Origin of the sequence: Eubacterium coprostanoligenes, from assembly GCF_900167205.1 — a bacterium.
Taxonomy (GTDB): domain Bacteria; phylum Bacillota; class Clostridia; order Oscillospirales; family Acutalibacteraceae; genus Eubacterium_R; species Eubacterium_R coprostanoligenes.
Genome location: NZ_FUWW01000014.1, coordinates 1 through 50,661 on the forward strand (window position 1 = coordinate 1; position 50,661 = coordinate 50,661).

The window sequence follows — 50,661 nt, forward strand, 5'->3', positions numbered from 1 at the left end:
TTCTGAATTTCGTTTTCTTGCGAACTTTGCTGTACGATGGTACCGCTTGTTCGCAAAAAACGAAAAACGCCAAAAATGCTGTAAGTTCGATACTTACAGCATTTTTAAAACCCCACCGTCAACACTTCGTGTTGCCACCTTCCCTTATACATAAGAGGAGGCTGATATGGTAATTTATATTTTGGCGTGATTCAGAAACTTTATCACAGCCTATAGTTACTTTTTATCAATCTGCTTGCTGTACTTTGCAAGATAAACAGTTCTCATAAGGAAGCATTCTGCCTTTGGAACATAATGTGAACGATTGAAGATGTTGCAATCAATTTGAGCGGCAGCGCCCTTGTCCATAATAATGTCAAGAGCCTGAAGGTCACCGTCATTGTTGCCTGTAATCATTGCACCCATTCCCTGAATGAGAACAGCGTTTCTATCCTTGATTGACTTTGCAATTTCCTTTGCGCATTCGTCTGTGTCGCCGTTAATCCACGGAACGCATTTTACATCAAGACCAACAATTTGAGCGAAATCATCAATCATTGGGTCCATAGTTTCATCAAGGCAAGATACTGCAACAACATCAGGAGTTGCAAGGTGCCTAATCATTGTAACATTTTCCGAATTATAAATTGCTCTGTGGATTTTTTCAACCTTTGGAGCAATGCCGTTGATTCCAAGACCTGTTTCAAGGTCAACATCAACTGTCTTTCCGCCAAATGTAAGAGTGAAGTGGTTTCCGCTTCTGACAGATGAACCGAGGTCGCAAATTTCATCCGGCATTTCATCTGCGCCATTCTTCTTGAGGAAGTATGCTCTTCTTGCGTCATCGGAATAAGTCTTATCCCAAGAATGACGAAGATAGTTATCCTTAATTACCTTTTCACAGCATTTCTCAAGATTTTCTGCAAGAGCAAATGCGTGGTCGTAGTCATCGCCCATAACAAGAGCACCGTGGTGCATAAGCATAATTGCACGAGCACTCGGATTCATTTCAATACATCTCTCAACCTTTCTGCGGAGAGAATCGGTTGTGGACATAGCATAATCGGCACAAGGAACTTTGTTGCCCAAAACGCCCTTGAACTCATCATAAACATTTACGATATCCATACCTGTGATGGAAACAATTGTGGCTGCTCTTTGGTGAGTATGAATAACAAAATCAACTGTTGGATGATGACGATACGCAGCTGCGTGAACGCCCTTTTCCGATGATGGCTTGATGTCGCCCTCATGTGAGCAATCAGCAATGTTAACAACTACAACTTCTTCAGGAGTAAGATCCTCGTAGGCTCTGCCTGACGGAGTGATAACAAACTGTGTGTCGCTGATACGAGCAGAAACATTGCCCCATGTGCGGGCAATAAGACCGGATTCAACAAGCCTTTTGCCTGCTTCAACAACTAATCTTTTAGCTTCTTCAATTTCGTAAGCCATATTTTTCCCCTTATATTATATGTAAATTATAAGCGACAAACGGGCGGTCGCAAAACCACCCTAATTATGCCGTTAATCAATAATCAATCTTTTCGCACTTTGAAAGAACTTTGTCGAATCTCTTGATGCATTCGTCAATATCTTCCTCGGTGTATGCACTTGATGTATAAAGACGAGAACCTGCAAGAGTTACAAGACCTTCTGCCATATAAGCAGCACCCATATATTGCATTTCTGTCTGGCGGATGCCTGTTTCCTTAAGTACTGACGGAATTGTCCAAGGCTTCTTCCAGTTAATTCTGAAGTGCATTGTTGCAACAGTGTGAAGCTGGCAAATTGAACCAACATTGTAGCAAACGAACGGAAGGTCATACTTCTTGATTGATTCGTTGAGTCCCTTAACAAGTCTGTCTGCCATTTGACCTGCAACCTGACAAGCATTTCTCTTTTCGATTTCGCAAATTACAGTGTAGCCTGCACAGCAAGAAATTGGTGTTGCAGCCATTGTACCACCGCACATAGCCTTGTGAATTTTCTTGCCTTCAGCCTTATCAAGACCTGCGCCAAGATACTTCATAACTTCTCTGTGACCGCCGATACCGCCTGCACCAGGATAGCCACCTGCGATAATCTTACCAAAGATTGTAATATCAGGATCAATACCATAATAACCCTGTGCACCTGACAAACCGATACGGAAACCTGTTACAACCTCGTCACAAACAAGGAGAGCACCGTACTTACGGCAAAGTGCCTGTACACCCTTAGGGAAGTCCTTGTCAACTGGGCGAGTAGCTGATTCAGGTCCGCATGGCTCGATGAATACAGCAGCTGTACCGCCACGGAACTTGTTGATGATGAGCTTCTTCTCAAGATCCTTGAGGTCGTTAGGGAAGAATTCCTGTGTGTGCTTGAATACAAACATAGGAACGCCGTGTGATTGAAGGTTAAGTGTACCCGGAACACGCATACCCCAAGCAAGCTGATCTGACCAGCCGTGGTAAGCACCGCCCATTTTGATTATATTCTTGTGGCCTGTTGCAAGACGAGCAACACGAACAGCACACATACATGCTTCAGTACCTGAACCGAGCATACGGAACATTTCTACTGATGGTACACACTCGCTGATTTTCTTTGCGAGCTTATATTCATAAGGGTGGAACAAACCTGTTGACGGACCGCAGTCATCAAGGAGCTCCTTAACCTTTTCTTTAACAACATCGTCGTTTGAACCGATAATTGTTGGACCGCCTGCCTGAAGGAAGTCAAAATATTCGTTGCCGTCAATATCCCAAAGTTTGTTGCCTTTAGCCTTTGTCATAACGATTGGGAACGGATAGTTGAACGCAAGGTTGTGCTGAACGCCACCGGGAATTACTTGCTTTGCTTCTGTAATCATTTCCTTTGACTTTGCGCACTTCTTTGCGAAGTATTCATCTTCATACTCTTTGAGAGCAGCTCTGTTGATAGAGTAGATTGGTTTTTTAATTAACGCATCAAGCTGTGCTGTGAGTGCAGCAGCGTTAGGATACTCTGTAATAGCGAATCTTGTATCCATAAATAATCCTCCTTAAATTTTATAGTGAGCGGTCACTCACTATTTGGTTGGTGAGCCGGTACTCACGGTTTTTACAAATTAAGTATATCACATTTCAACGATTTGTCAACTTTAAACCTTGATTTTTTTGTTATTTTTGTTGCAATATACAATGAAAAATGGTAATATACCTTTAGTGAATTAATGCTCACCGAAGGAGATTTGGAGCATTTGCACAAACGAAAACAAATTGTTTTGTGCAAGGCTACAAAATCGAGATTTTTATGTTTGAAAAGAGATACAAAGAAGCGTTTGAGAGGGCTACCGATGAGAGAAAGGAAAAAATCCTTGAAGTCGGTATCAAAGAATTTGCTTCCAAAGGCTACGAAAAAGCCAATATAAATATAATTGCAAAAAAAGCCGGAATAAGCATCGGACTGATGTACAAATATTTCAGCACCAAGGAGGACTTGTTCATCACCTGCATTCAGCGAGGAATGTCAATTCTTGACGATGCGATAGACGAAATTTTGCAAAGCGATGACAAGCTGATTGTCAAGGCTGAAAAGCTCATCAGAACAACATGTCAGCTCAGCCAGCGTGATGCAAACTATGTCAAGCTGTACAACGAGATAACATCCGAGCGAGATAGCGAAAAGGCTATGGAATTTGCCAAGGCTATCGAGGGCGAAACAAGCAAAAAATATGTAAAATGTATCACCGATGCACTTGCAAAAGGCGATGTAAGACAGGATATGGATCCTCGTCTTTTTGCTTTTTTCCTTGATAATTTGTTGACTTCACTGCAATTTTCATTCACCTGCGACTACTATCGCAACAGGCTTGAGATATACACGGGAGTGAATGTGGCAGAGCTTTCGGAAGACCAGATAGTAAGGCAGTTGCTCAAGTTCATTGAGTCTGCGTTTACATTCGAAAAATAATTAACAAACTAATTTGTATACGGAGGACAGTATGAGTAAATATGTAATGGCGTATGATATCGGTACAACAGGCATCAAGACCTGTCTTATCGAAATCGACAAGGAGATAAGAATTCTTGCATCTGCAACAGAGGGATATAATCTCTATGTTGATGAAGAAACAGGCGTTAAGGGCGGAAGTGAGCAGGACGCAGACGAATGGTGGAGTGCAATGTGCATCACCACCAAAGAGGTTTTGAAAAAATGCCGTAAAATCAAAAAAGAGCAGATTGAGGGCATCAGCTTCTGTTCTGCTATGCAGGGACTTGTTCTTGTTGACAGAGAGGGCAAATGTATCCGCCGTCCGATGACATATATGGACCAGCGTGCAAGAGAAGAAATCAAAAAAGGGATTGCACACGGTGTTCAGATTGCAGGCGCCGAGGTTACAAAACTTCTCAAATATCTCAAATACACAGGTGCGGTTTCGTCATCTGTTAAAGACCCGATTTGGAAATACAAATGGGTTGAGGCTCACGAACCTGAAAACTTCAAGAGAATTTACAAATGGCTTGATGTTAAGGAATATATGATTCTCCGTTGCAGTGGCGAATTTGTTATGACAAACGACTCCGCATTCGGCACACTTCTTTACGACACACGCAAGGGTCACGAGGGCTGGTGCAAACCGATTTGTGATATGGTCGGAGTTAATATTGAGCATATGCCCGAAATCAAGGCAAGCACTGAAAAGGTCGGTGAAATCACAAAGCAGGCTGCCGAGGAGCTCGGTCTTGCAGAGGGCACAGCTGTTTACGGCGGTGGCGGTGACGCATCACTTATCGGCGTAGGCGCAGGTGCAACAGAAATCGGCGACACTCATGTTTATTCGGGCACTTCAGGTTGGGTTGGAACTGTTGTTCCGGAACAACTTGTTGACGCAGGTGCTATGATGGCTGCTATCGTTGGTGCAAATCCTGAAACTTACAATTATTTTGCCGAGCTCGAAACCTCCAACAAATGTATGGGTTGGGTTAAGGACCACCTTGCACTTGACGAAATCGGCGTATTCCTCAAAAAATACGGTCACAAGAAGGACGACTTGGAGGAGGAAAGTTTTAACCTTTACGATTATCTTGAAGAGGTTATCGATAGAGCAAATCCGGGTTCGGACGGTGTTGTGTTTACTCCGTGGCTTCACGGCAACAGATGTCCGTTTGAAGACCCGAATGCCGCAGGTATGTTCTTCAATATTCACCTTGAAACAGGCAAAACCGAGCTTATCAGAGCCGTTGTTGAGGGCGTTTGCTTCCATATGAGATGGATGCTTGAGCGTCAGGAGCAAAAAGTTGCAAAGTACAAGACAACAAACGCTGTTCGCTTCTGCGGCGGCGGTGCACTCGGTGCTTCAACTTGCCAAATCCTTGCCGACATTCTCCAAAGAGATGTTGAGGTTGTTGACTCACCGCAAAACATCGGTGCGGTCGGCGCAGCAGCTTGTATCGCTGTCGGCACAGGAATGATTGGCTCAATGACCGAGGTTAAGAAGCTCATCCCTGCAAAGATTACATACCATCCAAACAAGGCAAACAAAGCGGTCTACGACCGCAACTTCGAGGTCTTTAAGAACCTCTACAAATGCAACAAAAAGAATTTTGAAATCCTTAATGGATAATAACTTGAGGAAAATATGAACGAATTTGCTAAGGAGTATTATAAACAATTAAATTCGTGGTCAATGACAACTAACCTCGGAAAATTCTACAGCAAGGTTTCTCGTAAACTTGTCAAATACCACGACATACTAAAAGACATATTTACATGCGGAACTTCTCTTGAAAAATATGTTAACTCTATTGACCGAAGCATTTCTACCGGAAGTGAATCAACAGAATATCTTGCATTGGAAGAAATGTTCAAGGATGTTGAAATCAACGACAACAGCAGATTCGTTGACATCGGTTGCGGAAAAGGCAGAGTGTTAAACTTTGTTCACACCAAAAACTAAAATTGCAAAGTAACAGGTGTTGAATTTAATCCTGAAGTTGCAAATTTCACAAAAAAATGGGCAGACAAAAAAGAAAATGTCAATATAATAAATGACGATGCTTTTAACATTAACTGTGATAATTACGATGTTTTCTATTTTAACAGACCTTTTATGGAAGAAACCTTCGAACAGTTTGCCGAAAAAATGGTAAATGAAATAAACCATCCGGTAACTGTAATTTGCAATGCCGATGCTTATATGTCAAAATATCTAAAAGGCAAACCAAATTGGAATAGAGTAAAACAAGGTATACTTTACAAAAAAGGTATAATAATTCACTGCTTTTATCCTCAAGTTTATTCTATACTTAAATTCAAACCAAATGAATAAAAATTAAAATCACCTTGCAAATCTGCGAGGTGATTTTTTACAATTAGGCTGTAATAACAGCCTTTTTATATTGTTCTTTGTAGCTTTGTATTAAAAATTCGATGTGTTTTAGATTTTTTCGGCAAAACAAAATGTTTACCCATTTCATAATTAAAACTTTCCGGTGTAAAGCAACAATCCAATCCACCTGAATAAAAAGTCAACTCACCTACATAAAAAGTATTCTTTAAATCATAAAAATCCACTCTAACAAAAGGTAAGTCTTTCGATAAGATTTTTGCAGCTTCAATCATTTCATCATAGTGTTTTGGTTTTTCAACAGGAACGCATTGCGACTTCTTATATATAACAGGTAATACATTCCAGTCAATATCATAAATCGCAATTTTTGAACTTTGTGCCACTCCATTATCAAAATGTTCAAATGCAGAATAGGCATATGTCGGAACTCCGTCAAAGCAGAAAAATTTATAATCAATTGGTTGTTCTTTAATCTCACCTATCAGTTCTTCCGCATATATTTGCGGAGTTACATAATAATAACCTCTGCTGTATCCGTTTACGCCCTCAACTCTATAATCAAGCCAACGCATCATTTCTTTTTTTGTTTTTTCAATATCTAAAGAATTTTTATCTTCAACAAAAATAATATTTCTGCCAAATGAACTGCAATTAGATTTTAACACAAATGAATTCGGTAACTTATCCCAATCAATATCCTCAACACTCATCCATGCCCCGTATAATTTAGCAGTATGACCTTCTCCAAGCTTTTCTTTCACAAAATCCTTAAATTTTATTTTACATAAGTAACTTTCAAAATTTTTATTATCATAAAAAAGCTTATACCACGCAATTTTTTCTGTAAAAGTTTTAGGATTTTTTAAATTTATTTGTCTACCATTATGTGAAAGACCATAATGATATTGTAATAATTTTTCTCTTGTATAATTAGATAATACCATTTTGGGAATAGGTCCACTCGTTGTCAGTCGATAAAGCCACCCTATTAATGAGTTTTCTTTTTTCACAATTAACTCCTTAGATTGATAATAAATATATATTTAATCAATAAAGAAAAGAAGCCGAGTTGCCTCGGCTTCTTGCCCTTTTAAACTACAAACCGTATCATTCGAGGTCAGGAGTTTCGATAGGGCCTGCTGGTTTACCTGATGTTGTTACAACATCGCATACTGAGAACTTTTCAAGTTCTGCTACTGGCTTTGTGTACTTCACTATTTTTCACCTCACATTTTATGTAAATTAAAACAAATTAAAATATAATTTATTTTTTATAATTCACCATAAGCTTTTGCTGAAACGCCATATTTCATAATTGACATCAACAAATTCTTAAAGTTTGCACTTGATGAAGACAATCCACATGCCTGATGTACATAAGATTCTACACTATAAGTACATACAGCACTAATTTGCTTACCTGATTTATCATAAACAGCAAATTGGATTGTTTCCTTCATTTGGTTAGCAAATACGTCAGGGAAATAGAAGTAATATCTATTTTCTGTACCCAATGCACCTGAAACATTTGTCTTATAAACCTTGAATTGATCAGCATCATCAACAGGATTATATTCAAATGTTTGTCCTGCAACAGTTGCTTTAACAGTAATATCATTAATATTTACATCATTTCTCAAAGCAATTGTCATCTTAGGAACAACAGCATCCTCAAGTGAGAGAGCTGCACCGGCAAAACGTGCTGATGGGTTATCAATAGGAACTGCTTCATAATTCTTGACTGTTTCAAATGAAGTAACATCAGGTGTAGCAAGTGCCTTTTGTGCATCTGTCAATCCTGCATTTGCAAGTTCATTTACATTTGTATTTGAATATACCTGAGCAGCTGCTGCATAATTCAAAATATTTACACAAATTGTTGCCAATGCTTTATTCTTTGCTGTAGCATTTGGACCTGTGTAAGTTGCACTGCCAAGAATAGAATCCGTATAAACCTTTACAGATCTTGTATATGTCGGACCCCAAACTTCTACTACTGTACCATCCGAAGCCTTCATTGTACTGTATGCGACAACATCAATATCATCCTTGACATTTTGTGGCCATACACCTACAAGGTATTGATTATATGTTGCATCTTCCTTATCAGGTTCAGTATATTCAATCTCGCCCTTAAATGCAGTATTTGCTTTAACGACAACATTGCTAAACGAAGCAACATTTTTCTTTGTCATCTTAAAGTTTACTGTAAGTGAGCTGTCAAGAACCAATGCATAAGAATTACATCTAAGCAATGAAGTATTTGTTGCTGCTTCTCTCTTAACATCGCCACATTCACAAGTACCGACTAATTCACCGTCGCATCTGTCTGAAAGCTTATTGTAGTAAAGCTTTGAGTCATCATATGTCCATGTGTAGTGGTGAACGTGAGCATCTTCCTTCTTAGGAAGTTCTTCTGTTCTTGTAGCGCCACAACCGTCAAATGTACATGTGTATGTCTTGATACCTGTTTCAGTTGTTGTAGGTTCCTTAGTTACAACACCTGCATCCCAAGTATGAGCTGCGCCTGTCTTAATGATGGTATAAGTTCCGTTAGCTGTTGCTGTTGCAGGAACTTCCTTATCCCAAGCATATGTGTAGTGCTGTGCATCATCATGAGTTGTTGCAGGAAGTGATGGTGGAACAATTGCTGTGCCTTCCTTATACTCTGCTGATGAGATCTGCTGACCGTCAGCGTTTACGAAGGTGATTGTATAATTCTTACCTACTGTTCCATTATACTCGTTTTCGCCCATAAAGTCAAGAGCAGGAACATCAGCTTCTGAAACCTTTGCGTAAGTCTTATATTCTTCAACCTTACCGCCGTTAGCAATTGTGCCAAGAGTGTATGTTTCGTAAGGATCGCTTTGAGTATTATCAATGCTGAATGTAATTGGCTGATCGTTAACAATCTTGAACATGAATGTTGCCAAAACAGCTTTTGAATCTGTTAAACTTACAGAATCAGCGCCTGTCTGAACTGCAAAGTTTGCGTGCATAATTCTTGCTTCAGGGTCAACATAAGAAGTTTCGCCTAATGTGCTTGTTGAATTATAAAGAGCGCTACCACTTTGAGTTGGAATTGCTTCATTGATAGGGAAATCTGCATGTGGACCTTCAGTAGTAACCTCATTATACATATAAGCTACTGTAACATTGTCACCTCTACCCTTATAATCTATGATATAAGCCGGTTCAATAGCTTCTGAATACTTAATAGCTACTTCTGCAGCAGAAAGCTCTGTAACATTCTCAAGGAGAACGCTTACTGTAAAGAAGTCGCCTGTAACATAGCCGTCAATCTTGCCATTTGAATATGTCAACTTATCAGAATTCAATCCGGAATGAGCCAAGTAATCAGCCATCTTTGCACTTCTTGGCTTTAATACAGTTTTCTTTGTTGTGGTACAAGAAACATCTCCGAATTGAAGATTAATATTTGCTCTGTTTGCATCATCGGAAGCAAAAACTGTCAATGGAACCGAGCAAACTATCATCATTACTGCTAAGAGGATTGCGACTACTTTTTTAAATGATTTTTTCATTTTATATAGTTTCCTCCAATTAATTTAAGTTTAGTTGAGTATATGCAACTTTATGTCTTAAAAATAACTTAAAGATTGCAAAATCTTCTTCATTAAATTCACTATCACCGTTTAAATCGGTTTTAAATTTAGAAAATAGAGCAACATCAGTAGAATTTACTTTACCGTCCTTATTGTAATCAAGTACGCAAATTCCGATATTATTCACTGTGATTTGATCGTAGTCGGCATTCTCTCTGGCAACTACGAGCTTTGCCTCTCTGTCAATCGTGTGTGCACCGCTGAACACAAGTGTATACTCGCCTATTTCAAGACCTTTAAGTGTATACGAACCGTCAGCGTTGGTAACTGTGCTCTTGTCAGTTCCTTTGACAGAAACTGTAATTCCGCCTGCAGGAGCTGTTGTTGCAACACCTGTGGTTTCATTTGCAATAGTCACATTACCCGAAACATCAAATTCTGTTACAAGATAGGTAGGAGAAACATCGGCTGTCATTGGGTAAGTCTTGTAGGGCTTTTGAACGCTTGTATCAAGAACATAACAGTCATCCTCGCCATCTAAATATGATGCTCCTATAAAACACAAATCAGGATTTCTTGAAAATGCAAATACATCTGCGAAATCGCAAGAGGATGCGACTGTAACAGAAAGTGAGACCATTACAGTCCCGTTTGAATCGATTGTAGATGCATCTTTACTTTCAGCAACTTGGAACAAAGAGATAGTGCTGTTCTCTATTTTTTGACAACCATTAATCATATCGCTATGTTCATCAGCATAAGTGCCGAGAATAGAAATGTTAGAGATATAATTAGAATCATAGGTTGCTGTCAACTCAACCATAGAAACTGCCTTCATTCCGGAAAGGACGATGTCAACATAATATGTACCATTTTGGAGTCTGTTGCCGTCAACTTTTTTTCCGGTTGTGTTGGTAAAAACACAAGACAATTCAGGAGTTTCTTTGCCGAGGGTTCCGGCCTCGGCATTTGCACTAAAAGGGAGTGCAAACATTGAAATTATTAAAATTAAACAAACGAAAGGGGTAGTTAAGAAGCTTTTAAAAGTGTGTTTCATAATGAAACCCCCTAAAGTTCTTGTTTGATTTTTTATATGATGCCCCGCACAAAGTTGCCCATGCACAAGGCATCATAGGACATAACTAAATCGTAATTAATTTAGTGGAATTTAATTTAGTGTGATAACCTTGTTAATTATGCAAGTGTGTTGCTATAAGCAATCTTTGATCTCAAAATATTCTTGAACTGGTCAGCAGTGATCTTCTTGCCCTCACCGATTTCGCCTGCCTTTGAAGCAAGAGCGACATCAGTTGAGTTAACCTTACCATCACCGTTGTAGTCAATAGCGATTACACCAATATTAAGACCTTCTGTAGCACCTGAAACAGGAACTGTTCTGTTGATACCGTTTGTAGCCTCAACTGTGATTGATGTTGTGCCGGCAGGAACTTCAGCAGTGAATGAACCGTCAGCCTTTGTGTTTGCAACTACTTCGCCGTCAGCGACGATTGATGCGCCAACAAGTGCAAATGTACCTGCTGTACCTGTAGCATCAATTGCTTCGGTAACTGTACCTGAAATTGTGAATCCTGCGTTAGGATCAGGAACTGCAAGAGCATTTTCAGCCATTACGAGACTCTTCTTTGCTTCGTAAATGCTTGAAATGTTAGCTTCCTTTTCTTCCTTTGCTACCTTGATTGCCTTTGCGAGACGGTTGATATATTCTGTCCATGTAGCGTCAGAATAAACAACTGCACCCTGATTAACAAGTTTACCGTTTACAACCTTACCGTACTTAACAGTTGGAGTACCTGTTACAGTAACTTCACCGTTTGAAAGTGCGTGAGTTGTTTCATCTTCGGAAACTGTTGCTGTGAGATTAGCCTTTGTTGTGCCTGTTACAAGAGAGATTTCAGCTTCAAGCTTTTGACCCTTGTATTCACGAGGAACAAGACGGCTATTATAGAATTTAAAGTTTTCACTTGCTTCGTGAAGTTGAGCATATGAAGCAGTTGTTGTGTAAACAGGCTTGCCGTTTTCATCCTTAGCACCTGTATCCTTCAAGAGTGCTTCTGCTTCCTTACCAACCTGAGTCATCTTCTGATATGAAGCGATATCATAGTTGATAATTTCCTTGCCCTTGTAAGAATCAATGATACCGTCCTTCTGAACGATTTCGTTCATTGCAGATGTATCAATCTTCTTAATTGTTTCTTGAACATAATATGTCATGAAGTCCTGTGCCTGAGCATATACACTACGATAGTCGTTTTGGCCATCGTTAGGAATAACGGCATCATGGAGTTCTGCATGAGTGAATGTCCAACCTTCAGAAGGGTTTACGCTCTTACCTGTTGATGCATAATATGAGTGGTTTTCTTTTGCATAGTAATTCTTCTTTGTTGCTACGCCATTTACCATTTCCTCATATGTTGCAATAGTCTTTGTAGGACCGTAGTAAGGATAAGCATAAGATGTTGTATCCCAACCATTTTCGTATACATAATCATTTACATAATAGTATACGCCGCCTTGCATTTCTACCTTGCGGTTGAAGTACTTTTCAGTACCGTTTGTAACATCTTCACCAACAATAAGCTTGTTTGAGTAGATTGGGAACTTAAATGCTTCGTCTACATAGTAGTAATTGCCATTCTTATGGAATTTGTTTTCTACATATGTCTTAAGAGTATCATCTGCATTAAGATCAGCATCTGTCAATGGCTTGTAAGCCGGATCGCCGGTTGAAGCCTTTGTTGTTGATGTCTTTGCAGTGAGTTGAGTCTTAGAAGTAAGATCCTCGATGTTTCTCTCTGTTGGAGCAGTAACGATCTTATCAAGTACTGTCTCGAACTTGCTCTGCATATCCAAATAAATAGCAGATGAGTTTGATGCCTCAACATAGTCAGTATAATTTGAAGGCTGATATGCGTTGATTTGACCTTGTGCTGACTGATATGCGCTCTGAAGTGTTGCAGAACCGCTTGTATCAGCAATTGTAAGAACAGTATTATCACCAAGATCAAGTGCTGCATCAGTTGCTGAATAACCAACAAGATTAATGTTGTATACACCAGGTGTAAGTGTCTTAACCTGATCCTTAACCTTCATATATCTCTTATTTGCTGATGATACGCCCTTAAGAGAAACATAGTAAACATTAGGAACTGTTGACATAGGAGTTGCACATGTATTTTGAATAGCAACAGGATCAACAAATACGTTAACAAGATCACCGTTTTCATCAAACTTAAGTTCAACGCCTTCATAATAATCAGGATCATTTATATTATTTAAATATTCTGACTTGCTGATTTCAGCAGCGATATGAGTTCTTGTTGATGCATTTGGCTTAGTTACACCATTAACTTCGGTTTGTGCCTTTGCTTCGTCAAGAGTATAACCCTTTGCAAATGAAAGGCCAACATCTGAACCAACGATGTCACCTGAATTCCAAGTTGTACCACCGTCAAGGCTATAGTCATACTTGTTAATGTTTGTAACCTGAATCTTGTCACCGTCTACTTGGTATGAAGTATATGCCATACCATTGCATCTGTCATTTTCGTCTTGTGCGTTATTATAAGCTTCATAAACGCCGTCAACATTGCCGTTAAGACCGATACCAAGTGATTCAAGCTGACCTGTAAGTGAGCTTGAAACAAGTTGCTTATTCATCTTATAACCGTATGGAGTTTGTGTATAAGCGCCTGTAGAGTAAACAGCCTCTGTACGTTCATCTTTCTTATTAAGACTGCCGTACCAGCCCTTATCTGTTGAAAGGTTCAAGTAGCAAACTGCTATTTGATTTTCATACAACGGCTTTGCACCGCTCTTCTTAGGATTGTCTGATGTACCCTTATAAATGTTATAAGTAAGAGTATACTTAATCTTTTGGCTTGTCTGAGGATATTTACCATTAACTTTAAGTTTAAGGCTCTTTTCAGGAGCAAGCATATAGTTTTTAGATGGAAGAGTAGCGGCAATTGTACCGTCAGATGATTCCAAGTTAACGAGTTCAACGAAATATCTATCGTCAGGAACTATATTTCCATTTGTGTCCTTATAGAACTTGTTAAGACCTACAGACTCATTCTTGATAGTGATATATGTATTCTTAATATCTGTACCGAATGAGAAGTCAGAACGAGATGGGTCGTTGATAGAAATTGAAGCGGCACCAAACTGATGGTCACGCAACTGTGGAAGGAAGCCGTTTACAAAGTAGCTTACTGCCTTAACAGCAAACATTGCACCCTGCCAGCAACCGTCGCCACGAGTTTTATTCTGTACAGCAGTTGTACCACCGAATGCACAGAAGATATTACTGATCAAAATACCAAGAACGCCTGTTTCTTTTTGACCGTCGCCCTTGTATTTAACAAGTACAGCCTGATCAACCAAGCGGTCAAATGGTGTTGTTGTGCCCATTTCAGATGAAGTAGGAATAACCTGCTTATACTGCTGACCTGTAACCTTTGCACCAAAGATGCTGTTTACAAGAGAAGCAACAACTTCATCATAAATAAGAGCGTCAATACCCTTGCTCATGATTGGTTCTGCTGTGAAGATTGTCAAAAGTTGCTTGATAAGTGTTGTAAGACCACGAGTTTGATCTGCACCGTGAGTCTGCTTAATATCAAGAACTGATGTAATTATTGTGTTATAAAGGAGATCCTTGGCGTCTGCATGACCTGCCTTCGCAGTTGTACCATACTGCAATACACCGATTGTTGGCCAAATCTTGTTTGCAATGTTGCTGATGTTTGTCCAAATATCGTTGTTTATTGATACATCGCATGAGCCGTCTGCATTAACTACACCGAGAAGAGCGGCAACGCCCTTACCGATTGTTGATGTTGCAGTCAAGTTGTAAGAAGGCTCTGTATACTCATCCATTGATGCATAATAGCAAATAACTGAATTTACGATGTCATACAATGTTGTCTTGTCCTTTGTAGGATCCTTAATGGCTTCATAATTCCAAACTTTACCATCCTTGGTACGAATCGGAATGAGAGCGTTAAGGAAGTAACCTACCGCATCACGAGCCATAGGAAGAAGTGCATCTTCAAACATTGTCTTATTGCCATCGCCATCAATATCAAGAGCAGCTTCATAGTAGCCGTTCTTTGTTGTTACGAACTGATCGTAATTCTTGTCAGGCTGTGAGTATGAAAGATGTTCTTTCAATACTACATAAGCAAGACCCTTTGCATCCTTTACAAGGTCAAACTCTTCGTTGTGGATGCTTCTTATTGCCTTAATAACACCGAGTGTGCCGATAAGGAGAGGCATCATAGCTTCTTCAAAGTTTTCTTCTGAAAGGTGATTGCTTGTTGTCTTGTCAACAATACTGTGGTTGTTATAGAAAGCATTAAGGATGTTTTCATCAGTAACATTTGCGCCATATTCGAAAATACTGCACAAGTTTGTAACGATTGTTTGAGCAATTTCCAAATTAGATGGGTCTGCACTTGTTTCTTGAAGTGTAGGACGATCAATAATAGTTTTAACAACATTCTTTTCGCCCAAACCGATGTTATCTGAGTTAGGGAACAAGTCCTTAACTGCAGCAACAAGACAGTTGTTGAGTGCAGCTACAATGTTATTGTACTTCTTGCCGTCAACTGTGTTGTTATTGTTAACATAGCTGTCAACAAAGTGCTCAAGATTTTTAAAGCCTGTCTGCATGAAGTAAAGGTTGATAGGACCTGTCTGCATATTGAAGACTTTATCTGCAAGTGGGCTGTAACGAAGCTTACCAAAGAGGATGCTTTCTGTGCTGCCCTCTGAAGTTACATAGTTGTTGCTCTTTACAACATCTCTCCAGTTGTACTGTGGATCTTCAACTACATTTCTGTCATAGTCAAATGTCTTTCTAACTTTGTTTCTGAATTCTTCAACAGATGAGCAACCATACTTCTTATATTCAGCTGCCAAGAAAGCATCGAACTTTTCATCAGTGTAGTTGTTTACCCAATCGGTCTTGTCAATCTTGTCATTCTTCTTCAACCAATAATAATATACATTATCAAAGTTGCCGCCGTGACCCTTGTACCAATCCATGCTGTTGTTAACACGCATTGTTTTGAGTGTTGGCTTAAGACCTGTCTTCCAAGCAAGTTTGAACGCTCTGTCCAAAATTGTGTAGAAAGTATCTTGTGGTGTGATTGTGAGAGTTTCCTCTCCGCCGTCTGCTTTACCATATCTGAAGAGGTAAATCATACCATTGCCGTTTTTGTCGTATCTGAGGTTTGGATCATATCCGAGAGCCTCTGATGCCCGGGCAATGTTTGCGTCTGTGTCATCCAAGTTTTCAGCCTTGAGCCAAGCCTTAATTTCCTGATAACGGGTCTTTGATGAATCTGTTACATCAAAATTAGTTCCGTCTTCGCTTTTCTTGTTTGTGCTGATAGCATAAGTCATCTCAATTGAGATTTTGCTGATAAATTCAGAAGTGAGCTTGCTGAGGAGCTGTTCATCATAGTTCCATGTTTTACCGCCCTTGCCCTGAAGGCCTAATCTGAATTGTTCAGCTTCCTCATTTGTGAACCAGTTTGTGTTATTGAAAATAACTTGAGCCACAAGGTTGTATACGAGGTTTGACTGATAGCCGTTCCACATGTTGAGACCGCCGATATTGCCGATCATATTGTATACATCAAGGAAGCTCTTTGCAACACCAAGGTTAAGGTTACCGCTGAGGAATGAACCAATAACGTTTTGGTTTTGTCTCTTTGATGTTTTATCGTTGTTTGAGTTGTAATATAATGTTTCTGCCAAAGCCATTACAATATCCTTGGCATCATTTACTGCACGATATGACTTGTTACACTGTGAAGTGATATCAGCTGCATTTTCAGAATACTTCAAATTTGCGAGTGGGTCAACTGAAAGTTTTGCAACATCACCGCCAACTGTACCACCGTACTTTGACAACAAGTCTCTAACCTGCCTTACAAGGTCAAGTGCACCGTCAACACTGTCAAGATAACCGTTGATGTTGACTACAACAACAACATAGTTGAGGTTGAGAGAAATCGGAGCGATGTTTGCACTGCCAAGAACATCGTCAACCCAGTCAAGAAGTGCTTCACAGGTTTGATTGTCTGTTGTCTCTGCCCATGTCATAAAGTTTGCTGCAAGCTGGCTGTCATGAGCATCGTCCTTTGATGTAGCGTAAACTGTAAGTACGCCTGTGAAAGTGGACATTGCCATAATAACAGACAAAATGATTGCAACAATTTTGCGTGCAAAGATTTTAGATTTTTTCACTTTATTAAATTTCCTCCATGTTTAATTACGATAATGATTCCCCGATTATGTATCTGTCGCTTTCTCTGACCTAATTGCAATATCTCGCAACAGAAAGAATGGAACAAATCCCGATAGCATAATTATTAACATACAATTAATTCACGATGAACCATTTCACGCATTATTATTAAATCACAGTTTACAAAGAAAATCAAGACACTTACATATTAATAACATTATACTAATGTGAGAAAATCTGTTAATTTTTTCGTAACATTTGCACAAATGACATATATTCGATTTTGTAAAAACTGCAAGAAATTCTTGCCGGAGTATTGATTTTTTGTGATTAATGATGTAAAATTCAGTTAAAAGTTCACAAATTGTTTACAATGTTTTTACATTTTGTCAAAGAATTCACAAATTTTTTTGCAAAAAAACCAGACACACAACAACTTGTGGACAAAAGATTGTTTGTGCAGATTATACACAAAATCAGCTATTGTTTGAACGAAAAAATAGGTCAAAATGCCACAAAAAATGTGTGTTTTTGCCCTTTATATGTTAAACAATGGTTATTATTCGTTAAAAAGTTATTGACTTTGTGTTCTTAATTTGTTATAAATAATCTTGGATATTGTTCGTGCATAGGGGTATTTTGCGCCAAAATCCCAAAAATTCGGTTCAAACCGCCTCTATGATTCCAGTTACAGCTGTAAAGCAAACCGCTTTACATGGTGTTAAGTAAGTCACTTTACACCGCTCATTCAGCTGTAAAATCATTAAAAAGTGAAGGAGAGATGATTATGAAAAAAACGAGCAAAAAGTTACTCAGCTTCTTCTTGGCTGTAGTAATGATCGTTACTTCATGTTCTGTCGGTTTCACCGCATTTGCGGAAGACAATGACAATAAAGAAACCACAGCCGACAGCTACTGGAATGATGTAACGACTGCCGAAGGTGCATTTGATGCAATCGGCGGCATTATTGACTACGCTTTGCCACAAATCCTCAATGCTGAAATTGATGATAACGGCAAGAAAGTCAAAATTTATGAAAAGCTTGGCGTTAAGCCGGACGCCACACTTCAAGATGTAATTGCGGCGGCAAGCCCACTGCTTTTAAATCTTTTAGGTGGTTCAAAATCAAGTACAGATTTGAAGACTTTTATCACAAGTCACTCATCTGTAACATCAATCGATGATACGAGTTGGAAAGACAGTTATGCAAAGTACTTTGGTTACTTAACTGATCCAAATCCACAAGCCGGCGATTTAACCTTCATTGAATTGTACACATTCTGCGAAAAGAACTTGGATAATTCAAATGACGATGTTAAGAAGTATGCCACAGAAACTCTTGCAGATTTGAACGATATGCTTAAAGTTGCTTGCAGAGCTATAACTGACGAATCAACAGCTCCAAGCAAAGCGGCATTGGAAGCATTCCAAAAGATTTTGAAAGCTAATGTTGTTAAAAGCAATAGTGTTTCAAACAATGTTGCGAAGAAGATTGTTGCCGGCAATAGCATCAAATCTATTAACGATTTGACAATATACACCAAAAGATCCAATTTCGTGCTCAACGGTCAACCATATGCAACAGTTGCTGCAACAGCTGCTGACGCTGATGTTGCAAAAGGTATCGAAGAAGCAAACAGAGCACTCAAGGCTTCAGGTTCAACTGTTACAGTCAGCACTCCTGCAGAAGCAATTGTTTACTACTATAGCTACATTGTAAATACAAACTTATACACTTATGATCCATATGATGGCACAAGCAGAACAAAGTTGACTTATCAGCAAGCTATTGAATATGTTCGTCTTGCTGAAAAAGGCGGAAGCCCTATTAAAGTCGGCGGTGTAGAACTCACAACAGCAAATTGCGAAGAAACTGTTAAGAATTATCTTGCAGAACAGAAAGCAACAGGCAATGCGCTTTATGCAGATTATGCTGAAGGTTTGGAATACCGTTATCTTCCAAAAGCTGTTTTCTTGAGCATGAATGACTTGTACTGCCAAGATGCACTTGATGCTCTTTGGGACGGTAATCATAACGGTACCAAAGTAAATGCTTCATGGACAGCGGAATTTTCAACAAACAAACTTGATGCTTTTGCATCTTCATCATACGAAGCAATCAACAAGGCTCTTCTTATGGAAAGCGGTTTGACAGAAGAAGAAGCTCTTAAGAAGATTGATGAAGCAAAATTCACAGACGAAGCAATTGAAAATCTCTGGAATGATGCAAAGAACTATAACGCAAACGCAGAAGATTCTCCAAAATTCAGAGCATATCTCACATCTGACAATTGCACTTATCTTAACGCTTATCAAAAAGCATTTTTCGGAGCTACATCATCTTTAAATGATAATGATTTTTATATTATTCATAAAGCTCTTAAAAACGCTGAAACAGCACAAGACGCAAAGAACATTAAATATCTTTCTAAAGATGAGAAAGATGCAGATGATAAAAAGTTCACTTTGCAAAACGGTGCATTTTACGAGTTTGTTGCATACAGACACGCTCCTGCAACACTCACTCTTGACGGAGATGGCAACTATAACGGAGATTACGAAGAAATTAACTTCTTTAATTTTTACAGTGAAATTTGTTCAGGTATCGTAACAAATATTGAAATCGGTTCGGGTCAAAAGAACGCCTTCAGTGCAGCATCTTGCCCTATATACGACAATATTGCAAATGAAGTAACAAAAAGAGTATTGGTTGCAACAAACGGCATTCCTAACTATAAATATTCTGATTATGCAATGCCTGAAGCAGTAAAGAATTATTACGAATCAAGCAAGACTGAAGCCGGCGTTACAGAATTGAACGCTACTTTGAACGGTCTTCTTGGTCAATACCTCGGTGGTGGCGGCAGCATCGACATCAGCAAGGTTGTTAATGATCTTTTGGAAACCAACATTAAATTATTTGTTGGCGACGGTTCAGGTGCTCTTGACAATGTTTGGTTAAGACTTTACGAACAGCCTGTTGAAACCGTATTCAACCTCCTCCCTGTATTGATGTGCGTTATTGATGAGATTGTTCTTCCAATGGCTCTCAACAGCGATAATGCTTATCTCGGAGAAGGTGTAAAGAATGATAACTATTACAGTGGCGACAACGGTCTTATTTCAGGTGCTTTGGAAGGATTGAAGGTCAGCCTTTTGGCTCCTGTTGATGCTAACGACTCTAGTAAAGGAAAATTTATTGTAAGGGACGAAAATGGCAAGATCAATGTTGGTACAATCTTCAACACACTTGACCTCAACAAGATTCTCCCAAGCCTTTTTGCATTCCTTTCAGGTGATGCTGAAACTGCAAAGAAAATCAGCGGTACATACGGCGATTACCTCAAGAACTACAATGTAACCGACAATGCAACCGGTTCTCAAGAAAAGGTTCAGCAAGATGTTATCGCATTTACAGGTATTTATGTTGCCGACAAGGCTATCTATAACCTTGATTTGACATCAAACAAAGACCTTGACCCAACACTTGCAAAGGGCTTGACAGAGCTTATTCAAGAAGTTGCAGGCTTTGCATATGATGCAACAGAAGAATATCTTGCAGAATGCAAGGCTGACGCCGAACACAAAGATTACAGATATATAAAGGTTGAAGATTCAAACACAGAATGTGCTACATTGCAGACCGGTTTGAACAACATTCCTGTTTCACTCCCTAAACTCCTTGACAAGATTGGTCAAAAGTTCATTAAAAAATACGGAGTTAAATCTGATTGGACCTTTATTTATAGCGGAAAGTTCGATTCAGCAGAAAGAGTTTATAAGGATGCAACTGTCAGTCAAACTGTAAACAGTCCGCTCAACAACTTTAAGCTCCTTGCACAGAACAAGCCGGACAAAGAAAATGCAACAGCAATTCTTGATGCATTTATGAATGCATTTACAGGAACTTGGATTAACGGCTTGCTTGACATCATCAATGACACATTGTCAACTGACAACAAGCTCACAAGCAACATTCCATTGATTGCAGGCTTGCTCAATTCTCTTGGCGGTTTTGGTGAAACAAGCATCCTCACTGATGCGCTCAACGGTTTCTTCTCACTCACAAGAGATGACAAAGCTACATTTACACTCCAACAACAGGATGCAAGAAAAGGCTTTGTAGGTTTGTCGGTTGAATCCGGATACTTCCTTATTTCAAATGTTGCATATACAGATAAAAATGGAAATAAGAAAGGTATTATCTACCTTATTAAAGACATCCAAGAAGCAAATAAGAAGAATCCTAAGTATGGACCGGCAAGTTCAAACAACAATACAAACAATAATAACACAACAAATAATACTAAAAAGCCAACACTTGTTAACTCATCAAAGGCTAACAAGAAGTATGACAAGAAAACAGTATTAACCGGCAAGAATATTAAAACAGCAAATCAATTGCTTGCAAAGCTCGACAAAATTCTTGCATCTCTCCTTGATAATACTTCACTCAATGATTTCGCTTTGAATTCAAACGAAAACATTCTTGCAGGCGTACTTACAACTGCATCAAACTACATTGGTGAAAAGAATACAAACCAATTGCTTACATTAGTTGATGAATATCTCAAGGTATTTGATACAACAGCCAATAACGGCAAGGTTGACGCTGATAAGGTATATTCAGATTCTAACCTTTCAAACATTGTAACAAAGACATATACATTGCTTGAGAATATCATAGGTTATGTATTCTATGATATTAAAACAGGTGTTATCAGAGGCGGTGACAGATATCATGTTGTAGCTTCTGCTATCAATGGTATCTATTCACCTGACTCACTTGCAGTTCGTATGAGTTCATACACCGCTGTTAACTACCTCAGAGGTAAGAAGCATTGGTCAGATGTCAAGGAAGTTCGTTTCGGAATCGGAAGCGGAAACAAAGCTGCATTCTACGATGCACTTGGCGATTCACTTGCACCGGTTGGCGCAGTATTAGGTGCAGTACTTACCTACAGCTATACAGATACATCTCATAAGGATAATCTTTATTCAGGTGTATTACAGCCTGTTCTCAGTGCTATTGCAAAGCACACAGGTGCAACAGGAGTTCTTACTGCAGAAGAATGGAACGCTCTCAATGGCAGTCAGCAGATTGTTCAGGGTATTCTTACTCCACTTTCAAACATCCTTACACAATTCTACAAGGCACCTGCATCATTCCTTGTAAATCTTGTTGGTTCACTTGGTGAACTTCTCAATGATAATTCAATCAGAATGATTCTCGGCAACGCTTTGGGTGCAGTCGGAACAGTATTTGACGGTGCTGCATATGTTATTGGCAACAGCGCAATGCTTAACGCTCCGTCACTCGTTAAATTCCTTGGCTCTCTTTTGAGTTCAAAGACAAACGGCGCTATCACAGAGCACTTTAGCATCAAACTTGAAATTCCTGAAAAGAACATCATTGTTACACTTCTCAGAAACATCAAGATTAGCAGTGTCAATATGACTCTCGGTCAGCTTGTTGCTCTCAAGAACATTGATTGGGAGGCACTTGCAAAGGCAAATTCAGCAGGCGAAAAGTTAGTTCTCATTTTGAGCTATCTCATCGATGTAGTATTGAGCTCACCTGTAATCCTCGGATTGGTTAAGGATGCAGCTCCGGAAATCGTTAAACTTCTTGAATCTCTTGATCCGGGTCAAGTTCTTGCACTCATCAGTGCAATCCTTGACATTACACAGAGCCCTACAGAAGTATACTGGACATTCAAAGAATATGCCGGAAAACTTACAAACACATTTGTTTACCCTAAGGGTATCACTGCAAGAGAAGCTAACGAGGCTGTTGACAACCTTGACAAGCTCGTACAAAATGTATTCCCTCTCCTTAAGGATTTGGGCGTACTCGATGTTGAAGACTTGCCTACTCTCGTAAACGGCTTGCTCTTCACAAACGAAAATCTCACAAAGCTTACAACTGCAGTTTACGGTGGCATCTATGATGCAGCAAAGAAGGCTAAAATCACAGACCTTCTCAAGTCACTCGGTCTTGACTTCTCACCAAAGGGTGTTGCTTCTATCCTTATGGACGAAAGCTACGGCAAGACATTCTCATCAGCTGCACACAGCTTGAAGAAAGCAAAGAGCTGGAAGAAAGTTAATACTCTCAACTGGGGATTCAAGAACGGTTCTTCAAAGGCTCAAATAGGATTTGTAAATGCTCTCGCAGCACTTCTTCGTCCTGTAAACGGCGTACTTTCAATCTTCCTTGCAGAGGGCAAGGGACTTGAAGTTGACCTTGATGACAGTTCAAAGGCTGAAATCATCAAGATGGTTAAGACAATCAATGTTAAGAAGTCTGAAATCGGCGGTATCAAGGATAAAGATCCATACGGTTGCAAACTTTATCTTGAAATCAAGAACGGCGTTCTTATCATTACAGTCAACAGCAATGCAAGCAACAAGAACTCAACTCTTAAGCTCGACATCAACGGTGTTGCAGCAACATTGGTTGAAATGGCTTCAGATGCTGAATTCGGATTCGGTACAAACGGATACGAAAACGCAATTATTCCTCTTCTCGAGGCATTCCTCTGCGAAGATGTTCCAACATATGAAGAATATCTTGCAGACTACGAAGAATCAAAGGATAACCTCCTCATTGATGTACTCAACCCAATCGTTGACTTGGTTAACAGAGTTCTCAAAGCTCCTGCTAACACATTGACAGCAATTCTTCCAAACCTTGCATATTTCATTGACAGCAACGGCTTGGCACAGGCAGTAAGCAATCTCCTTGCTCCTATCACTTCAAAGAATGGTCTCATCGGCATTCTTGACAAGAACGGAATTGATATCAACAAGCTCATCAAACAAATCACAGGCAAGTCACTCAGCAAGATTGTTACCGATGCACTTGGCATCAATGCAAAACTTCACCTTGATTTGACTGACCTTGCAAGCTGTAATGTTCAGGTAATCGTTATTCCTCTTGTTAAATCAATCCTTAAGAAGAACAAGATTAACATCAAGATTCCTGACATCTCATTTGCCGGCATTGCTTCTCACGGCAAGATCGTGACAGCAGAAAGTGCTGCAAAGAACAGCAAGGGCGAATATGAAAGAAAGATGGTTAAGGCTAATAAGGGCGAAATGTTCGTAGCTCTTCTTAGATATGTTGGCGATGTTCTTATTAAGAACGCAACAACTCTTAACAACCTTCTCGGCGGAATTGACGCTATCAAGAACAACAAGACAATCAAAGACATCCTTGACTGTGTATTCTCATCACTCAAGGTTGCATCAAAGGATGACATCGTTAGAGCTGTGTTCTACTTCCTTACACAACACGGTGCACAGGATTCATTCTTCGATTACAGCAACTTCGTAACAAAGAAGTATGATTTCACATTCGGTAACATGGATGAGGAATTCTGCAGAAAGCTCGCTCCAATGCTTGACGGCTTGGTTGGCGGTCTCCTTGCTGACAAGGGCGGTCTCCTCGGTCTTATCACCGATATGGTATACAAAGACGACATCATCAGTTCTCTTGCAGTAGGTCTTTACGGCGCAGTTGACGGTGTTGACCTTGGCGATATGGGCTCACTTACAGCTCTCCTCGCAAAGACAGACATCGACTTTACAACATCAAATGTTGCAAGCCTCCTCACAGATAAGAGATACGGCAAGACATTCAGCCAGCCTGCAAAGGTTATCGCAAAGGCAGGTAGCTGGAAGAATGTTAAGAAAGAAGACCTCAAGTGGGGCGTTAAGGATAGAGAATCATTCCTCAATGCTCTCGTAGCAGTTCTTCGTCCGGTTTACGGCGTAGTTGATGTTCTTTTGAACAACGGCAACCTCAACCTCTTCAATGTTGTTAGCGTTCCTGGTTCAAACGGATACACATCATTCATCGTTCCTCTTCTTGAGGCATTCGGTGTATACAACATCAAGACACAGTACGATTACAGAATGGATATGGAAAAGGCATATGATGCACTTCTCCTCGACATTCTCAATCCTCTTATGGATAAGGTAGAGGATATCCTCAATGCACCTATCGAAATGCTTGCAGATATTCTTCCAAACCTTTCACTCTTCTTTGCAAACAACGGTTTGCTTCAGTTGATTGACAATCTCTTGACACCTGTTTCTGCACTTCTCAATGCAGTTAAGCCAATTATTAATGTAAATGTAGTACTCGATGTACTCGGCGTTGATGTAAACGCTCTCCTTGGCAAGATTGGTATCAAGGCAAATGTTAAGATTAATGTTTATGACCTTAAGGGTACACTTGAGCCTGTAATCGGTTCACAAAGCGTTGTATCACTTCTCAACGGCATTCTTGGCACAGTCAAGATCGGTGGCAAGCCACTCGGCTTGGTTCTTCCTGAAATTGATTGGTTCAAGCTTGCAAGCCACGGTAAAGTTGTTTCAACAACTTCACAGGTTGCAACATACGGCACAAGAATTGCTGTTCAATCAGACCAGGATGAAACTCTCATCGCTGTTCTCAGATACCTCATTAACACAATCAACTACAAGGATAACTACGACAAGATCGTTGCTCTCGTTGGCGGACTTCTCGGTGGCGCAGGCGACAGTATCTCAGGCGTAGTTGATCAGGTACTCGGTATGCTCAAGGGCGACGCTGACCCTGTTATCGAAAGCCTTGTAGAGTTGCTTCAGTCAATCGCAGGCTAATAGTTAATAACTAACGGCTTACAACTGAATACTCAAAACATAAAGGTCATCCTCAATCGAGGATGGCCTTTTAGTCTGTGATAAAACTCCTGAACCACGCCAATATATGAATTAACCATATAATCCTCTCCTTTTAATAAAAGTGAGGTAGCGATGCAAAGTATTGCCGGAGGGGTAAAAAAGCCGTAGGTATCGAATCCATGACTTTTTTGGCGTTTTTCGTTTTTTGCTCAGTCGAGGTATCTATATACATCTTCCTTCGCAAGAAAACGAAATTCAGAAGTTTTCTCATCAGCCTTTTAATCTGTGATAAAACTCCCAAACCACGCCAAAGTATATTCAGCCGAATTATACCTCTCCATAAAATATAATTATTTGCACACAAACACTTGTATATCGTGCCAAAATTATGTATAATAAACCCATATATAACTTTATACTCGGTGGTGAAAAAATGCTCGGAAAATATGTTAGAGTCAAGATAGAACATCCTATCGGCTCAACGGACGAAGCGGGCTACACCTATCCATTAAATTTCGGCACTGTATACAATACAGAAAATCAGGATGCATTTGTTATGGGCATCCATCATCCCGTTCGCAATTTTGACGGCAGAGTTATTGCCATATTAAGCGACAGAAAGAAAAATCATTACATTTGGGTTGTTGCGCCGAAAAGTACCCGCTTCATAATCAACGACATCAAGGAATACATTGATGTTGAAAAAGACTTCCCTACTTACAGACTTGACTGCCTTTATGAACGCAGTTGCGGAGCAGTCGTTTTTAGGGACATAAAAGGCGAAGTACGATACCTTTTAATCAAAAACAATCGCTCGGCTCATTGGGGCTTTCCAAAGGGTCATATCGAACCGGGAGAAACTCCCGAAGAAACCGCATACCGTGAGGTGCTTGAAGAAACAGGACTTCACATCAATTTGATTGACGGCTTCAGCTGTGTGTCAAAGTACAAAATCCGTGACAAGATTGACAAAATGGTTACCATCTTTGTCGGCACAACACGAGACACATCAACCGTTATTCAAAAAGAAGAAATCGAAGATTATATTTGGCTGACCTACGACAAGGCAATGAACCTGCTTAAGTTTGAAAATGACAAAAACATTCTTTCGGGTGCATATAATTTTCTTAATGAACACAATATAATTTAAAGGTGATTTTATGCACGAGTTTGTTACAACTTTTCAAGAATTCTTAACCTCACACGGTATCCCTGATTGGCTTGTTGTTTTCATCATATCCGTCTGCCCTGTTTTGGAATGCAGACTTGGTATGTTCACAGCAATCAGCCTGCTTCAGATGAATATTTTTAAAGGCTTCATAATCAGCTTTTTAGGTAACATATTACCTATCCCGTTCATTCTCCTCCTCATAAACAAGATTTTTGAGTGGCTCAAGAAAGTTCCGGGAATAAACAAGCCGATTTATTGGCTCGAAAAAAAGACATTGAAAAAAAGAGATAAGATTGACAAATACGGCATTTGGGGATTGCTCATTTTTGTTGCCATTCCGTTGCCGGGAACAGGTGCTTGGACCGGTTCGCTCCTTGCCTCCCTCCTCCATCTCGACAGAAAAAAGAGCTTCGGCGTAATCTGCTTGGGCGTGTTCTGTGCCGGAGTGATAATGACTGTTTTGTCAAAAGTATTTAATATGGCAGTATTTTGATGAACAATGAACAAAACTGTATGCTCACCTGTTTGAGAGCATATTTCAACAACGAAAAGCCAAATACGGAGCTGACTGCCGATTGGGACAAACTGTATTCCCTCTCTATGGCTCATAATTTAGCCCCTATTGTCTTTTCTGTGATTAAAGATAACTATTCCTTAAAAGAGAATAAAACGGCTTACGAGGGATTTAAAGACGCCTTTTATGATGCGATTGTCAACTACGATATGCAAAAAACACTTATCAATGAAATTGACAGCCTGCTGACGGCAAACGAAATTGAACACATCTTTTTCAAAGGCGCTCAACTAAAAGAATACTTCCCCGCTCCCGAACTTCGACTTATGAGCGACATTGATGTGCTGATTAGGCTTGATGACAGACCAAAAGCAAAACAGCTTTTTGTTGACAACGGCTTTGAGCTGACAGAGGACAACGGTCCTGTTTATAACTACCGCAAGAACAATGTCACCCTTGAGTGCCACACAAAGATTGTCAGCGGTAAGGTTGGCAACGCAGACGCTGAAACCTACTTTGAAGATGCAATCAATCACGCAAGTTTTGACGGATTTTGCGGAACGCTCAACAACGAATACAACCTGATGTATCTGCTGACCCATATTGCACATCATTTTTGGTTTTACGGTGCCGGGGTGAAGATGATACTCGACCTGGCTGTGTTCATAAAACATTTTTCGCCCGACCTTGACGGCGTTGTTGAAAAAATGGACGACCTGAACCTGAAACGGTTTTCGCAGATCATTTTTTCGGTTTGCTGTGATTGGTTCGGTGTTGGCAAAAAATATACCGATGATACCGTCAGCACAAAAGAATTTTTGCTCGGTTACGGTGCATTCGGCAATATAAACCGCAACAAGGCAGTTGTGGTTAAGCGTAAGGCGATTGAGGACGGTCACGACAGCAGTTTTATGACAAAGCTGACGCTTCTCTTTCCGTCATACAAAAAAATGAAAAACATTCCGTATGTCAAATTTATTGACGGCAGACCGTATCTGCTCCCGTTCGGATGGGTATACAGAATTATATATAACCTAAAAAACAAAAAAGACTTCATAAAAGAAGCAACCTCCAACCTTGACGGTGATGAAACAAGGCAGGAGGCAGAAAAAGAAATTTATTATTTTGAGGAGATAGGATTGTTATGATTTTCCTTATTATTTTGATTGTACTGCTTGCTGTGGCAGTTGTTGGATTTTTCACTTGGTTTTTCTCAACCAAGGCAGACGGAAACTGTCCGCTCTGTGCCTTGAAGGCTTTTCCGCCGTCAAAGGTGACTATTGATTACAAAAAAGACGAGGACTACCACGGCGGAAGCAAAACACCGATTATGGGTTGGTCAAGCTGGAACACCTTGCGTAACCACATTGATGAGGACACTATCCTCAATATGGGCAAGGCGATGGTGGACACAGGTCTTGCAGACGCAGGATACAAATACATCAACATTGACGACTGCTGGCAAAGTTCTATGAGAGATGAAAACGGAATGCTTCAGGGCGACCTTGAAACTTTCCCGAGCGGTATGGCAGAACTCGGCAGAAAAATCAATCATCTTGGTCTTAAGATGGGTCTTTACACATCAAACGGAACACTCACTTGCGAGGACTTGCCTGCTTCTCTCGGCAACGAGGAAATTGACGCAAAGACTTTTGCATCTTGGGGTGCAGAATTCTTCAAATACGACTTTTGTCACCACGAATACATCAGCGGTAAAACTCCGATTATCGAATATATAGGCATTAGCCGTAAAGGCGAAAGAGAGTCAATCAAGCTTACTCCCGACCGTGCAAAGTATTTTGGAAGAGCAAAGAAAATCACAGTCAAGGAACTTCCTACAAAAAAGGGTATTGCTTTCTTGAACCACGGTGCAGGCAAGGCACAATTCAAGGTTGACATTTCTCAAAGCGGAGAATATGTTTTCACCATTCATTTCAAAAAACTTGCAAGCAAAAAAGAAACCTATCTTCAAATTGATGTCAACGGCAACATCAACGAAGTGTTCTTCCCGCCAAGTGTGGCATTCACTCCCGATGCAAGACTTCAAACAGTCATCAAACTTTCGGCAGGCGAAAACATCATTACACTTCAAAACCCTGTTGTCACCCGTGCCGATTCATCATATATTCAGTACAGACGAATGGGCAAGGCACTTGAAGATGCCTCTCACGCTTGGTCAATGTATTCGGGCGAACCTCAAAGACCAATCACATATTCAATCTGTGAATGGGGAACAAACCGCCCTTGGGCTTGGGGTGCAAAGGCAGGCAATATGTGGCGCACGACCCACGATATTATGCCAAAATGGTTCAGCATTGTTTGGATATACAACCGTACCGTCAATATGTACAAAAGTGCTTCTCCGGGGCATATAAACGACCCTGATATGCTTGAAGTCGGCAACGGCAAGCTCACTATTGAGGAGAACCGTGCTCACTTTACACTTTGGTGTATGATGGCTGCTCCGCTTGTTTTGGGTAATGATTTGAGAGAACTCCAAAACGGCTCAAAGAAAAGCGATGCAATCCTCAAGATTGTTACAAACGAAAATCTTATCAGAGTTGACCAAGACTCACTTGTAAAACCTGCAAAGCGTATCGCAAGAAAAGGCACTATTGACATTCTTGCAAGACCGCTTTCAAACGGCGACATTGCTCTCTGCTTCTTCAATATGGGCAGAAGCAAAAAGGAAATTGAGTTTGACCTCGCTTCACTTAAGGATGAAAAATATCTCAACATTTCTCGCATCGGCAAGGCTCAAATCAAGAACCTTTGGAGCGAAGAAATCTTCCACTCCGATACAATCAAAACTTCTGTTGCATCTCACGATGTAAAGGTTTTCAGAATTTCAAATCTCTAAAAAAAGGCAAATATCAAACCTAACAGCCTCCCCTTATTTGATAAGGGGAGGTGGATTTTTGCATAGCAAAAAGACAGTGGGGTTTAACAAATATTTTGCATAGAAAAAGCGACCCTCGAGTCATTCGAGAGTCGCTTTTTCGTGCTTGTAACAAGCACTTGGAGTAAATTTATATAAAATCTAAAAGGGGCTATATTAAAAGGTTGATGAAATTAATCATACAACCTTGGTTGCGGTGTTAATCTCTTTTGCATTTTTCAACTCTGTGATTTTGCCTTGAGTGATAACCATGCAATCAGGAGAGTCGATGTTCAGCTCTGACGGGTTGTAATCATCAGGAACGCTGTTCTTAACCATTGCACCTTTGATCATAAAGAATGCAATATCACGACTTATTCCGGCATAATCAACATCCAAAATCTTTGATGTGATATGCTTTGAAAAGAAATTTACGAGTGGTCCCATCATAAAGGCTGTAATAATTGTGCCAATGCCGATGTTCTTTACACTCGAAACATCGCCCTTGAGGAGCGAGGTCAAACCTCCGCTCACTACAAGACCTATTATAATCACGGCAATATCCGTCATAACTCGTAGCCATTTGTAATGTATAGGAGTAAATTGGCTGAGCATAAAGCTAATCGAGTCATACGGACCAACGCCGATGTTTGAAACAAAAAACAGAGAGCAGGAAAAGCACAGAACAATTATGCCTGCCGCAAGTAGACAGATGCGAACCGCAATATTATCGCTTATATGAGGAGAAATAAGACCGCTGAAAAATTCGCAACAATAGCCGACGCCAACCATATTTATCACCGTGCCTACGCCGATCAGTCCTCTGTGAGCAACTATCACGACAAAAACGATGATTACGGCATTGACAATCAGCTGAAATGTTCCGTAGCCGATTCCCAAGGTGGAGGAAATATTCATGTTCATTGATGTAAAGGGGTCAACACCAAATCCGGAAACATTGAAAAGTGCAATTCCAAAGCCCATAACGATAATTGAAATTACCGTAAAGATAATTCGCTTAAACATATTATGCTGAACGAACATATCTTTAATGTAGCCATATGCTTCCTTTTCAAATTTCTTCATAGAATACGCCTCGTAATCTTGACAAATCCAGTCATTTGCCCAACTTTCCTCTCTCTTGCACCCTATTATAGTACCCTTTTCAAAAAATGCAAGGGGATTTTATCATATTCTATGTGTTGGATAGTATACACAAACTTAAATCAAGATTTTTGTGCAACTTGCACAAGACTATTCCATCTGTTTGCCAAGAAAAGAAGCTGCCACCTGCACAAGTTTAATGTCCGCTTCACTTGGCAATGTTCGATTTTCATCATCAAAAACAGCCACGGCACCGCTCACATCCCCACCGTAAATTATAGGATAAACAATCTGTGCACGGCGGTCAAAGCCCTCAATGGCGTTCATAGACGGCACCTTGTCGGTCTTGATGTGGATTTGACGGTTTTCCATAAGCTCCTCAAGACTTTTGCTCACTCTGCGCTCAAGCACTTCCCTTTTGCTGATGCCCGACACAGCAATCACATGGTCATTATCCGTGATGACAACAGGCATCCCTGCGTCCTTGTGCAAAACTTCCGCATACTGCCCCGCAAAGTTGGACAACTCCCCAATCGGCGAATACTTTTTAAAAATAACTTCCCCCTCGCTGTCCGTATAAATCTCCAGCGGGTCACCCTCTTTGATTCTGAACGAACGGCGAATTTCCTTTGGGATGACAATCCTGCCCAAATCGTCAATTCTTCTGACAATACCTGTTGCTTTCATTTTTACCTCTCCAATTCATTTTCATTTGTTACTGTAATATTTTGCTCAACGAATCGGAATTAATACCAATTTTTTTGAAATGCAACAACTTGAAAATCATCAAAATTATAAAAAGCATCCGTGATTACGGATGCTTTGTTTAATCTTTATAGATTAGAGTGCTGCCTTTGCTGCTTCAACGAGTGTTGCGAAGCCTGCAGGGTCTGCGATTGCGATCTCTGAGAGCATCTTTCTGTTGAGGTCGATGCCTGCCTTCTTAAGACCGTTCATAAATGTTGAATAGTTCATACCATTCATCTTTGCTGCTGCAGAGATACGAGTGATCCAAATTCTTCTGAAATCTCTCTTCTTCTGCTTTCTGCCGATATATGCATACTGACCGCTCTTCATTACTGCTTGTTTAGCAGTTTTGAACAAGGTGTGCTTTGATCCATAGTAGCCCTTAGCTGCTTTTAATACTTTCTTTCTTCTTTTGCGAGTCGCCATAGCGCCTTTAATTCTAGCCATTGTTAATTACCTCCGTAAGTTTTAATCGTTCTTCTTATTTATAAGGAACAAGTCTCTTGCATTGCTTCTGATTGGTTACATCTGCAACTGCAGTCTTGCGAAGATTTCTCTTGCGCTTTGTTGTCTTTTTAGTAAGAATGTGTGAAGTGTAAGCATGAGCTCTCTTTACCTTGCCGCTCTTTGTTGTCTTAAAACGCTTCTTTGCGCCACTGTGTGTCTTAATTTTTGGCATAGTTATTTCCTCCGTTAAAATTAATTACTTTGTTTTTGGGGACATAAACATAAGAATTTGGCGTCCCTCAAGTTTTGGTTTTTTATCAATATTTGCTTCATCTACAAGCTGGTCTGCAAATCTTTGCATATTAGTTTCGCCAAGCTCCGGGTGAGCCATTTCTCTGCCACGAAGGCGGATAGACACCTTGAGCTTATCTCCCTTTGCAAGGAACTTGCGTGCTTGGTTGACCTTTGTATTGAAGTCACCTATGTCGATATTAAGCGAAAGTCTGATTTCCTTTGTTTCAACAGTCTTTTGCTTTTTGCGATTTTCCTTTTCACGCTTGCTTTGCTCATAGCGATACTTTGAGTAGTCCATAATTTTTGCAACCGGCGGTTTAGCCATAGGAGCAATCTTTACAAGGTCAACGCCTCTTGCGTCTGCAAGTGCCTGTGCCTCTTTTGCGCTCATAATGCCCAATTGTTCGCCTGAATCAGAAATTACTCTTAATTCCTTATCTCTGATTTCGCCGTTAAGCTGTGGAGCATCTTTGCTGATAAAAAACACCTCTTTAAAAAAATAAATAAGTACAAACGCAAAACGCCTGTACTCAATAATCTCAAAAATTATTGCCCTTTTCACTTCACGCTGAAGGGGAGAACATACGCTCTGCTTTGTTGTGCAAATAATATACCATATTGAAAGCCGAATGTCAAGACTTTTTCTTTACAAATATTTTCGGCAGAAAAAACGCTGTAAACCAAAAGGCTCACAGCGTTCTGTTTTTACAACAATGCCACCATTAAATCGCTGAGATAGTTCACACCCAGACTTGTTGTCGTTAATGCAACAATCACAGCAACATATGCTACAGCAACCATAATGATTTGTGCCCAAATGAAGTTCTTTTTGTTTTTGTTTGTATTTGGACTGACAAGCCAAACAATCCAGCAAATAATGTTTACAACAGGAATTGCCGAAAGAATAAACATAAGGATATATGAGCCGATACTCATAACCTCTGTTGTCGGGTCATACGGCTGTTGATATATCGGTTGCTGATATTGCGGTTGATACGGCGGTTGGTTTGGATTCGGATTTTGATTAGGTTGATAATATTGGTTATTATAATCCTCCATATTTATCCCTCCTGTTCAATTATTCAAGAGAATTACAGTCCTGTGTTTTCTGCAATATATTTGCGAGCCTTGACGGCATATTCAAACGGATTTGCTTTTGCCGGGTCTTGCTCTGCTTCAACAACAACCCAACCCTCATAATCAGCTTCCTCTAAAATGTCGAATATCGGCTTGAAATCCACATCTCCGTCGCCAGGAACAGTGAACACACCTGCTCTGACTGCATCAAGGAATGACATATGCTTTGGCACAACTTCGTTGTTATATACATCAAGACGAACATCTTTGAGGTGAACATGCTTGATTCGGTCAACATACTTTTTAAGCACAGGAACAGGGTCGATACCTGCAAATGTGAGGTGACCGCTGTCAAAAAGAAGATACACAAGTTCAGGGTCGGTAAGTTCCATAAGTTTGTCGATTTCTTCAACGGTTTGAACACCTGTGCCCATATGGTGATGCACGGTGAAATACATGCCCTTGCTTCGTGCGTATTCGCCCATTTCGTTGAAGCCTTTGGCAACAATTGCCCATTCTTCATCGGTATAATACGGTTTTTCGTCAAGGATTGATTTTGTCAAATCGCCCTGAATCGAATTGCCCTGCTCCGATGCACCGATAACCTTTGCGCCGAGCTTATGGAGTTTGTCGCAATGAGCCTTGAATGCCTCGATAGTTTCCTCATAAGGCTTTGAGGTGAGATATGACGAGAACCACGCATTGCAAATTTGAAGTCCTCTGATGTCAAGATAAGGCTTCAAAACATCAGGGTCTGACGGATATTTGTTTCCGATTTCGCTACCCTTAAAGCCTGCAAGTGCCATTTCGGAAATGCACTGTTCAAAAGTGTTTTCCGCTCCCAAATCAGGCATATCATCATTGGTCCAACCAATCGGGGCAATCGCCAATTTTACTTTGTTAGGATTAAGCATCTTATGTTCTCCTTTTATGTTAATAATCAAAGGTTTGTGCAATATGTTTTTGCATATCGTCATATGCCTCGGCAACTCTCTTGCTCTTTGACACCTCGGCAACTCCGACTCTCCACCACGATTCAAATCCCGGTGTCATAGTTTTTGGAAGCACCTTGATGTCGAACAAAACAGGTCTGTCCTGCTTTTTGGCATCCTCAAGAGCCGATTTCAGCTCTGCCGATGTGCGAATTGAATATGCCTTTGCGCCGTATCCCTCTGCGATTTTTGCAAAATCAACAGCGATTTCGTCACCGTCAAGCATACCTGTTTTTGGATTTCTTGCACGGAACACAGTGCCGAAAGTATCTGTGCCCTGATTGTTTTGCAAATTTTCAATACAGCCCCAACCAAGATTGTCAAAAAGGCAAATATTAATCTTCAAACCTTCTTGAATAGCTGTGTATAATTCGCTGTGACCCATAAGGAACGAACCGTCACCACAGAAGGTGTACACCTCTGCTTCAGGCTTTGCAAGTTTTGCACCGAGAGCACCGTTGACCTCGTAACCCATATTGGAATATCCGTATTCCATATGATAAGTTCTGACGCCGTTAGGTCTGAAAAGTCTTTGCATATCGCCCGGAAGTGAGCCTGCCGAACCGAGTGCAATGTCGCCCTCGCTCATAAATTCATTGATGATACCGAGAGCAAGAGTTTGATTAAGTCCGCCCTCAAGCTCGGTTGAATAATACTCGTCAACAATAGCGTTCCACTCTTTTTTGGCGTCTGCAATTTCGGTTGTATATGCGGTTTTATATCCGTCAAGTGATTCAATAAGCGCCGTCAAAGTTTCCTTGGCATCGGCAACAATTGCCTGAGCATCCATTTTGTACGCATCGAACGGACAAATATTTATGCCGAGCACCTTTCTGTCCTCGTTGAAAAGCCACTTTGACGAAGTGGTAAAATCTGTAAATCTTGTGCCGACACCGATAACAAGGTCTGCATCTCTGCCGATAACATTAGCCGCCTTGCCGCCTGTCACACCGATACCGCCCAAATTGAGCGGATGATTCCAATCAATAAGTCCCTTGCCTGCCTGAGTTTCGGACACAGGAATGTTGTATTTTTCGGCAAGAGCCTGAAGCTCTTTTTCCGCACCTGAATATCTTACACCGCCACCGCAAACGATAATCGGCTTTTTTGCGGATCTAATCATCTGTGTTGCACGGTCAAGCTGTGAAGCACTTACAGGTCGTCTGTCGATATGCCAAACTCGTTTTTGGAGGAAGTGCTCCGGGTAATCATATGCCTCACCCTCAACATCTTGAGGCATTGCAAGGCAAACCGCACCCGTGTCGGCAGGGTCGGTGAGCACTCTCATTGCATTTATGCAGGCAGTCATAAGCTGTTCGGGGCGAATAATTCTGTCAAAATAATGGCAAACACCCTTGAACGCATCCGTAACCGTTCTGCCGTAATTGTCAAAAAATTCTGCCTGTTGCAAAACAGGGTCGGGTTGACGACAAGCGAATGTGTCACCCGGCAGGACAAGAAGCGGAATTCTGTTTGCAGTTGCACAACCACATGCAGTCACCATATTGGTTGCACCCGGACCGATAGACGAAACGCAAGGAATAATTGCCTTTCTGTCCATTTGTTTTGCATAAGCAACAGCGGCAAGAGCCATATTCTGCTCGTTTTTGCCCTGATAAAATTTCAAATTATGACCGCCCTGTTCAAGTGCCTGACCAACTCCGACTACACAGCCGTGACCGAAGATGCCAAAAATTCCGCTGACGAATTTTGACTCAACTCCGTCTACTTCTATGTATTGGTTATCAAGGAACTTGAGAAGCGCCTGCGCCATTGTCAATCTTTCTCGTTTCATATCGTCACCCCGTTATCAACATTCAATTTCTGAAAGTTTAACAGGACGATGTTCTGCAACCGACAACTTTGCAGCCAAGCCGAGGCGGAGTGCCTCCAAGCCGTCATTTACTGTTGTCTTTGTCGGAACATCATTTTGAACGGCATTGATAAATTCTTTCATTTCGTCTGCAAACGACTGCATATATCTTTCAAGGAAGAAATAAAGAGGCTTGTCGGTGCGATTGCCGTCATTATTGATGTAAGCAACATTTGTAGGAGTATCGTTTGACGCAGAAGCCTGACCGCCCGAACCGAACACTTCAAGTCTTTGGTCGTAGCCGTAGCAAGCCTTACGGCAATTGTCAATAACACCTATTGCACCACTCTTAAATTTGAGCGCAACAAGTGCGGTGTCAACATCTCCGGCCTCGCCGATTGCAGGGTCAACCATAACGGTAGCGTTGGCATAAACTTCTTCTACCTCACCACCGATAAAGCGAGCCATATCAAAATCGTGAACTGTCATATCAAGGAAGATACCGCCCGAAACCTTGACATATTCAATTGCCGGAGGTTCAGGGTCACGAGATGTAATTTTTATTGTTTGGAGCTTGCCGAGCTTGCCCTCATTTGCAAGGCGTTTGATTTCGGCAAAGTTGTGGTCATATCTTCTGTTGAAGCCGATTTGAAGTTTTACACCTGCTTTTTCAACAGCAGAAATAACTTTCTTGATTTTTGCAACGGTCAAATCAACAGGCTTTTCGCAGAAAATGTGCTTGCCTGCCTCGGCAGCCTCAACCGCAATGTCTGCGTGAGTGTCGGTTGACGAGCAAATAAGAACCGCCTCAATTTCAGGGTTGTTAAGGATTTCGTGATAATCCGCACAAGCGTTTGGAATTCCCAATTCATCGGCAACTTTCATTGCACCTTCCAAATAAATGTCCGAAATTGCAACGATTTCCGCCTGCGGAATATGATAAGTAATTGATTTTGCATGAACCTGTCCGATTCTTCCGGCACCGATAATGCCCACCTTAAGCTTTTGCATAGCTATTGCCCCTTTTTTGTAAAATTTGCAGGATTTTCCCTGCTTATATCAAGATATATCAAAATTATTTTATCATACAGTATAGGCGTTTTCAACAAAATTTATTTAATAATAGTATACAAAATTAGGCATAGTATCATAGTAAATTTCCACAAAACAAAAACATTCAGACTGTCGATAACTGTAATGCTCTCACTTATAATAAAAACACTTGAAATATCAAGGAAGCCCTAAAAGAATAATTGACAATAAAATCTAATACAATTATACTTATATTAAAAATGAAAGCATTGGAAGCCCTGTTTTGGTAAAGAACAAATTTGTTAGGAGTAGATAGCAGTGTTTTGTCAAAGTGATGTTTTTTGGAATAACATTAGTGAACAAAATGTTAGCGGAGATGATATTGCGGAGTATATATATTCCTCGGATTATCTTAACACTCAAAATCCAACAGAATATTGTGAGATAGAAAATGAATATAATCCTGATTTGATTCGTTATTTTTTTGAAGCAGAGAAATATCAAACCGAAGAAGAATACAAAGAAATATTCTTTCAGGGGTTTCTTGACGGAGATATTGACAAAAAAGAGTATTATGCCGCAGAATTGGCTTTTAAAAATCTCATTAATATATTGTCTGTAAAAAGTAATGTTTATGTTTATTATGAGTTTTTAGCGCCTATTGACAAAAACTCTCCTTTTCATAACAGCAGTGATGTGGATTTTGATTTTGAATTTGTTAAGAGCAATCAAGGCAAATTTGTTCAAATTGTTGATAAATTTAAACTTGAACAAATCAGTATTTTGTTTGCAAGAGAAATCGTCATCGGATATTTAATTTTTGACAATATTAAATCTGTTTTGGTTTGCAGTGGAATGCACGGATATATCCTTTCGGCTGAAAAACTGAACCGCAAATTGCTGAATGATATTTCGTCACAAGTCAGAATAGAAAAAGTATACTAAATCATACATGTTTTAATTCTCTCTATTTTCCTCGACAAAGAGTATATCATACCGTGAAAGACCTATTGATTGGTCAATGGTAGAGTTTTTTGTTTCGTATAATTTTAGGCATCAAGGCGTGGCAACGGAAGCCGTCAGGCAGATTTTCAATGTTTGGCATATCAAATATCATAAAGCCAACACAGCAAGCGTAGTGCTGTGGACCAAGATAGCAAAAATGTATGACAAGAATGCCAAGCTCTGTATAGGTGATGAGCCTCTTTCAGAGACGGAACAGAGGCAAGCGCATTGTTTTTTGAAGTTAAATAAAGGAATAAGATTTATGAACTACCCTAAAATGATTATTTTTGACTACGGTCATACCCTTTTATACGAGCCTAATTGGAATACTGAACGAGGCAATGAAGCACTTTTAAATTACGCTGTCAAGAATCCTAACAACCGTACTGTTGAGGATATAAACAAAGGAGCAGAGCTGATTTTTGGTAAACATGTTGCCAAGGTGCGTAAGCTTGGTTACGACATCAGCGGGCATATTGCGCATCGGACGCTTTATGACTATCTTGGTATCGAGTTTTCTCTTACTCCTGTGGAAATGGAAACAGTGTTTTGGGATAACGCATCATCAGGTGCCATTATGCCCGGTGCTGATAAAATGCTTGATTATCTCAAACAAAATGGTATCAGAACAGCTGTTATCAGCAATTTGTTATGGTCGGGAGAGGCACTTACAAAAAGACTGAACAGACTTTTGCCTGGTAATCAGTTTGAGTTTGTTATGACTTCAAGTGATTATTTTATCTGTAAGCCAAATCGCATCGTGTTTGACATCGCACTACAAAAAGCAGGACTTTCTGCTGAAGATGTGTGGTATTGCGGTGATCATCCTCAAAATGACGTTGAGGGTGCGGCACAGGTCGGGATTTTCCCTGTGTGGTTCGATAACTCCATTGACAAAGATTACATAGACCGAGCAAATGAAAAACAGCCTCAATGCGACAATTTGTACATTCATGAGTGGGATGAAATGATTGAGGTGTTAGACAATTTAAAAACTAAAAGGTGAATCACAATGAATACGACATGCAAACAGTTTAAAAACCGCTACGCAAAAGCTGTTGCTAATCTTCAAAAGCAATGGCAAACTGAAGCCATAACCTATGGATTTTGTTGCCGATTCTGAAGATAAAATTTTTGTCTGTGCAAATACATATTGACAATAATCTCAATATAAAAATCTTTTTTCATTTTGTTAAAAGAAAATACAAAAAGAACCAAAATCTTCGTGACTTTGGTTCTTTCTGCTTGGTATCAGAGCATCACCTTGACGGCAAAGCCACCTCTGAAGAAATAGGTGTTCGTCCAATACCTGTTTGGTGGAGATGGCGGTAATCGCACTCCGCAATGCCCACTTCGTGTGCGGCGCAGTGCTATTGTTCCGCGATTATATTTCAAAATGTTTTGCTGTGCAAAAATTTTGATTATATGCGGTTTCGATTACCTTTTTGTTATAATAAAAAGACACCATTGACAAGGTGTCTTTTTTGGTGGAGATGGAGAAGCCAAATCCGATAAAGACTCTATTTCGGATAAATTCAGCGTTTTTACATTATCCTTGTAGTTGAAATAGAAATCAATCCTGTCATCGTAAAGAATTACCGAATTTACAAATGTGTTAATCAGCATTCTTCTGTTTTCCAAATCATTAGTATTCAGTTTTTTGAAATCATTGAACCAGTATTGCAGAAACTCCCTGTCCATAGTCGGATGAGTCATACTTTCCTTTGCAATTTCTGTTTCAAGACTATCTCTCGTGTTTTCAAGCTCATCAAGTCGCTGTTTGGTTGACCTTGTGATGATGCCCTGCTCTATGGCACTAATCATATTGTCAATAGCGTGATTTGTTTGAGCAAGCTGTTTCTTCAAAGCCTTTAGAGTTGGACTTTCTTTATCTTGATATTTAAGTATCTTATCAATCAGTCTCTCAATCAGTTCATCATCATTGATAAATTTTATTACTTGATCAATAACGATGTTTTCTATCCAATCCTTTTTAACTGTCTTCTTATCGCAGGTCTTTGTGCGTTTATTGTTGACACATTTGTAATAGGCATATCGTCTTGTTTTGGCATTACCGCTTTCGCCCACCATAAATGCTTTGCACTTCCCGCAATATAATTTTGTTGTCAGCAAGTAATCGTCAATCGCTTTGTGCCTTGATGGTGCTTTTTTATTTACCGATATAAGCTCCTGCACCTTATCAAAAACATCTCTTGAAACTATTGCCGGAATGCCGTTTTCAATTACAGTACCGCTATAAACATAGTCGCCTGCATATCGTCTGTTGGACAATATGTTTGCAATGTTATTAACCGTAAACTTTCTTCCGACATTGTTCATTAATCCTTTGGCATTAAGCGAATCCTTGATTTCACTTTGCGTCATACCGGCAATGTAGTTATTGAATATTTCACGAACTATGGCAGCTGTTGTCGGATTTATTTGATAGTGCTGTTCATCATCAATGGTAAATCCAAGAGCAACCGTGCCACCGTTGTATTTGCATTTTAAGGCATTTTCGGTTAAACCACGATTTATCTTTTCTGCAAGCTCTGCCGAATAATATTCTGCGTAACCCTCAAGCATTGATTCAAGGAGTATTCCTTCTGCACCGCTTGAAATTGCTTCCGTAGCCGAGATAACCTTAACGCCATTCTTTTTCAAAATGTTTTTGTAGTGGGCAGAGTCATAACGATTACGAGAAAACCTATCAAGCTTCCAAACTATAACTACATCAAAAATCCCTTTTGAGCTATCCTTAATCATTTGCTGAAACTCAGGACGGTTATCAGTTTTGGCTGACAACGCCCTGTCAATGTATTCGCCGACTATCTGAATATCATTGTGTTGGGCAAATGCAGTACATTCCCTAAGCTGACCGTCAATAGACTCCTCACGCTGATTATCACTTGAGTATCGTGCGTAAATTACACCTGTCATTATATCACCTCAAGTGTATATAACCATAATAAAAAAGATATTGCAAGTTATTTAAATAAGAATTTAAAAGTTTTATAAAAGTATAAATAATCTTCAATTATTGCATACAAACAAAAACAACAGTTGTTTCTACAACTAACAAACAATATTCTAAGGTTAGGCTTGTTCACATTAATAGACGAAAAAATTTTTAATGATAAATGATTAAATATATGATTAATTAGATGACCGCAAAATTGATTTAATATTATCCTTTTCAATTGTATAATGATATCTTAAATAAAAGAATACAAACTCAGCTAATTATGGGGGGAGTTTTACATAATGAGTAAAAATTCCACTTGATTCAACTAAACCCTCAATATGGCTACAAAAACTTCGAGCGTTTCAGAAAACGCATACTATTTATGTTTTCTGATGCTGCTTAAACGCAAAAATGCAGTCAAAGGCAAGCTTGCCTTTGACTGCATCAGCATCCTTATTGTTTTAGGTCAACCCCAACTCTTGACAAAGAGCCAAAGTTTTAGGACACTATCATTGTTGACAGTGTCCTAAATAGCACCAATAATTTACGATTTGTTTTTGCTAATAAGTTCTTTTGTGTAACGAAGTTTTTTTACCTCATAAGTTCGACTATAAGTACATTTAAAACATTCCGGGTAAAAAATTGCCAAATTAGAACCTTTGCTATGCATAGCACTTTGATATTCTATACCATCAAAAACTGCTTGCCCTTTATCATCTACAATCGACATAATAAAATCACAGATATACTGAGTTGGAAGATAATCTAAAGGACTATCTCCTCTTCGCATTGTGCGACTCATTTCTTCGTTGATTTTCAACAAATGATCTCTATTTATTGCAAGAGCCATGCAATCCACATCGTCACCAAATGGACTTATTTTATGTATTAATTTTAAGTCAACAACCTTGATTGGCTTTAATTGTTTAAAAGTTCCAATGGTAACATAATCATATTCTGCAGCACGAATCTCGTGATAGGTGGTTTCTCTATCATTTGTCAAATACAATCTGCTAATTCCAACCGAATTGGCTCTGCCATCTGTAGCTTTATCTTTCGGTGGAGCTCCCATTTCACTTGGCGAAAAACCATCTTGGTTTTTTGCAATTCTGCCCCTATAGAAACGTTGTTTGCTTATAGGAATATCTTTGCTAATATCCATACAATATTTTCTCAATAAATCTTTATCTATTAAGTCTGTATGAAAACGATTCTTATGTTTTAATGCCTCAACAAAATCATCCCATTTTTCAGCACGTAGTATAGAGTTATTACTTAAATATTCCTTGTCGTATTTTTCTGGAATTCCAACAGGTACTTCAAAAACTATTGGGTAATCTTCTAATACAGTCGGAGATAAACTTTTTAGTATATTAAGGATTGATTCATTTGATATATCAGAAAAAATATCCCAATCGTTCTTTATTGCATCAACTAATGATCTGCGTTCACCAATTGGGTAATTCTCAGGCAAATCGTTTTCAGCTGTGTAAATAGATAGGAGATTGTCAAACATTCCGAACAAAGTTGAATCTTTTTCAGTATCATATACCTTTACATCCATTGTACCGCATATAGGACAAGAGCCTAAAGATCCACGCTCTTCAATAATTGATTTTATTTCTAAATTGTGAAAACAATTACTACAAAAGATCATTATATTTTACCATCCAAATATCTTCCAACAAGTTCAAAGTGATGCATCAAAGATAATTTTTTCACAACGCCAAGTCCTGGGTAAGACTGCTCTGCACATATCTTTTCAAATGTTTGAATAGCTAATGTATCAAGTTGTTGGGCTTTATTCCATTCAACTAACTGCTTAACAGCTTGATAAAACTTATTTGCAGGGTCGCTAATATCATCATTATCTTTTGAAACAAAATGATGAACTCTTAATTCTTTATCATTATCAAAATATACGATGTGAATAGCAACTGCATATGGAGCAAATCCTGTTTCTGAATATTCTTCTCCTATAATCGAATAATCTGAGAAACCGATATACCCATCATCTTTATAGTAAATATGGTCATTTGAAAAAAACTCATCCGGGTCATCAATATAATCTTGATTACGTGGCTTTTTATTAAACTTATCCTCTAACAGAATTCTATTATTTCGTATTTTTCTGAATGCAGATGCATAAGGAACTACTGTTTTAACAGATGAGTTTGAATCGAATGAATCATTAAAATATTTAATAGTGTCAGGATTTGTGCAAAGCGTAATAATGTCTGCATCATCTATACCATTTTCTCGCATTTTTTCAACATGATCAAAAGTACTACTATCAATAATTATTCCATTCAAAACATTATTCTCTTCTATTATTGCTTTTAATCTATCCTTATATTTAGCGTTTTTAGGATTGCGAATATCAACTAACATAGAACCTACTTTGGGATTTAGAATCAATGCTAAATTTCGCTTTGCCTCTGAAAAAGCTTCCAATGTGTTTACTAATGTTGGTGATAATTTAACTGGCTCAATAATCGGAATTATACTATCACTTAAAAGTGACTTATTTAACAACTCTTTTATTGCCAGTAATTCATTTTGTCTACCTCTTAATATAGGATAATACAATCATATCACTCCTTCAAATGGTTTGTTAAGATACTCTGATAGTGCATCCAGTTGAGATTGCTGAAACTTTGAAAAATAGACTAAAAATCTTAGAGCATATGGTACTTGGTTAAAGTCTATAATGTCAATCTTGTTTCTTTTCTTTAACTCTTTTAAAAACATTGGATATAATTCATCAATGGACTTTTCACACGCAATTCGCCTACATTCTTTGTAATAGTTCACTGGAGTTACATTCGGTAATTCACCATTGATTTGCTTAATAATACTTTCATATTCTGGTTTGTTCAATATCTTAAAGATTTGGTCTTTTTCAAGCAGATCTCGATACTCTAGTGGTTCTTTTAATCTCCTTATAGTGTTTTTTGAACTCAATACATATATACCAATGGGCATATTTTCAAATCTAACAAATAATTCTTTTGCCTGAGTTTCACTTGTTACTACACATACATGATCAAATGCCTTATAATAATCTTGTAGTTGTGTTTCTAATCTATCAAAATTATCTAACTCGGTCTTAATTTCATAAACAACTGCCTTCCCATTAATCATAATAAAATCGGCCTTTGATTTAGCAACAGGAATCTCAGTTAAAGCAGTTGTTGTTTTTAATCGATGAGCACTAATTATTAGTTTATTTAGCAAAGTGTTCTTATAAAAGTATTCGTTTCGATAGGATTTCCCTAAATATTGATATATTTCAGAAATGACCTTTTCATTTTTTACTTCCCCATCAAAAGAGATTTCATATCGTTTTATAATTTTATCAAGAAGAGGAGCATTATTTTGCTCGTCAATTAGACTACGTAGCATGTTTTGTGTAAAAACGCGAGTTAAAACTGAATCATTTGTACTCATAACTTACCCTCCTTCTAATAATTATAAATATCCATACTTATAGTACCACAAACTTTTTGACTTTACAACCCTTTACTCTGATCTTAACAATTAATATCTTGAATAAAGGTAAAAAAACTCTGAAAAAAATATAGTTCATAAAACTGATAATATAAGAGACAAATATAATACATAACAAACAAAGGCACTGCGTGAGCAGTGCCTTGCTTGTTATACTTCCGTAAGAAATCCTTGAGTAAAGGCTCCGGGAAATTGGAACTTTTTTGGGACGGATTGCCCGTCAAATTTAACGAAAATATATGCCTGTCCTTTATCGGTAATTATTCCGGTTCCAAATGCTTTGTGCTTAACCTTTGTTCCGACTGCAATATTTGATGTGTCAACTTCTACTGCCTTTGGCTTTGTTTGAGTTGGCACTTTTGGCGGTACAAAAGCAGGACGGTAGGTTGGCGTAGGTTTGCGGTCAATAGTGACCTTCTCTTCTCTTTGTGTTTGAGCAACGGTATTAACTGTTTTCATTGATGTATGCTGAGGTGTTGTATATGCTTTTTCCTCGAATTTCATTGACTCACTAAGAAGACCTGCCATTGTGTCATAATCTTCCTTTGACACAACTGTTGAATACAAACCGATTTGTTCGCCAGCGTGACGGTCAATTCCTGTGTAAGAAAGACTTGCGTCTTCGTAACGTTTAAACTTATAAACGGCGTCATTCATCAAGCTTTCGTTAAACACATTAAGCGACACAAGAAGTTCAAAATCCTTCACATCAAGTCCTGTAACCTTTTTGAAAAGTGTAGGCTCAAGTTGAGTAATAACATCTTTAAGACTGTATTCACGATAGTCTGTCAAATACATAAACACGGGAATACGAGTAGCAAATTTCATCAGCTTTTCCTGAATTTCCTTGCGCTTAGATTTATACTCTTTCTCTTCTTCACTGAGCTCCTTTTTTTGCTTTGGCGTAAGATTTTCGGATTCTTTCTTAGCCTTTTTAACTGCTTCGCTTTTGTTGATAATTGTTGTAATATCATCATTAAGCGAACGGAAGCCCTCAATTCTCATTAGTGCTTCCATTGCTTCCTTATTTGCAAGAAGTTTGTTAAGAGTGTCATTGTCAACATTAACAAGTAGTGCAGATGCCCAACGCTTTGCAAGGAGGGTTGCAGATGTTCCCGCCATTGCAATATCAAGAATATCACCTGCATCAACCTGTTTCATACCTGAACCGTCATAAGCAAGGACAGGTAAAAATTTTATGAATTCGCCGACCTTCTTTTCGGGATTTGATTCAGCAACATTAAGTCTGCAAGAGTAATCGCTGATTTGTCTTAGCGCTCTGTCAAGTGCAAAGTCAAATACAAAACATTCCTTTTTAACTATTTCCTTTGAACCGTTATCCGTTTTGATTTCCCAAGGAGACTGCACACGAAATGCCGCTTGAAAATATGTTTCAGGTGATGACATATTGGATAGCATAAATATTCCCGTCCACGGTTTAACCGTAACTCCTGTCATCAATTTACCACAGGAAAGGGTAATGGTTTTAGTCCTCAGCGGATCGCCCATAGATTCCTGAACTGGACCTAAAGCTTTTGCACCTATACCTGCTTCTGTTCCGGCACATACATTTATAGCATAATCATCAAAGAAATTATTTTGCCTTTCTCTCAAAAGATTATTCATTGCATAACAGCTTGAAACACTTGGCATAAACCACAGTGTATGAGATAAAACCTTCAACAGCGTTGTGTCACTAAAAGGCATCGGTGGTTTTTTTGCACCAAGCTTTAACTCGTCAACTGTTGTTTCAAGATACGAACCACGAATAAGATTCAACCACTTTTGCACATAATCCTTATAAACAAATTGTGCATCCTTGCCTTTTCCTTCAGCCTTGAAAAATAAGTTCAAGTCAAATTCGTCAAATTCTCCCTGCTTTGCAATCTTTGTAATGCTGTCGGGGATTTTATATGTAAGCATAAACATTTTGGGCAAAGCCAAATACGGATTATCCGAGCCTTGCCAATTGTCTTTTGCTCGCTGTTCATCGGAATAAGTCCAATTATAAATCTGCTCTTCAATGAATTCACCGCTGTTTAGTGCTCTAAACGGTGTGCCTGATAGGTAGAGATAATGAGTAGTTGTAATAGGAAGCCAGGTTTCATCATAAGCATTGGCTCTGTCGTAATTAGTTAAATCTTCGCCAAAAGTATCTTCGTCATTTTCAAACAATCCTTTAGCGGTGGAACGCCACGCACCAAAATGGTACTCGTCAAATATAACAAGATCCCAGTTGATTTCGTGTACCCACTCATTCTTTGCTTTTATACCGCCTGTTTCTTTATTGACTCCCATAAAGTCCTGAAATGAACCAAAGCATACAATCGGTCTTTCCTTGTCTGCCTTTTGATATTGAACATCAATGTTGTCTTCACCAAGTACGGTAGGTCTTGAAATAAACTGCCAACCTTCAAAGTCAAGATGTGTCATTAAATCTTCACGCCAAGCAACCTGCACAGCAGGCTTAAAGGTTAAAACAAGTACACGCTTAAATCTCATTTTCTTTGCAAGCTGATATGCTGCAAAGGTTTTTCCGAAACGCATTTTTGCGTTCCACAAAAATTTAGGTGTTCTGCCTTCCTTTTCGGCAGATGCATAGTAAGTGATAGTTTTATTTACTGCCTGTTCCTGCTCAGGACGCATTTTAAAGCTTTCTGTTCTGTTTTCAACATTGTCAATGTGATTTTTGACTGCCTCAACAGCTGCTTTTACATCATTTACGGTACATTCGTACCATTCTCCTCCAACACACTTAAAATGCTTATTTTTCAACACCTTATGTACATCATGGTCGGTAAATGTTCCGCCGTCGCTATACATTGCCGATGCTCTGTATTCAATTTTATATGGCAATTTTCCATTTGGCAGTTTAACAGGATATTGCTGTGCCACACGCTTATCAACATCAACAGCGGTATATCCGACCTTTAAGCAATTCGGATAGCGAACATCTGAATAAGCATAAATCATCGGTCGTGACTGTGTTTTTTGATGAATAACATCACTAATAGATTTTATTTCAGCCATTGTTATACTCCGTCAATCTCCATCGGTTTAATCATTGATTCAATAAAATCAATTTCTTCTTGTGTCAAGTTATATTTTTCATATAACTCTTCATCTGTCCAAAGTTTAGAAAAATCTTGAAGTGGAACAAACATGAATTTTTCTTTTGAAATGTTAATTGAAGATATAGCTTGAAGCAATAAAAAACGCGCAAATTTTGTTTTCAAATATCCATACAAGTTATTATTTTCAATTTCATTATCAAAATTTCCAACTAAAAAATAAGAAAAAGTACATATTTCTTTTGGTGGAAGCGGTTGAAATTTTGCCAAAACTTTAAATGTTCCGTCTTTGCCAGGTTCACCTGCGTGTTCGCCGGTCGTTTTACTAACCATAACCTGATATTTATCTATATAATTTTTGCCTTGCAAGACTTCTTTTCGATTTACGAACCCAACTCCTTTACTTGAATGAAGTTTTATAGAATTGTTAAAATCAGTTTCTAAACCTCTGCTGGAAGAACTAAATCCAAATGGGTTTAAAGAGCTTACTATGCTTGCCAATGATTTTTCGTTCTTGGACTGAACTTTATGAATAATATCAATTGCCTGGTTATATCTTACAAAAATGGGGAATTCTTTTAAATCACGCAAAGCGGTATTTGAAATTTCTCCACTTTTACTCGTGAAAGAACATAACCCTTTTTCATCTCGCGACCACAGAAAATAACAAACACCACCACCAATACTATTTTGTGGAAAACAATCTTTTGCATTAGGATAATCAACCATCTGAATCAAGTGTCCGTCCCCCAGCATAGTATCTCTAAAAGAATCAAGTCCCATGCCTCCGGCAAACCATCTTGAAGGTATAATCATTGTTAAAAACCGCGGTCTTAGTTTTTTTGATTGTTCAACAAAAAGGTTGTACAAAGGTCTCGCTTGCTTTGCAGACTCATCATTGCCTCCTCCTGTATTTAGTTGATAAGGCGGATTGCCGATTATTACATCAAATTTCATATTAAAGATATCCTCCGGTTTTAATGTGTGAATAAATTCGTAGGCGTGGTACTCAAGATTTTCTCGCACTTGCTCGCCGAACATTTCCTGAGATGCACCGCAAAAAACGCATTTACCATTCATCCAAGTATGGTGGATATTCTTATATCTGATATTCCCCTGCACATCATCAAAGCGAGTAACGGAATATTTACTGTTTGGATATTTACTGCAATAAAGACTACGGCGTGAAAGCAGGCTTGTAAGCTCTGTTATTGCAATGCCGTATAACTGTTTTTGAAAAATATGATCTATTCTTTCCTGCAAATCTGGTATTTGATCTTCTAAGCCATCAATAAGCCTTTTTGCAATTTCTCTCAAAAAAACACCCGATTTGCAGGCAGGATCAAGAAATGTAGTATTAGGATCACTAAACAGTTCCTGTGGCAGCATATCAAGCATTTTATTTGCTATGTCCGGAGGCGTAAAAACTTCGTCGTTTGACAGATTTGCTATGCAGGAAAGAACATCCGGATTATAAGCAGTATTATAAAAATCACTCATATTTGTTAATCCTCCTGTAATCTGTCAGCGGAAATTCTTTAACAGGTTTAGGTATAACCTCATTAGTAATCGGATCTTTTTCCCAATACTCATAGTTATCCGCATCGTCCTCAAAAAGTGAAAAATTCATTGAATAGTTGCTATCGTCATCATTTTCTTTTAGCAAAACATCAAGTCGAAAATCTCGGCGTTTGATTTTATCGCCCGATACAAGTGACCACTCGCTGAAGATTATCGGCTCACCGTCATCTGTAAGCATAGTCAAAGCATTTCCGCATAAAATATTTCTACCAAGAATAAATTTGACAACATCTCTGCATTCGTCATTAGCGATTTTGCAGTTTTTTGTATATTCTTTATTCCAAATATCAAAAAGCCTTTGTCTGCATTCGTTTGCGTTATCGCTAAGTAGTTCAACACCATAAATACTCATAACGGCTATTACAGAATATTTCTCATATTCATCAGCACTCTTTTTGTACTTACTTTTGACAACATTTAGTTTTCTTGATAAAATCTCAGCTAAGAAATTTCCGTTACCACAGGCAGGCTCAAGAAAACGACTGTCTATTCTTTCAGTTTCCGATTTAACAAGGTCACACATAGCTTTCACTTCTCGTTCATTTGTGAAAACCTCGCCATGGTCAGCAACACGCTGTTTGGATTTAACTTGTTTTTTCATAACCTCTCCAAATAAAAAAGCGTTTCTCAGAAATGTTAATTC

General features: G+C 39.1%; 33 protein-coding genes. 11 read left to right on the plus strand and 22 right to left on the minus strand.

Annotated elements, in window-relative coordinates; translation table 11 throughout:
• Positions 1 to 216 precede the first annotated feature (216 nt).
• Complete coding sequence (locus B5D29_RS06515) at positions 217 to 1,434, minus strand: class II aldolase/adducin family protein (protein ID WP_078768775.1); 1,218 nt, start codon at positions 1,432 to 1,434, stop codon at positions 217 to 219.
• Positions 1,435 to 1,510: 76 nt separating this feature from the next.
• Positions 1,511 to 2,995, minus strand: coding sequence for an aspartate aminotransferase family protein (locus B5D29_RS06520; RefSeq protein WP_078768776.1), 1,485 nt, complete (start codon positions 2,993 to 2,995; stop codon positions 1,511 to 1,513).
• Positions 2,996 to 3,258: 263 nt separating this feature from the next.
• On the opposite strand from B5D29_RS06520, the gene B5D29_RS06525 reads away from it, so the two are divergent.
• From B5D29_RS06525 to B5D29_RS06540, 4 genes are all read left to right on the plus strand, one after another.
• The gene (locus B5D29_RS06525; protein ID WP_078768777.1) at positions 3,259 to 3,918 is read left to right on the plus strand and encodes a TetR/AcrR family transcriptional regulator; all 660 of its coding nucleotides are present in this window, start codon (positions 3,259 to 3,261) and stop codon (positions 3,916 to 3,918) included.
• 31 nt (positions 3,919 to 3,949) lie between these two features.
• Positions 3,950 to 5,572, plus strand: coding sequence for a xylulokinase (locus B5D29_RS06530; protein WP_078768778.1), 1,623 nt, complete (start codon positions 3,950 to 3,952; stop codon positions 5,570 to 5,572).
• A gap of 15 nt (positions 5,573 to 5,587) precedes the next feature.
• The gene (locus B5D29_RS06535; RefSeq protein ID WP_078768779.1) at positions 5,588 to 5,905 is read left to right on the plus strand and encodes a hypothetical protein; all 318 of its coding nucleotides are present in this window, start codon (positions 5,588 to 5,590) and stop codon (positions 5,903 to 5,905) included.
• A 153-nt stretch (positions 5,906 to 6,058) separates the two neighbouring features.
• Positions 6,059 to 6,277, plus strand: coding sequence for a hypothetical protein (locus tag B5D29_RS06540; protein ID WP_078768780.1), 219 nt, complete (start codon positions 6,059 to 6,061; stop codon positions 6,275 to 6,277).
• Between the two features lie 65 nt (positions 6,278 to 6,342).
• On the opposite strand, the gene B5D29_RS06545 is transcribed toward B5D29_RS06540, so the two are convergent.
• From B5D29_RS06545 to B5D29_RS06560, 4 genes are all read right to left on the minus strand, one after another.
• Positions 6,343 to 7,308 carry an ATP-grasp fold amidoligase family protein gene (locus tag B5D29_RS06545; RefSeq protein WP_078768781.1) on the minus strand — a complete coding sequence of 322 codons (966 nt, stop codon included), beginning with the start codon at positions 7,306 to 7,308 and terminating at the stop codon, positions 6,343 to 6,345.
• A 261-nt stretch (positions 7,309 to 7,569) separates the two neighbouring features.
• Positions 7,570 to 9,843 carry a hypothetical protein gene (locus tag B5D29_RS06550; RefSeq protein WP_078768782.1) on the minus strand — a complete coding sequence of 758 codons (2,274 nt, stop codon included), beginning with the start codon at positions 9,841 to 9,843 and terminating at the stop codon, positions 7,570 to 7,572.
• 19 nt (positions 9,844 to 9,862) lie between these two features.
• The gene (locus tag B5D29_RS08735) at positions 9,863 to 10,921 is read right to left on the minus strand and encodes a carboxypeptidase-like regulatory domain-containing protein (protein ID WP_078768783.1); all 1,059 of its coding nucleotides are present in this window, start codon (positions 10,919 to 10,921) and stop codon (positions 9,863 to 9,865) included.
• Between the two features lie 137 nt (positions 10,922 to 11,058).
• Positions 11,059 to 17,142 carry a hypothetical protein gene (locus tag B5D29_RS06560; RefSeq protein ID WP_078768784.1) on the minus strand — a complete coding sequence of 2,028 codons (6,084 nt, stop codon included), beginning with the start codon at positions 17,140 to 17,142 and terminating at the stop codon, positions 11,059 to 11,061.
• A 788-nt stretch (positions 17,143 to 17,930) separates the two neighbouring features.
• Here B5D29_RS06560 and B5D29_RS06565 point away from each other — a divergent pair.
• The 5 genes from B5D29_RS06565 (at position 17,931) to B5D29_RS06585 (ending at position 30,362) form a co-directional block, all read left to right on the plus strand.
• On the plus strand, positions 17,931 to 25,796 hold the full coding sequence (locus B5D29_RS06565; protein ID WP_078768785.1) for a hypothetical protein: 7,866 nt from the start codon (positions 17,931 to 17,933) through the stop codon (positions 25,794 to 25,796).
• 454 nt (positions 25,797 to 26,250) lie between these two features.
• A complete protein-coding gene (locus B5D29_RS06570) occupies positions 26,251 to 26,967 on the plus strand; it encodes a bis(5'-nucleosyl)-tetraphosphatase (protein WP_159443420.1) in 717 nt (238 codons plus the stop codon).
• A gap of 10 nt (positions 26,968 to 26,977) precedes the next feature.
• On the plus strand, positions 26,978 to 27,481 hold the full coding sequence (locus tag B5D29_RS06575; protein ID WP_078768787.1) for a COG2426 family protein: 504 nt from the start codon (positions 26,978 to 26,980) through the stop codon (positions 27,479 to 27,481).
• Positions 27,481 to 28,650 carry a nucleotidyltransferase domain-containing protein gene (locus tag B5D29_RS06580; RefSeq protein ID WP_078768788.1) on the plus strand — a complete coding sequence of 390 codons (1,170 nt, stop codon included), beginning with the start codon at positions 27,481 to 27,483 and terminating at the stop codon, positions 28,648 to 28,650. The genes B5D29_RS06575 and B5D29_RS06580 overlap by 1 nt, the downstream gene beginning before the upstream one ends.
• Positions 28,647 to 30,362 carry an alpha-galactosidase gene (locus tag B5D29_RS06585; RefSeq protein ID WP_078768789.1) on the plus strand — a complete coding sequence of 572 codons (1,716 nt, stop codon included), beginning with the start codon at positions 28,647 to 28,649 and terminating at the stop codon, positions 30,360 to 30,362. The genes B5D29_RS06580 and B5D29_RS06585 overlap by 4 nt, the downstream gene beginning before the upstream one ends.
• A gap of 216 nt (positions 30,363 to 30,578) precedes the next feature.
• Here B5D29_RS06585 and B5D29_RS06590 read toward each other — a convergent pair whose 3' ends face one another.
• The 9 genes from B5D29_RS06590 to iolG form a co-directional block, all read right to left on the minus strand.
• Positions 30,579 to 31,466, minus strand: a complete 888-nt coding sequence (locus tag B5D29_RS06590) for a YczE/YyaS/YitT family protein (RefSeq protein ID WP_078768790.1) — start codon at positions 31,464 to 31,466, stop codon at positions 30,579 to 30,581.
• A 168-nt stretch (positions 31,467 to 31,634) separates the two neighbouring features.
• On the minus strand, positions 31,635 to 32,171 hold the full coding sequence (locus B5D29_RS06595) for a stage V sporulation T C-terminal domain-containing protein (RefSeq protein ID WP_078768791.1): 537 nt from the start codon (positions 32,169 to 32,171) through the stop codon (positions 31,635 to 31,637).
• Between the two features lie 153 nt (positions 32,172 to 32,324).
• Entirely contained in the window at positions 32,325 to 32,678 is a 354-nt protein-coding gene (gene rplT / locus B5D29_RS06600; protein ID WP_078768792.1) for a 50S ribosomal protein L20, read from the minus strand.
• A gap of 34 nt (positions 32,679 to 32,712) precedes the next feature.
• Positions 32,713 to 32,910, minus strand: a complete 198-nt coding sequence (gene rpmI / locus B5D29_RS06605; protein WP_078768793.1) for a 50S ribosomal protein L35 — start codon at positions 32,908 to 32,910, stop codon at positions 32,713 to 32,715.
• A gap of 24 nt (positions 32,911 to 32,934) precedes the next feature.
• A complete protein-coding gene (gene infC / locus B5D29_RS06610) occupies positions 32,935 to 33,534 on the minus strand; it encodes a translation initiation factor IF-3 (RefSeq protein ID WP_242941758.1) in 600 nt (199 codons plus the stop codon).
• Positions 33,535 to 33,677: 143 nt separating this feature from the next.
• A complete protein-coding gene (locus tag B5D29_RS06615) occupies positions 33,678 to 34,031 on the minus strand; it encodes a hypothetical protein (RefSeq protein WP_078768794.1) in 354 nt (117 codons plus the stop codon).
• A gap of 32 nt (positions 34,032 to 34,063) precedes the next feature.
• Positions 34,064 to 34,963, minus strand: a complete 900-nt coding sequence (gene iolE / locus B5D29_RS06620) for a myo-inosose-2 dehydratase (RefSeq protein WP_078768795.1) — start codon at positions 34,961 to 34,963, stop codon at positions 34,064 to 34,066.
• A gap of 19 nt (positions 34,964 to 34,982) precedes the next feature.
• Positions 34,983 to 36,836, minus strand: coding sequence for a 3D-(3,5/4)-trihydroxycyclohexane-1,2-dione acylhydrolase (decyclizing) (gene iolD, locus B5D29_RS06625; protein WP_078768796.1), 1,854 nt, complete (start codon positions 36,834 to 36,836; stop codon positions 34,983 to 34,985).
• A gap of 15 nt (positions 36,837 to 36,851) precedes the next feature.
• Entirely contained in the window at positions 36,852 to 37,865 is a 1,014-nt protein-coding gene (iolG, locus tag B5D29_RS06630) for an inositol 2-dehydrogenase (protein WP_078768797.1), read from the minus strand.
• A gap of 339 nt (positions 37,866 to 38,204) precedes the next feature.
• Between iolG and B5D29_RS06635 the strand changes: the two genes are divergently transcribed.
• Positions 38,205 to 38,831 (plus strand): hypothetical protein, encoded by a 627-nt coding sequence (locus tag B5D29_RS06635; RefSeq protein ID WP_078768798.1) that lies wholly within the window; start codon positions 38,205 to 38,207, stop codon positions 38,829 to 38,831.
• Between the two features lie 322 nt (positions 38,832 to 39,153).
• Positions 39,154 to 39,897 (plus strand): HAD family hydrolase, encoded by a 744-nt coding sequence (locus tag B5D29_RS06640; protein ID WP_078768806.1) that lies wholly within the window; start codon positions 39,154 to 39,156, stop codon positions 39,895 to 39,897.
• 431 nt (positions 39,898 to 40,328) lie between these two features.
• Here B5D29_RS06640 and B5D29_RS06645 read toward each other — a convergent pair whose 3' ends face one another.
• The 7 genes from B5D29_RS06645 to B5D29_RS06675 form a co-directional block, all read right to left on the minus strand.
• Positions 40,329 to 41,831, minus strand: coding sequence for a recombinase family protein (locus B5D29_RS06645; RefSeq protein WP_078768799.1), 1,503 nt, complete (start codon positions 41,829 to 41,831; stop codon positions 40,329 to 40,331).
• 569 nt (positions 41,832 to 42,400) lie between these two features.
• Positions 42,401 to 43,420 carry an RES family NAD+ phosphorylase gene (locus B5D29_RS06650; protein ID WP_159443421.1) on the minus strand — a complete coding sequence of 340 codons (1,020 nt, stop codon included), beginning with the start codon at positions 43,418 to 43,420 and terminating at the stop codon, positions 42,401 to 42,403.
• A gap of 92 nt (positions 43,421 to 43,512) precedes the next feature.
• Positions 43,513 to 44,445: a sce7725 family protein gene (locus B5D29_RS06655; RefSeq protein ID WP_078768801.1), complete on the minus strand. Its 933-nt coding sequence runs from the start codon at positions 44,443 to 44,445 to the stop codon at positions 43,513 to 43,515.
• On the minus strand, positions 44,446 to 45,306 hold the full coding sequence (locus tag B5D29_RS06660; RefSeq protein ID WP_078768802.1) for a sce7726 family protein: 861 nt from the start codon (positions 45,304 to 45,306) through the stop codon (positions 44,446 to 44,448).
• Positions 45,307 to 45,516: 210 nt separating this feature from the next.
• Positions 45,517 to 48,396: a GIY-YIG nuclease family protein gene (locus B5D29_RS06665; protein WP_078768803.1), complete on the minus strand. Its 2,880-nt coding sequence runs from the start codon at positions 48,394 to 48,396 to the stop codon at positions 45,517 to 45,519.
• A gap of 2 nt (positions 48,397 to 48,398) precedes the next feature.
• Positions 48,399 to 49,937 (minus strand): Eco57I restriction-modification methylase domain-containing protein, encoded by a 1,539-nt coding sequence (locus tag B5D29_RS06670; protein WP_078768804.1) that lies wholly within the window; start codon positions 49,935 to 49,937, stop codon positions 48,399 to 48,401.
• A complete protein-coding gene (locus tag B5D29_RS06675; protein WP_078768805.1) occupies positions 49,930 to 50,619 on the minus strand; it encodes a DNA methyltransferase in 690 nt (229 codons plus the stop codon). The genes B5D29_RS06670 and B5D29_RS06675 overlap by 8 nt, the downstream gene beginning before the upstream one ends.
• Between the last annotated feature and the right edge of the window lie 42 nt (positions 50,620 to 50,661).

Coding starts and splice junctions, on each gene's coding strand:
- B5D29_RS06665 (WP_078768803.1), bottom strand. CDS start 48,396: ATGGCTGAAATAAAATCTATTAGTGATGTTATTCATCAAAAAACACAG.
- B5D29_RS06575 (WP_078768787.1), top strand. CDS start 26,978: ATGCACGAGTTTGTTACAACTTTTCAAGAATTCTTAACCTCACACGGT.
- B5D29_RS06570 (WP_159443420.1), top strand. CDS start 26,251: ATGCTCGGAAAATATGTTAGAGTCAAGATAGAACATCCTATCGGCTCA.
- B5D29_RS06650 (WP_159443421.1), bottom strand. CDS start 43,420: ATGGATGTAAAGGTATATGATACTGAAAAAGATTCAACTTTGTTCGGA.
- rpmI (WP_078768793.1), bottom strand. CDS start 32,910: ATGCCAAAAATTAAGACACACAGTGGCGCAAAGAAGCGTTTTAAGACA.
- B5D29_RS06520 (WP_078768776.1), bottom strand. CDS start 2,995: ATGGATACAAGATTCGCTATTACAGAGTATCCTAACGCTGCTGCACTC.
- iolD (WP_078768796.1), bottom strand. CDS start 36,836: ATGAAACGAGAAAGATTGACAATGGCGCAGGCGCTTCTCAAGTTCCTT.
- B5D29_RS06640 (WP_078768806.1), top strand. CDS start 39,154: ATGAACTACCCTAAAATGATTATTTTTGACTACGGTCATACCCTTTTA.
- rplT (WP_078768792.1), bottom strand. CDS start 32,678: ATGGCTAGAATTAAAGGCGCTATGGCGACTCGCAAAAGAAGAAAGAAA.
- B5D29_RS06580 (WP_078768788.1), top strand. CDS start 27,481: ATGAACAATGAACAAAACTGTATGCTCACCTGTTTGAGAGCATATTTC.
- B5D29_RS06530 (WP_078768778.1), top strand. CDS start 3,950: ATGAGTAAATATGTAATGGCGTATGATATCGGTACAACAGGCATCAAG.
- B5D29_RS06660 (WP_078768802.1), bottom strand. CDS start 45,306: ATGAGTACAAATGATTCAGTTTTAACTCGCGTTTTTACACAAAACATG.
- iolE (WP_078768795.1), bottom strand. CDS start 34,963: ATGCTTAATCCTAACAAAGTAAAATTGGCGATTGCCCCGATTGGTTGG.
- B5D29_RS08735 (WP_078768783.1), bottom strand. CDS start 10,921: ATGAAACACACTTTTAAAAGCTTCTTAACTACCCCTTTCGTTTGTTTA.
- iolG (WP_078768797.1), bottom strand. CDS start 37,865: ATGCAAAAGCTTAAGGTGGGCATTATCGGTGCCGGAAGAATCGGACAG.
- B5D29_RS06585 (WP_078768789.1), top strand. CDS start 28,647: ATGATTTTCCTTATTATTTTGATTGTACTGCTTGCTGTGGCAGTTGTT.
- B5D29_RS06670 (WP_078768804.1), bottom strand. CDS start 49,937: ATGAGTGATTTTTATAATACTGCTTATAATCCGGATGTTCTTTCCTGC.
- B5D29_RS06615 (WP_078768794.1), bottom strand. CDS start 34,031: ATGGAGGATTATAATAACCAATATTATCAACCTAATCAAAATCCGAAT.
- B5D29_RS06525 (WP_078768777.1), top strand. CDS start 3,259: ATGTTTGAAAAGAGATACAAAGAAGCGTTTGAGAGGGCTACCGATGAG.
- B5D29_RS06540 (WP_078768780.1), top strand. CDS start 6,059: ATGGAAGAAACCTTCGAACAGTTTGCCGAAAAAATGGTAAATGAAATA.
- B5D29_RS06550 (WP_078768782.1), bottom strand. CDS start 9,843: ATGAAAAAATCATTTAAAAAAGTAGTCGCAATCCTCTTAGCAGTAATG.
- B5D29_RS06590 (WP_078768790.1), bottom strand. CDS start 31,466: ATGAAGAAATTTGAAAAGGAAGCATATGGCTACATTAAAGATATGTTC.
- B5D29_RS06675 (WP_078768805.1), bottom strand. CDS start 50,619: ATGAAAAAACAAGTTAAATCCAAACAGCGTGTTGCTGACCATGGCGAG.
- B5D29_RS06645 (WP_078768799.1), bottom strand. CDS start 41,831: ATGACAGGTGTAATTTACGCACGATACTCAAGTGATAATCAGCGTGAG.
- B5D29_RS06595 (WP_078768791.1), bottom strand. CDS start 32,171: ATGAAAGCAACAGGTATTGTCAGAAGAATTGACGATTTGGGCAGGATT.
- B5D29_RS06535 (WP_078768779.1), top strand. CDS start 5,588: ATGAACGAATTTGCTAAGGAGTATTATAAACAATTAAATTCGTGGTCA.
- B5D29_RS06565 (WP_078768785.1), top strand. CDS start 17,931: ATGAAAAAAACGAGCAAAAAGTTACTCAGCTTCTTCTTGGCTGTAGTA.
- B5D29_RS06515 (WP_078768775.1), bottom strand. CDS start 1,434: ATGGCTTACGAAATTGAAGAAGCTAAAAGATTAGTTGTTGAAGCAGGC.